Origin of the sequence: Nocardia pneumoniae NBRC 100136, from assembly GCF_000308755.1 — a bacterium.
GTDB lineage: Bacteria > Actinomycetota > Actinomycetes > Mycobacteriales > Mycobacteriaceae > Nocardia > Nocardia pneumoniae.
In genome coordinates, this window is record NZ_BAGF01000084.1 from 1 (window position 1) to 57671 (window position 57671).

General features: G+C 68.3%; 48 protein-coding genes, 1 tRNA gene and 1 pseudogene (1 of these 50 running past the window's edge). 26 read left to right on the forward strand and 24 right to left on the reverse strand.

Going from position 1 to position 57671, the window contains the following annotated elements:
• On the reverse strand, nt 1-3153 hold a 3153-nt coding region (locus ON34_RS38180), incomplete at its 3' end, for an IniB N-terminal domain-containing protein (protein WP_051023171.1).
• A 299-nt stretch (nt 3154-3452) separates the two neighbouring features.
• On the opposite strand from ON34_RS38180, the gene ON34_RS26850 reads away from it, so the two are divergent.
• The 6 genes from ON34_RS26850 to ON34_RS26875 all read left to right on the forward strand — a co-directional run bounded on the left by ON34_RS26850 (nt 3453) and on the right by ON34_RS26875 (nt 12961).
• Entirely contained in the window at nt 3453-5243 is a 1791-nt protein-coding gene (locus tag ON34_RS26850; RefSeq protein ID WP_051023173.1) for an Hsp70 family protein, read from the forward strand.
• A complete protein-coding gene (locus ON34_RS26855; RefSeq protein ID WP_040784957.1) occupies nt 5236-7833 on the forward strand; it encodes a LuxR C-terminal-related transcriptional regulator in 2598 nt (865 codons plus the stop codon). The genes ON34_RS26850 and ON34_RS26855 overlap by 8 nt, the downstream gene beginning before the upstream one ends.
• A 47-nt stretch (nt 7834-7880) precedes the next feature.
• On the forward strand, nt 7881-8975 hold the full coding sequence (locus ON34_RS26860) for a hypothetical protein (protein ID WP_040784644.1): 1095 nt from the start codon (nt 7881-7883) through the stop codon (nt 8973-8975).
• A gap of 163 nt (nt 8976-9138) precedes the next feature.
• Nucleotides 9139-10497 carry a S1 family peptidase gene (locus ON34_RS26865; RefSeq protein ID WP_040784646.1) on the forward strand — a complete coding sequence of 453 codons (1359 nt, stop codon included), beginning with the start codon at nt 9139-9141 and terminating at the stop codon, nt 10495-10497.
• A 175-nt stretch (nt 10498-10672) separates the two neighbouring features.
• Nucleotides 10673-11935 (forward strand): S1 family peptidase, encoded by a 1263-nt coding sequence (locus ON34_RS26870; RefSeq protein WP_245548214.1) that lies wholly within the window; start codon nt 10673-10675, stop codon nt 11933-11935.
• 138 nt (nt 11936-12073) lie between these two features.
• Nucleotides 12074-12961: an NRDE family protein gene (locus tag ON34_RS26875; RefSeq protein WP_040784960.1), complete on the forward strand. Its 888-nt coding sequence runs from the start codon at nt 12074-12076 to the stop codon at nt 12959-12961.
• A gap of 77 nt (nt 12962-13038) precedes the next feature.
• On the opposite strand, the gene ON34_RS26880 is transcribed toward ON34_RS26875, so the two are convergent.
• Nucleotides 13039-13770, reverse strand: a complete 732-nt coding sequence (locus ON34_RS26880) for a DUF8020 domain-containing protein (protein ID WP_040784661.1) — start codon at nt 13768-13770, stop codon at nt 13039-13041.
• Between the two features lie 458 nt (nt 13771-14228).
• Here ON34_RS26880 and ON34_RS26885 point away from each other — a divergent pair.
• Nucleotides 14229-17293: pseudogene (locus ON34_RS26885) on the forward strand ((Fe-S)-binding protein).
• A 78-nt stretch (nt 17294-17371) separates the two neighbouring features.
• Here the strand turns inward: ON34_RS26885 and ON34_RS26890 are convergent.
• The 3 genes from ON34_RS26890 to ON34_RS26900 form a co-directional block, all read right to left on the reverse strand.
• On the reverse strand, nt 17372-18520 hold the full coding sequence (locus ON34_RS26890) for an acyl-CoA dehydrogenase family protein (protein ID WP_040784664.1): 1149 nt from the start codon (nt 18518-18520) through the stop codon (nt 17372-17374).
• A complete protein-coding gene (locus tag ON34_RS26895; protein ID WP_040784666.1) occupies nt 18520-19749 on the reverse strand; it encodes an acyl-CoA dehydrogenase family protein in 1230 nt (409 codons plus the stop codon). Before ON34_RS26895 ends, ON34_RS26890 begins: the two co-directional genes overlap by 1 nt.
• Nucleotides 19750-19871: 122 nt before the next feature.
• Entirely contained in the window at nt 19872-20408 is a 537-nt protein-coding gene (locus tag ON34_RS26900; protein WP_040784962.1) for a YdcF family protein, read from the reverse strand.
• Nucleotides 20409-20552: 144 nt separating this feature from the next.
• On the opposite strand from ON34_RS26900, the gene ON34_RS26905 reads away from it, so the two are divergent.
• A complete protein-coding gene (locus ON34_RS26905) occupies nt 20553-21875 on the forward strand; it encodes a UDP-glucose dehydrogenase family protein (RefSeq protein WP_040784667.1) in 1323 nt (440 codons plus the stop codon).
• 152 nt (nt 21876-22027) lie between these two features.
• The gene (locus tag ON34_RS26910; protein ID WP_505848563.1) at nt 22028-23338 is read left to right on the forward strand and encodes a DUF7159 family protein; all 1311 of its coding nucleotides are present in this window, start codon (nt 22028-22030) and stop codon (nt 23336-23338) included.
• 243 nt (nt 23339-23581) lie between these two features.
• On the opposite strand, the gene ON34_RS26915 is transcribed toward ON34_RS26910, so the two are convergent.
• The 3 genes from ON34_RS26915 to ON34_RS26925 all read right to left on the reverse strand — a co-directional run bounded on the left by ON34_RS26915 (nt 23582) and on the right by ON34_RS26925 (nt 27992).
• Nucleotides 23582-24859, reverse strand: a complete 1278-nt coding sequence (locus ON34_RS26915) for a YibE/F family protein (RefSeq protein WP_040784670.1) — start codon at nt 24857-24859, stop codon at nt 23582-23584.
• A 381-nt stretch (nt 24860-25240) separates the two neighbouring features.
• Nucleotides 25241-26497: a pyridoxal phosphate-dependent aminotransferase gene (locus ON34_RS26920; RefSeq protein ID WP_040784671.1), complete on the reverse strand. Its 1257-nt coding sequence runs from the start codon at nt 26495-26497 to the stop codon at nt 25241-25243.
• Nucleotides 26498-26600: 103 nt separating this feature from the next.
• The gene (locus ON34_RS26925; protein WP_040784673.1) at nt 26601-27992 is read right to left on the reverse strand and encodes an NsdA family TPR-like regulatory protein; all 1392 of its coding nucleotides are present in this window, start codon (nt 27990-27992) and stop codon (nt 26601-26603) included.
• Nucleotides 27993-28167: 175 nt separating this feature from the next.
• Between ON34_RS26925 and ON34_RS26930 the strand changes: the two genes are divergently transcribed.
• The gene (locus tag ON34_RS26930; protein WP_040784675.1) at nt 28168-28617 is read left to right on the forward strand and encodes a hypothetical protein; all 450 of its coding nucleotides are present in this window, start codon (nt 28168-28170) and stop codon (nt 28615-28617) included.
• 77 nt (nt 28618-28694) lie between these two features.
• Here the strand turns inward: ON34_RS26930 and dcd are convergent, their stop codons facing one another.
• Nucleotides 28695-29294, reverse strand: coding sequence for a dCTP deaminase (gene dcd, locus ON34_RS26935; protein ID WP_040784677.1), 600 nt, complete (start codon nt 29292-29294; stop codon nt 28695-28697).
• 127 nt (nt 29295-29421) lie between these two features.
• Here dcd and ON34_RS26940 point away from each other — a divergent pair, with 127 nt between their 5' ends.
• Nucleotides 29422-30126, forward strand: coding sequence for a phosphatase PAP2 family protein (locus ON34_RS26940; protein WP_051023177.1), 705 nt, complete (start codon nt 29422-29424; stop codon nt 30124-30126).
• Between the two features lie 64 nt (nt 30127-30190).
• Here ON34_RS26940 and ON34_RS26945 read toward each other — a convergent pair whose 3' ends face one another.
• A complete protein-coding gene (locus tag ON34_RS26945) occupies nt 30191-30430 on the reverse strand; it encodes a hypothetical protein (RefSeq protein ID WP_040784965.1) in 240 nt (79 codons plus the stop codon).
• Between the two features lie 167 nt (nt 30431-30597).
• The gene (gene amrS, locus ON34_RS26950) at nt 30598-31686 is read right to left on the reverse strand and encodes an AmmeMemoRadiSam system radical SAM enzyme (protein WP_040784679.1); all 1089 of its coding nucleotides are present in this window, start codon (nt 31684-31686) and stop codon (nt 30598-30600) included.
• Nucleotides 31687-31976: 290 nt separating this feature from the next.
• Between amrS and ON34_RS26955 the strand changes: the two genes are divergently transcribed.
• Together ON34_RS26955 and ON34_RS26960 are read left to right on the forward strand one after the other, a co-directional pair.
• Nucleotides 31977-32050, forward strand: a tRNA-Gly gene (locus ON34_RS26955).
• Between the two features lie 357 nt (nt 32051-32407).
• A complete protein-coding gene (locus ON34_RS26960; protein WP_218003935.1) occupies nt 32408-32854 on the forward strand; it encodes an NUDIX hydrolase in 447 nt (148 codons plus the stop codon).
• Nucleotides 32855-33514: 660 nt separating this feature from the next.
• Here ON34_RS26960 and ON34_RS26970 read toward each other — a convergent pair.
• On the reverse strand, nt 33515-34624 hold the full coding sequence (locus ON34_RS26970; RefSeq protein WP_040784683.1) for a methyltransferase: 1110 nt from the start codon (nt 34622-34624) through the stop codon (nt 33515-33517).
• A gap of 406 nt (nt 34625-35030) precedes the next feature.
• Between ON34_RS26970 and ON34_RS26975 the strand changes: the two genes are divergently transcribed.
• Nucleotides 35031-35891, forward strand: a complete 861-nt coding sequence (locus tag ON34_RS26975) for a haloalkane dehalogenase (protein WP_040784685.1) — start codon at nt 35031-35033, stop codon at nt 35889-35891.
• Between the two features lie 81 nt (nt 35892-35972).
• Here ON34_RS26975 and ON34_RS26980 read toward each other — a convergent pair whose 3' ends face one another.
• The 5 genes from ON34_RS26980 to ON34_RS27000 form a co-directional block, all read right to left on the reverse strand.
• Nucleotides 35973-36488, reverse strand: coding sequence for a flavin reductase family protein (locus ON34_RS26980; protein ID WP_040784686.1), 516 nt, complete (start codon nt 36486-36488; stop codon nt 35973-35975).
• A complete protein-coding gene (locus tag ON34_RS26985; protein WP_040784688.1) occupies nt 36481-36996 on the reverse strand; it encodes an NADPH-dependent FMN reductase in 516 nt (171 codons plus the stop codon). The genes ON34_RS26980 and ON34_RS26985 overlap by 8 nt, the downstream gene beginning before the upstream one ends.
• Before the next feature lie 11 nt (nt 36997-37007).
• Nucleotides 37008-38225 carry an SfnB family sulfur acquisition oxidoreductase gene (locus ON34_RS26990; protein WP_040784690.1) on the reverse strand — a complete coding sequence of 406 codons (1218 nt, stop codon included), beginning with the start codon at nt 38223-38225 and terminating at the stop codon, nt 37008-37010.
• The gene (sfnG, locus tag ON34_RS26995; RefSeq protein ID WP_040784691.1) at nt 38225-39340 is read right to left on the reverse strand and encodes a dimethylsulfone monooxygenase SfnG; all 1116 of its coding nucleotides are present in this window, start codon (nt 39338-39340) and stop codon (nt 38225-38227) included. Before sfnG ends, ON34_RS26990 begins: the two co-directional genes overlap by 1 nt.
• A 127-nt stretch (nt 39341-39467) precedes the next feature.
• The gene (locus ON34_RS27000) at nt 39468-40853 is read right to left on the reverse strand and encodes a styrene monooxygenase/indole monooxygenase family protein (RefSeq protein WP_040784693.1); all 1386 of its coding nucleotides are present in this window, start codon (nt 40851-40853) and stop codon (nt 39468-39470) included.
• 98 nt (nt 40854-40951) lie between these two features.
• Between ON34_RS27000 and msrC the strand changes: the two genes are divergently transcribed.
• Nucleotides 40952-41443: a free L-methionine (R)-S-oxide reductase MsrC gene (gene msrC, locus ON34_RS27005; protein ID WP_040784695.1), complete on the forward strand. Its 492-nt coding sequence runs from the start codon at nt 40952-40954 to the stop codon at nt 41441-41443.
• On the opposite strand, the gene ON34_RS27010 is transcribed toward msrC, so the two are convergent.
• From ON34_RS27010 to ON34_RS27020, 3 genes are all read right to left on the reverse strand, one after another.
• On the reverse strand, nt 41427-42860 hold the full coding sequence (locus tag ON34_RS27010) for an LLM class flavin-dependent oxidoreductase (protein ID WP_040784967.1): 1434 nt from the start codon (nt 42858-42860) through the stop codon (nt 41427-41429). The genes msrC and ON34_RS27010 overlap by 17 nt on opposite strands.
• On the reverse strand, nt 42857-44080 hold the full coding sequence (locus tag ON34_RS27015; RefSeq protein WP_040784697.1) for an acyl-CoA dehydrogenase family protein: 1224 nt from the start codon (nt 44078-44080) through the stop codon (nt 42857-42859). Before ON34_RS27015 ends, ON34_RS27010 begins: the two co-directional genes overlap by 4 nt.
• Before the next feature lie 75 nt (nt 44081-44155).
• On the reverse strand, nt 44156-44629 hold the full coding sequence (locus tag ON34_RS27020; RefSeq protein ID WP_040784699.1) for a MarR family winged helix-turn-helix transcriptional regulator: 474 nt from the start codon (nt 44627-44629) through the stop codon (nt 44156-44158).
• A gap of 566 nt (nt 44630-45195) precedes the next feature.
• Here ON34_RS27020 and dpgA point away from each other — a divergent pair.
• From dpgA to ON34_RS27065, 9 genes are all read left to right on the forward strand, one after another.
• A complete protein-coding gene (dpgA, locus tag ON34_RS27025) occupies nt 45196-46338 on the forward strand; it encodes a 3,5-dihydroxyphenylacetyl-CoA synthase DpgA (protein ID WP_083889838.1) in 1143 nt (380 codons plus the stop codon).
• 33 nt (nt 46339-46371) lie between these two features.
• Entirely contained in the window at nt 46372-47076 is a 705-nt protein-coding gene (gene dpgB / locus ON34_RS27030; RefSeq protein ID WP_040784700.1) for an enoyl-CoA-hydratase DpgB, read from the forward strand.
• Nucleotides 47073-48383 carry a (3,5-dihydroxyphenyl)acetyl-CoA 1,2-dioxygenase DpgC gene (dpgC, locus tag ON34_RS27035; protein ID WP_245548215.1) on the forward strand — a complete coding sequence of 437 codons (1311 nt, stop codon included), beginning with the start codon at nt 47073-47075 and terminating at the stop codon, nt 48381-48383. Before dpgB ends, dpgC begins: the two co-directional genes overlap by 4 nt.
• A gap of 5 nt (nt 48384-48388) precedes the next feature.
• Nucleotides 48389-49189: an enoyl-CoA-hydratase DpgD gene (gene dpgD / locus ON34_RS27040; protein WP_040784973.1), complete on the forward strand. Its 801-nt coding sequence runs from the start codon at nt 48389-48391 to the stop codon at nt 49187-49189.
• Between the two features lie 42 nt (nt 49190-49231).
• Nucleotides 49232-51040: a thiamine pyrophosphate-binding protein gene (locus tag ON34_RS27045; protein ID WP_040784702.1), complete on the forward strand. Its 1809-nt coding sequence runs from the start codon at nt 49232-49234 to the stop codon at nt 51038-51040.
• A 73-nt stretch (nt 51041-51113) separates the two neighbouring features.
• Nucleotides 51114-52190 carry a catalase family peroxidase gene (locus tag ON34_RS27050; protein ID WP_040784704.1) on the forward strand — a complete coding sequence of 359 codons (1077 nt, stop codon included), beginning with the start codon at nt 51114-51116 and terminating at the stop codon, nt 52188-52190.
• An 11-nt stretch (nt 52191-52201) separates the two neighbouring features.
• Nucleotides 52202-52753, forward strand: coding sequence for a cytochrome b (locus tag ON34_RS27055; protein WP_373291983.1), 552 nt, complete (start codon nt 52202-52204; stop codon nt 52751-52753).
• On the forward strand, nt 52754-53968 hold the full coding sequence (locus tag ON34_RS27060; RefSeq protein WP_051023181.1) for an MFS transporter: 1215 nt from the start codon (nt 52754-52756) through the stop codon (nt 53966-53968).
• A gap of 74 nt (nt 53969-54042) precedes the next feature.
• The gene (locus tag ON34_RS27065; protein ID WP_040784707.1) at nt 54043-54345 is read left to right on the forward strand and encodes a DUF1905 domain-containing protein; all 303 of its coding nucleotides are present in this window, start codon (nt 54043-54045) and stop codon (nt 54343-54345) included.
• A gap of 130 nt (nt 54346-54475) precedes the next feature.
• Here ON34_RS27065 and ON34_RS27070 read toward each other — a convergent pair whose 3' ends face one another.
• From ON34_RS27070 to ON34_RS27080, 3 genes are all read right to left on the reverse strand, one after another.
• Nucleotides 54476-54805 carry a hypothetical protein gene (locus tag ON34_RS27070; RefSeq protein WP_245548216.1) on the reverse strand — a complete coding sequence of 110 codons (330 nt, stop codon included), beginning with the start codon at nt 54803-54805 and terminating at the stop codon, nt 54476-54478.
• A 141-nt stretch (nt 54806-54946) separates the two neighbouring features.
• Nucleotides 54947-55243: a hypothetical protein gene (locus ON34_RS27075; RefSeq protein ID WP_040784711.1), complete on the reverse strand. Its 297-nt coding sequence runs from the start codon at nt 55241-55243 to the stop codon at nt 54947-54949.
• Nucleotides 55230-55454 carry a hypothetical protein gene (locus ON34_RS27080; protein ID WP_040784713.1) on the reverse strand — a complete coding sequence of 75 codons (225 nt, stop codon included), beginning with the start codon at nt 55452-55454 and terminating at the stop codon, nt 55230-55232. Before ON34_RS27080 ends, ON34_RS27075 begins: the two co-directional genes overlap by 14 nt.
• A gap of 165 nt (nt 55455-55619) precedes the next feature.
• On the opposite strand from ON34_RS27080, the gene ON34_RS27085 reads away from it, so the two are divergent.
• Nucleotides 55620-56408 (forward strand): alpha/beta fold hydrolase, encoded by a 789-nt coding sequence (locus tag ON34_RS27085; protein ID WP_040784715.1) that lies wholly within the window; start codon nt 55620-55622, stop codon nt 56406-56408.
• Nucleotides 56409-56417: 9 nt separating this feature from the next.
• Here ON34_RS27085 and ON34_RS27090 read toward each other — a convergent pair whose 3' ends face one another.
• Complete coding sequence (locus ON34_RS27090) at nt 56418-57182, reverse strand: crotonase/enoyl-CoA hydratase family protein (RefSeq protein ID WP_040784717.1); 765 nt, start codon at nt 57180-57182, stop codon at nt 56418-56420.
• Between the two features lie 183 nt (nt 57183-57365).
• Here ON34_RS27090 and ON34_RS27095 point away from each other — a divergent pair, with 183 nt between their 5' ends.
• Nucleotides 57366-57671, forward strand: partial view of a crotonase/enoyl-CoA hydratase family protein gene (locus ON34_RS27095; RefSeq protein ID WP_040784719.1) — the start only. Its footprint extends 450 nt past the window's final position; only the first 306 of its 756 coding nucleotides appear in the window; its start codon is at nt 57366-57368; the stop codon falls past the right edge of the window.

The window sequence follows — 57671 nt, forward strand, 5'->3', positions numbered from 1 at the left end:
AGCGTCGGGTCCACCCGACAGACCGGCACCGAGTCCAGCGCCAGCCTGCGCACCTGCGTCAAAGGCGCCGCCGAGGCCGCTCTCGAGACCGGAACCAGCGTGCAGAACGCCGTCCACGCCGCTGGACAATCCTCCGCCGAGACCGGTCGTCGCCTCGCCCCCGGCGTCGAGCGCCGCCCCGAGTCCGCTTTCCAGTCCCGTCCCGAACTGTCCTCCGGTGTTCAGCGAACCATCCAGGCCGCCACCCAGTTCCGCGCCGGTGCTGACGGCCGCGCCGAGTCCCGTCGCGAGCCCGGTCTCCAGACCCGCCGTCGCCTGCGTCCCCAGATTCCCCGCACCGCCGACGGCAGAGGAGAAGTTGCCACCGACTCCTGTGCTCAAATTGCCCGAACCCTGCGCCGCGGTATCGATTCCGCCGGTCAGCCCGCCGGTCGCCTGGCCTCCGGCCCCGAGCGCGCCGCCGATCCCGGTCGACAAACCACTCTCCAGTCCGCCGCCGATCTGCGCACCGGCGTCTGCGGCCCCATGCAATCCGGTCGAGGCCCCCGCACCCAGGCCCACCCCCGTCTGCGCGGCACCACCCAGCGCCGCATCCACACCCGTGGTCAAACCACCAGCACCATTCACGGCACCTTCCAAGCCTCCACCGACACCGGCCTGCCCCGCAGCACCGAGCCCCGCCGAGAAGTCAGTCGCCGCACCCGCAGCGCCCTCGAGTCCCGCACCCAAGCCAGAGGTCGCGTCGGCGGCACCGCCCACAGCGCCCCCCGGACCCGCGCCGAGACCAGCCTGCGCGCCAGCACCGAAGCCCGTGGTCAATCCGCTCGCCGCGTCCACGGCACCCTCGAGGCCCGCGCCAGCCTGACCGCCAGCGCCCAGCGCCGCGTCAACACCCGTGGTCAAACCACCAGCACCATTCACGGCACCTTCCAAGCCTCCACCGACACCGGCCTGCCCCGCAGCACCTAGACCGGCCGACAAGTCAGTCGCCGCACCAACGGCGCTCTCGAATCCCCCGCCCAAGCCGGTTGTCAGGTCCGCGGCACCGTCCACAGTGCCCCCGAAACCTGCGCCAGCCTGACCGCCAGCACCCAGACCCGCCGAGAAGTCAGTCGCCGCACCCGCAGCACCCTCGAGTCCCGCGCCCGAGCCAGAGGTCACGTCCGCGGCACCCCCCGCAGCGCCCTCCAGACCCGCGCCGACACCAGCCTGCCCCGCCGCACCCAGACCGCCCGACAAGTCGCTCGCCGCACCAATGGCGCTCTCGAATCCAGCGCCCAGGCCCGTGGTCAGGTCGGCGGCACCACCCACAGCGCCCCCGAGGCCCGCGCCAGCCTGACCGCCAGCGCCCAACGCCGCGTCAATGCCTGTGGTCAAACCACCGGCCGCATCCACAGCGCCTTCCAGACCTGCACCAACGCCAGCCTGTCCACCAACACCGAGATCGGTGGTCAAGTCGGCTGCTCCGCCGACAGCGCTCTGAAGTCCCGTGCCCAGGCCCGTGGTCGCGTCCACGGCGCCTCCGAAACCCGTGTCGAGCCCAGCGCCAGCCTGACCGCCGAGAGCCCCACCGATGCCGGTCGACAACCCGGCCGCGCCACCCACGGCGCCCTCCAGACCCGCACCGAGATCGGTGGTGATGCCAGCCGCGCCGTCCACAGCGCCTCCCAGACTCGCGCCGAGGCCGCTCGTGGCACCAAGGGCGCCCTCCAAGCCCGCACCCGCCTGCGCACCGAGGCCACCGGTCATGTCGGTAGCCGCACCAACGGCACCATCCAGACCAGCGCCCAAGCCCGTGGTCACGCCCGCGGCGCCATCCAAAGCACCATCGAGGCCGACCCCCAGACCGGTCGTCGCATCCGCAGCGCCCTCCAGACCCGCACCGAGACCCGTGGTCACGTCCGCCGCGCCATTGACAGCCCCTCCCAAGCCAGCGCCCAGACCGGTGGTCACGTCCGCCGCACCACCCACGGCGCCGTCGAAAGCGCCGCTGAGGCCGGTCGTCAGACCGGTTGTCGCATCAATCGCGCCATTCAGACCAGCCCCCAAGCCCGTGGTCGCACCCGCCGCGCCATCCAGGCCAACCCCCAGACCAGTCGTCAAACCAGTCGTCGCATCCACAGCACCCTCCAGGCCCGCGCCGAGACCCGTGGTCACGTCCGCCGCACCACCCACGGCGCCTTCCAGACCCGCACCCAGACCGGACGTCAAACCGGTCGTCGCGTCTACAGCACCCTCGAGACCCGCGCCCAAACCGGTCGTCAAGCCGGTCGTCGCATCAATCGCACCACCCAGACCTGCGCCCAGATCGGCGCCAGCCTGCGCACCGGCGTCCAAGGCGGCGTCTACCCCGGTGGTGAGACCGGCTGCCGCGTCCACGGCACCCTGCAGCCCGCCGCCGAGGCCCGCGGCTCCGTTCAGCGCGCCTTCCAGGCCCGCGCCGAGGCCTGTCGTCAGGCCCGCCGCCGCGTCCACCGCGCCCTCCAGGCCGGTGGAAAGGTCGGCGCCCGTGCCGATGGCGGCGTCGATGCCGGTGGCGACGCCGGTCTCCAGGCCGGCGCCGATGTTCCCCGCGCCCGCCAAGCCGGTGGACAGGTCGACGTCCAGGTCGGCGCCGCCACCGATACCGCTGATCACCTGGGCGCCCGCCCCGAGCAAGCCGCCAACGGCCGCGGACAGGTCGGCGCCCGCGTTCACCACAGTGTCGAGTCCGGCGGCCAGCCCGCCACCCAGGCCCGCGCCGATCTCCAGACCCGTGTCGATCGCGGTGTCCAGACCCGCGCCCAGGTCGACGCCCGTACCCACACCCAGATCGACACCGGCGCCGCCGCCCACACCGAGGTCGACGCCCAGGTCGGTGCCCAGGTCGACACCCGCGTTCGCGACCGCGGCCGCACCCACGGTGCCCGCCGCGCCCACGGCGGCCGCCGCACCGGTCTGCGCGCCCGCCGCCACAATCGCCTGCAGCTGGGAACCGCCGGTGACCAGCGCCGACTCGGCAACCATCGGAGCGCAGAGGGTGATGTCCTCGGGAGTCACCGCGCTCAGCCCGGCGGCGGCCAGCGCCTGGGTGGGGTTGGCGCAGTAAGCGACCGCGGCCTCGTCGTTCCGCAGCAGATTGAGGATGAACTCCAGAATCGCGTTGGGTGTCATGAGATTCGTCTCCTGAGATCCGGCGGACCTCGATGATCCGCAGTCGTTGGAATGCAAATCACGCTAGGAGCGCATCCCGTTACGCCGAAACGGGGCGAACCCCTACGACCCCGCGGGGGTACTCGGTAGGGGTGCGGGCGAAATTAGGGGAATTGCCCCAACCTTTCCCCTAACGAAGTAACGGCTGATGACCAGCTACCGACAGAACGGTTGCGTCGGCGTAGCTCCAACGACCTGCGCATCTCGGAACTACACAGCAGCGACACCGGACCAGACAGCTTTTCGAACGGGGTTCTCGAATGACACAGCGCCTGGCGCTCGGCATCACTGTCGGGGCGTCGAATTCGGTCGCCGTGGCGGCAACGGAAGATGGCGACGACGGCATCGGCCCGTCCGGCGGCGGTTACCTACGCGCGCATCCGAGCGTGCTGCGGTTGTCGCAGGACATGGGGCCCACTTTCGGCTCGGGCGCTCGCGTCACCGGCCGCCATTCCAGTGACGTCGTGTTGGAGGGTTTCCTGGCCAGGGTCGGTGACCCGGTCGCCATCCTCGCCGAGGACGGCTCCTCCTATTCCGCGCCCGACCTGGTCGCCACCGCGATCGGATGCTTGATCGACGAGAACGCCGCCGACACAGGGCAATCCGCCACCGAGGCGATCGTCGCCTGCCATCCGGCCTGGTGGTCGCGGCACACCGTGGAGATCCAGCGCGACGCGCTCGAGCGAGCCGGGCTCGGCGAGGTGACCTTGGTTCCTGAGCCCACCGCCGCGATCCGCTGGCTGGACGCGGCGCACGGCAGGTCCGGCGACGGCGCGGTGGTCGTCTACGATCTCGGCGCGACCGGGCTGACCGTCTCGGTGGTGCGCACCGGCGAGCACGCCAGCCTGCTCGGCACGCCGTTGCGCAACACCGATGTGGCCGGTGCGGAATTCGATCTGCTGACCATGCGCTATGTCTTGGCAAATGCCGCACTCGACGCGGATTTCGATCCGTTCGACCCGGTGGTCGAGCGCGAATTGTCGGCTTTGCGCGAGCGCTGCAGAAAAGCGAAAGAAGAGCTTTCCATAAATACGGCGACCGTTGTTCCGGTCCGGGTGGATCCCGCCGACCCGCACGGCAGCACCGTGCGTCTGGTGCGCGGCGAACTGGAAGACCTGCTGCGCGGACCGGTGTCCAGTTCTATCGATCTGATCCGCGACGCGGTACACCGCGCGGGCCTCGAGATCGGCGATATCGGCCGCGTTCTGCTCACCGGCGGTGGCGGCGCGATCCCGCTGGTCGCGGAATTGATCTCCTCCGAGTTCGGGCTGCCTGTGGTCGCCGCCCCCGACCCGGAGCACACCGCGGCACGCGGCGCCGCGCTGCTGGCCGCCGATCTGCTCGCCGCCGAGACGGATCAGCTTCCGCTGCTCGCCCCGGACGACGAGGACGAGACCGTGCCGCAGCCCAGAGCACTCCCCGCATCCAGGATCGCGGCGCTGCCCGAGGATCCCCCGGCACGCCGCCCGGCGACGAGCAGACGGCGCGTCGCCGTTGTGGCGGGGGCCGCCGTGGCCATCGGCCTGCTGGCCAGCGGGACGCTCGCGATCGGCACCGGTATCCAGTCGGGCCCGAGCCATCCCGCCTCGACCGAGCAGTCGACCACCGGCGCGGCGCAGATCGCCGCCACGACGGGAGCGCGGCCGGGCGATCCGTCCGCCCCCGCGACCGGTGTCGCTGCCACCGGCTCCGCGACATCGGCGGGTCGCCCGACAACCGGCGCTTCGCAAGCAGCAGGTTCGCCCTCGTCCGCCGCCGAAGGCAGCACCGCGACCGTTGCGAACAGCGAGCAAACTCCTGGCCAGCCCGCTCCCGCGGAATCCCCGGCGCCCCAGCCTGCCCCTCAGCCGCAACCCCAGCCCCAGCCTTCCCCTGCTCCCGCACCGGCACCGACAAACCCGCAACCCACGCAGCAGCAGCCGCGGCCCACGTTGCCGAGCGCGCCGAGCCTGCCGACCGGCGTGCTGAACGACACCATCGATGGCGTCGGCGACTCGGTCGGCACGGTGCTGCGCGCGCCCGGCGAGATCCTGGGAGGCTCCGGTGGCTGATATCGCCTTCGACACCCTCCCCTGCGCCCGCGACATCTTCCGCGACCTGGAATCCGTCGACGAGCAGCCGGTCGTCTACCTGATCCGCGGTCGCTCGCAAACCGGCAAGTCGACCCTTCTCACGGAGATCCGGGCTCGCCTGCGCGCCCGGGGCGTCCCACTGCAGGACGACACCGCCGCCCTGCGGCACGCCCACGCGGGCAATGGCTCCCCTGTGGTGTCCCACGCGCCGAGCGCGGTCGCCGCGGGCACGGCAGGGGTGACGACCGAGGCCACCCGCCCCGCCCTGGTCATCGACAACGCCCACACGCTCGGCCACTTCGAGCTCGAATATCTCTGCGCCGCCGTCGAATCCGGTCATCGCACGGTGGTCGTCGCCACCCAGCCGCGCCCGCACGACACGCGGCTGCGGATGCTGGCCGACGCGGTGGCCCGGCGGGGTCGCGTGGTCGACCTGCGCCCGCTCGGCGTCGCGGATATGGCGCCGTTCGCCAGGGAACTGGGCATGATGGTGCCGCGCCAGGTCGCCCAGCACATCCACCTGCAGACCGGGGGCATTCGCGGCGGTGTGGTCGCCGCGCTGACCGCGGCCTGCTCGGCTCGGCTGGACGCGGGCATCGCCGCCGTCGACACGGCCGTCGCCGCGTGGGCGCGCGGGCTGCTGGACAACCTGGAACCCGACCTGCTGGAAACGCTCGTCGTCGCCACCACCGGAACCGGACTCGACTCCAGCGAGCTCACCGAGGTGCTCGGCGTGGAGCAGGCGGTCGCGCAGGATCTCATCGACCGAGCCAGGGCCAGCGCGCTCGTGACCGACGCCGACCTGCTGCTGGAGCCCGCCGTCGGGCCGCTGCGCACGCTGCTCGGCGACCGCAGGTTCGTGGCGGTCGAACGCCGGTTGCTCGGCGCCCGGCTGGAGGCGGGTCTGCTGCGTGACCGCACCGCCGTGCAACTCGCCGAATCCGGTGTCCGCGATCCCCGCCTGGCCGAATTCCTCGTCGCCGCCGCGGACAAGGCCGGTGCCGATGCGGTCCGCTATTACGCAGCCGCGGCTGCCGCGGGCGCCGAACTTGATCTGATCGCGCTGCGTTGGGCCGAGGCGGCCGCGCGCGCCGGCGACAGCGAGACGGCCATGCGGCTGGCCGAGCCCATGCTGGCGCGTACCGACCGGCCGGGCGCCGATCTCGCGACCGCCGTGCGGATCTGCGCGGCGGTGCTGACCCGCCGTGGCCTGGTCGGTCGCGCGGCACAGTTGTACACCTGGCTCGGGCCGGACCGGGTCGGTCAGGACTGGGCGCTCGGCGCGACCGTGCTGTGCCTGGCAGGCGACGCCGCGGGCGCGAAAGAGATGTCCGCGTCGGCGACGCAGTGGCCGCCTACCGAGGCCGACGCGCACGCGCGGCTGATCGCGACCGCGCTCGCGGACACCATCGAACCGGGCAACGGCACCGCCGCCGCGGTCTCGGCGCTGGTGCAGGCGACGCACGCGGACGCGGGGGTGGAACGCTTCCTGCCGTGCACAGCGGCCTCGATCGCGACCCTGCTCTCGCTCGGCACGGGTGAGCCGCGCCGCGCGGGCGACGCCTTGCGGCGTGCCACCGCGAGCGGGCTGCGCGGTCATCAGCTCGACGTCCTGGCGGCGTGGACCGCGATGCTCGGCGGCGACGAGCGCGCCGCCGCCGCGACGGTGGCCGAATTGGATCATTCCGAGCTCGACGTCCGTGACCGGCTGCTCGCGCACGGCGTCGAGGTCGGTCTCGCCCGGCGCAGTGGCGACCACACCGCACTGGCCCGCGCGTGGCAGGCGGCGTATCCACTGTTCGACGACGTGCAGGCCGATCTGCTGTCCCTGCTGCCGATCGGCGAACTGTGGCTGGCGGCGATCCGGATGCGCGACGAGCGCCGGATCGCGCCGCTGGTGGACGCCGCGACCGCCCTGCTCCGTCGTCTGGACGAGCCGCCTGCCTGGTCCAACGCCTTCCACTGGTACGGCGTACAGGCCGCGATCGCGCACGAGAGCCCCGAGGAACTGCTGCCGCACGCGCGTGCCCTGAAGGCCGCGGCCGAGGACGGCGACCGGCACGCCGCCGTGCTCGCCGACGCCGGCCGCACCTGGGTGCTCGTGCTGCGTGGCCAGGTCGCGACCGCACCGGTCCAGGCCGCCGTCGCCGCGCTGACCGAGATCGGCATGACCTGGGACGGCGCCCGGCTGGCCAGCGAGGCGGCGCTCGCGGCGGCCGACTCGGCGACGGCCACCGCGTTGCTCAAACTGGCCCGCACGGTCCGCGCCGAAGCGCGGCCGCAGGACATGCCGCCACGGCCGTCCACGCCCGCGACCGCCGGCAACGGCGAGGCGACCGCGCCGCCGCCCGCGAAGCCGCAGGCCGCGATCCTCAGCGAACGCGAACGCGAAGTGGCCGAACTGGTACTGCTCGGACTCACCTATCGGGAAATCGGCGCGCGCCTGTACATTTCCGCCAAGACGGTCGAGCACCACGTCGCCCGCATTCGACGCCGGGTCGGTGCCCGCTCCCGTTCGGAGTTATTGTCGATGCTCCGCGCCATGGGACACGGCTCGCTTCTGGTGTGACCGGGTGCGGTTCCGTCAGCGGGAACGCCGAAGCGAGGTATAAGAGGATGGCCACTGGGGTGGGCCTGCGCGTCGCCGAGGACGAGTGCACGGCGGTCATCGTCACCGACGGCGACGAGGAACCGCGGTACATCGTCCGGGAGTCGATCCTGCACATGTCCGACGACGGCGACACCGTCCTCGGCGGACCCGCGCCGGCCGGGCACTCCCACTCGATCACCGGATTCGTGCGCGCCGTCGGCGACCCCACCGGCATCCCGGTCGACGAGGGTGAGGCCTACCGCGCCGAGGATCTGGTCGCGACCGCCCTGTTCTGCCTGATCAACCTGGCCGCCGAACATCTGAGCGGTCCGGCCGAGTTCTACGCGACGCATCCGGCCCAGTGGCCCGCCGAGCACGTGCGTTCGCTGCGCGATGCGCTGGACTACCTCGGCCTGCGCTCGGTGCTGCTGGTCAGTGAGGGGGAGCTGCCCAGCGCCGAAACCGGCGGGTACGGAAGCTCGTTCGCCCATGACGCGGCGCGCGGTGCGCTGGCGGCCGTGCTCGCCACTCCGGCCGGAGCCACCCCGCCGGACCCGTCGACCGCGGAGAACTCGACGGTGGACACCGTCGTCATCCCCGCGGTGCCCGCCGCCGACGCGCCACCGCAGGCGTATTCGGCGGCCATCCCGATCTCCGAACCCGTCGCGACCACCGAAGCGGCCGTGTCCGAGACAGACGCGCCGACACCCGCTCCGGCGAAGGAACGGAAACGAACGCCGCTGCTGGTCGCCGGAGCCGCGGCGGTCGGGCTGGTGCTCGGCGGCATCGTGGTCGCCTTGATGCTCCGCGACGGCGACCAGACGCCGGTGCCGCCGCTGCCCGACGCCAAATCCGAGCAGACATCGGCGCCTACCCTTCCACCGCCATCGATCGTGCCGTCCACCGTGGCCACCACCACCGAGGAACCCGAGCCGCCCGTGGTGACCCCCGAGACGACAACACCCGAGACGACCACCCCGACGACCACCGAGCCGCCCACCACCACTGCGCCCACCACCACCCCTCCGTCGACCACGCGGACCACCACGACCACGCGCAACCCGTACCAGCTACCGCCGATCCCAACCATCCCCGGCATGGGAATACCGGGTAGTCGGTGATTAGTAGCGTCCTTTCCGGGTTTGTGGCCTAGAGTGTTGCGCTGACCCTGTTGTCGGATGAATTTCGCCACAGCGGTCAGTTGCTGGACGAAGACTGTGTGCCAATGGATTACGTCCGTGGCCACGGATTTAGCTGGCACCTGCGTGCCGACGAAGGGACTTCATGCGCAAGTTGGTGGCGCGTCGCGCCGCGGTCAAAGCTGTCGCCATCGCCTCGACCGTTCTCCTGGCTCCCTTGTTCGGCACGACGGCGGCCTCGGCGGCACCCGAGGCCCCGGCACAGCTCGCCGCGGACACTCTGCCGCCGGAACTTGTGCAGGCCATCGCACGCGACCTGCATATGACCCCCACGGAGTACCTGGACCGCGCCGCGCGTGCCCAGCAGCTGCGTGACTACGCGCGCGACTTCCGTTCGGAGCGACCGGATTCCTACGCGGGCGCCTGGATCGGCGCCGACGGTAAGCCCGTCGTCGCCGTCACCTCGCTGGACGCCGCCAAGATCGCCGCGGCCGACGGCTATCAGACCAGACTGGCTCCGGTCTCGGCGGACAGCCTGGAGACCTCGCTGGTGCAGCTCAACCAGTGGATCACCGGTTTGCCGCGGGAGATTTCGCAGGCGATCAACTCGGTGGCGATCGACTTCCTGAACAGCCAGCTGGTGCTCAGCGTCGCCAACACCCCCGCGGGCCACCTGCTCAATCTGCCGACCCTGCTGGCGAACATCAAGGTCATCCTGTCGCCGAACGGCGGGGGGCCGGTCGAGCGCAGGCCGATGGGTGGCGACACCTACATCAGCGCTCCCGGTTCGCTGCGCGACGCGTCGTTGCAGGCGGTCGATGTCTGCTCGTTCGGGTTCAACAGCGTCGACGCGGCGGGCAACGCGCTGAACATCAGTGCCGGCCATTGCGATCCGAACCTGGGCAAAGGCAACCAGGAGGCAGGCGTCTACTACCCCAACGTGCGCGACATCCCGGCCAGCCCCGAACTGGGCACCTTCGTGCGCGCTTCACTCGGTGGCCCGACCGCGCTGGACTATTCGGTGATCAAGTTGAACGAGCGCGCGGTGCGGGCGGGCATGGATCAGCCCTCGGTGCGCGGCGCCAACGGCACCACGCTGTGGATCACGGGCACCGCCGACCCGATCACCGGGGCACCGGTATGCAAGTCGGGCCAGTCGTCCACGTTCACCTGCGGCTTCGTCGTGGCCGACCGGGTGGAGACCCAGCTCTACACCGCGGAGGGCGAGAGCAAGACCGTGCGCGGGTTCGCCAGTTCGGCGTGCACGCTCGGCGGTGACAGCGGCGGTGCGATCGTGTCCGGCACGCTGGCGCTCGGCATCACCAGCGGTTCCAACGCCGCGGACGCGCCGAATTGCAACGAGGCCAACATCGGCTTGGCGCAGTACGGCGGCACCGCCTCGCTGGGCATCCCGATCCGGGCGATCCTGGCCGATATCGACGCCTCCTCCGGCGGCGGAATCGGCAGCGGCATCGCGGTGCGCACCCGGCCGAACGCGGGCTGATTTCACCCTCCGCGCATGTGGCGACGAACATATCGGCGGTCGGCGGGCTATCGGGGGAACCAAGAACACAAGATGAGTAGGCATACCGGGCAGAACCCCATATAGTCTGCTCATGCTCCTGCCACGTATAGGTCCTCCCCGATCAGCTGCGCGACAGACCGGAATCCGAAAAACAGTGATCGCCGCCTCGGCGGCGATCCTGCTGTTCGGCCCCACGGCGGCAGTAGCGACGGCTCAACCCGATCAGGCGCCCGGCCTGCCCGCCGAACTGGTGGCCGCGGTGGTCCGCGATCTGAAGATCTCGCCCGACGAGTATCTGCACCGCGCGGAAGTCGCGCAGCAGGTGGCCGCGTTCGCTACCACCGCCCAGCGGCAGTACCCGTCGGTGTTCGCCGGCTCCTGGCTCGACGAGGCCGGCAAGGCGGTCGTGGCCCTGGCTCAGGGCCCCGGCGCCGACGAGGCCAAGAAGGCGGCGGAATCGGCCGGATTCGAGGTGCGCAACGTAGCCAAGAGCGAGGCGGCGCTGCGCGGCGAGAAGAGCGCGTTCGAGCGCTGGCTGGAGGGCCAGCCGGAGGCGGTGCGGTCTCTGGTGCGCGGCGCGGTGGTCGACACCGTGAACAACAGCATCGCGGTGCGCGTCGACCAGGCGGGCCTGCCGATGCCGAACTTCATCGATCCGGCGCGCGTCATCGTGATGGCGCCGCCGATAGCCGGCGAACAGGCCACCATGCAGGCCGGTGAGATCGCCGGAGAGGCGCGCGGTCCGCTCGCGGGCGGCGACGGCTTCGCCTCGATCGCCGGCCGCAGCTCGCTGCGCTGCTCGCTCGGCTTCAACGGCACCGACCGCAACGGCAACACGGTGAATATCACCGCGGGCCACTGCAATCCGGACATCGGGTCGGCCGGCACCGGCAACGCCGCTGGCGTCTACGAGCTGAACGGCGACCGCGCCGGCGCCCAGCTGGGCGTGTTCCAGAAGTCGGTGCTCGGCGAGCAGGACTACTCGATCGTGCGGATCAACGACCAGGCGAAGGACCGCTTCGCCAACAACGGCGTCCGGGCTCCCGGCGCGGCGCCGATCCCGATCGAGGGCGTGGCCACCCCGGTCGTCGGCGCTCCGGTGTGCAAGTCCGGTGCGCGCACCGGCTTCAGCTGCGGCGTGGTCAACGCCGTCGACCAGACCGTGCAGGTCGGCGAACGGGAGCTCACCCAGAGCTTCTCGGCCAACATCTGCGCGCTGCCCGGCGACAGCGGCGGCCCGATCGTGACCGGCAGGCTGGCGCTGGGCATCTCCAGCGCGTCGTCGGTGGCGGACTACCCGATCTGCGAGATCCCGAACATCATCGGGGCGCTGACCGGCAACGTGCCGCAGTTGTTCGCGCAGCCGGTGCACGTCGTGCTCTCGGACAACCCTGGGCTCCGCGTGCGCACCAACTGACAGCAGGACGCGAAAAGGCCGGCAGCCCTTGGGCTGTCGGCCTTTTCGCCGTCTTCGGTCCTTTCCGCTGCCCTTACGCGGCCTCCGGTGGTGGAAACGCCGCGTGGTGTGCCGTGCCGGTCGGGCATGCTGGACTGCATGTGTTTGGTGTTGATCGGCTGGCGCGCCCACCCGGAATACCGGTTGATCGTCGCCGCCAACCGGGATGAGTTCTACACCCGGCCGACCGAGTCCATGCGCCGGTGGCCGGAAGTGCCCGGCCTGATCGCCGGGCGCGACACCGGAGCCGTCGGCCGGGCCGAAGGCGAACCTCCCGGCACCTGGCTCGGCCTCACGGCACAGCCGCAGGGCAACAATCGCTTCGCGGCGGTCACGAATGTGCGCAATCCCAACGACCAGCGCTCCGACGCCCGTTCCCGTGGGGCGTTGCTGATGGACTTCCTGCGCGGCGCCTCCGACCGCCACCCGGCGGGCGAATTTCCCGGCCCGGAAAAGTACCTGCTCGATGTCGCGGCGGCGCCCGACGACTACAACGGCTACAACCTGGTGGTCTCCGACCTGCGGACGCTGTGGTGGCATTCCAACCGCAGCGCCGCGGAGCCGAGGGAGCTGGCTCCGGGCTTCCACGGCCTCTCCAACGGCACGTTCGTCACTTCCGCGGAGACGACCGAGCCGAACGCAGATCTTGCTGCTCCACAACCCATCTGGCCTAAAGTGCGGGCCGGTATGACCGAGCTGCGGGAGGTCGTTCGATGCGATCCCGGCGCGGTGGACCGCTACTTCGATGTGCTCGCCGATCGCGCCGAGGCGCCGGATGAGGCGTTACCGCATACCGGAGTTCCGTACGAGATGGAACGGGCGCTCTCGGCCCGATTCATCGCGCACAGCGTGCACGGCACCAGGGCGAGCACGGTGCTGCTGGTGCGCGAGGACGGCACGTTCGAGATGGTCGAGCGCTCGTTCGGCATACTCGGGCGGGATCTGGGCGAGGTCGTCGTGCGGGGGATGCTCGATCTGACCTGCTGACGACGGCGGCCTCGCCGGAAACGACGAGTGGCCCGCTCTCCGGGGAGAGCGGGCCACTCGTCGTGTCGATCGAAAGATCAGTTGGGCTGCTGAGCCGCGACCGGCTTCTCGGCCCACTTGGTGGTGCCGTCCGGCGCCTGCAACGTGTTCAGCAGTTCGACGCCCGCGGCGACCAGCGTCGGCCCACCGACCGCGATGGTGCCGAGGATGCCGCCGATGCCCGCACCGATCGGCAGACCGGCGAGGCAGCCGACGCCGAACAGCGGAAGACCGAAGATGCAGCCGACAACGGCGCCGATCGCGGTGCCGATGAATCCACCGACGGCCGTGGCGATGCCGAAGTTGCTCGCGAACTCGTTCTGCGCGCGCTGGTTCTCGATCGGCGAGGCGATGTCCTTGGCCACCACCGGCTTCGCGACGACCGGCTTGTCGGAGACGACCAGGTCGGCCGGGCGCTCGGGGGTGACTTCGAGGACGGTGCCGTCCTTCTTGACGTCGGCCTTGACCGGCACCAGTTTGCCGTCGACATCGACGTTCAACGGGAACGAGACCAGGGTGTTGCCCTTGTCGTCGCGCACGTTGGCGACCGTGGTCTTCGGCTCGTCAGCGGTAGCGCCCTCCTTCTCGGTCACCGAGAAGGTTCCTCCCTTGAGCGCTGCCACGACGGTCTTATCGACCAGCTTGACCGAGTACAGCACACCGGAATCGGTCTGCGTAGGAGCCGGCTCGTCGGCGTGAGCCGTCCCCAGACCGATGGTCATCGCACCGATGACCAACGCGGCCGCCGCGGTGGTTCTGCGGAGTTTCATTCAGTTTCCAATCCATCATCAGGTCGTCATTACCGGCTGGTCATCAGCACGCGAGAGCTCTTTCCACAAATCCGGGTGGTCGGCTCCGGATCCTCCCCGAGCGGTGTGAAGACGGGCACGGCTATCAGAACGTCGTGAGCCTAATGGAATAGCGCGTTTTAAGCGAGATGCCTTATCAGGCATGGGGACTAAGCCGATCCTTACCAGACCGGGCGGAATGCTTCGCCGTTACGGTGGTGGTCACCGGACCAGCGGTAATGATAGACGGAACACAATGTGACATTGATCACAGGTAAATAATGGGTCAAGCCCCAGCATGCGGGGCTATCGCCCAAAAGTCGATCGTACGATGGACGGGGTTGTTACTGGCGGGTAACTTACCGCCAGTTAGGATACGAGCCAACCGAGGCGGTAGCAGACCGGCCGCTCTCGTGGTGCCTCTAAAGAAAGGTCGCGACATGAATGCCCTGACAGTGACGCTGGGCACGATTGGGGCGGCGCTCAGCCTCCTGTGTTGGGCGTCGTTCATCGGCGGCGTCCGCAATATCGCGCGCGCCATCATGATCGGACAGCCCGCGCCGGATCGTTGGCGGCCCTTCTTCCCGCGGTTCAAGCAGATGCTGGTGGAGTTCATCGCGCACACGCGGATGAACAAATTCCGCACCGTCGGCTGGGCGCACTGGCTGGTGATGATCGGCTTCCTCGGCGGCGCCATGCTGTGGTTCGAGGCGTACGGGCAGACATTCGACCCGGCGTTCCACTGGCCGATCATCGGCAACCTGGCGATCTACCACCTGTGGGACGAGATCCTCGGCATCGGCACCGTCGTCGGTATCACCACGCTGATCATCCTGCGTCAGCTCAACCATCCTCGGCTTCCCGAGCGCCTGTCCCGGTTCAGCGGTTCCAAGTTCGGTCCGGCCTATGTCATCGAGGCCATCGTGCTGCTCGAGGGCCTCGGCATGATCTTCGTCAAGGCCGGGAAGATCGCGACCTATCACCACTCCGACGCCGCGACCGACTTCTTCACCATGCAGGTGGCGAAGCTGCTGCCCGCCAGCCCGGTGATGGTGTCGATCTTCGCCTTCATCAAGCTGATGTCGGGTATGGCGTTCCTCTACTACGTCGGCCGCAACGTCACCTGGGGCGTGGCCTGGCACCGGTTCTCGGCGTTCCCGAACATCTACTTCAAGCGCGAGGACGACGGCGGCGTCGCGCTGGGCGCGGCCAAGCCGATGATGTCGAAGGGCAAGCCGGTCGACATGGAGACCGCCGACCCGGACACCGACACCTTCGGCGCCGGCCGGATCGAGGACTTCTCCTGGAAGGGCTGGCTCGACTTCACCACCTGCACCGAGTGCGGCCGCTGCCAGTCGCAGTGCCCCGCCTGGAACACCGGCAAGCCGCTGTCGCCGAAGCTGCTGATCATGTCGCTGCGCGACCACGGCTACGCCAAGGCCCCCTACCTGCTGGCCGGCGGCCGCAAGGACATGGGCGGCGACGAGGTCGGCCTGGTCGACGCCGAGGGCAACCCGAACGAAGCGAAGCTGGCCAAGATCTCCGAGGCGGCCAAGGCCGAGGCGGAGCGTCCGCTGGTGGGCGGCGCGGAGGTCAACGGCATCATCGACCCCGAAGTGCTGTGGAGCTGCACCACCTGCGGCGCGTGCGTCGAGCAGTGCCCGGTGGACATCGAGCACGTCGACCACATCATCGACATGCGCCGCTACCAGGTGCTGATCGAATCGGAGTTCCCGTCCGAGCTCGCCGGTCTGTTCAAGAACCTGGAGAACAAGGGCAACCCCTGGGGTCAGAACGCCAAGGACCGGCTGAACTGGATCAACGAGCTCGACTTCCAGATCCCGGTCTTCGGCCAGGACGCCGACAGCTTCGACGGCTACGAGTACCTTTTCTGGGTCGGCTGCGCCGGCGCCTACGAGGACCGCGCCAAGAAGACCACCAAGGCGGTCGCCGAGTTGCTCGCCACCGCGGGCGTGAAGTTCATGGTGCTCGGCGCCGAGGAGACCTGCACCGGCGACTCGGCGCGCCGCGCGGGCAACGAGTTCCTGTTCCAGCAGCTGGCGCAGCAGAACATCGAGCTGCTGAACTCGGTGTTCGAGGGCGTCGAGGAGCGCAAGAAGAAGATCGTCGTCACCTGCGCGCACTGCTTCAACGCGCTGAACAACGAGTACCCGCAGGTCGGCGGCAGCTACGAGGTCGTGCACCACACCCAGCTGCTCAACCGCCTTGTGCGCCAGAAGCAGCTCATTCCGGTGGCGCCGGTGTCGCAGAACGTCACCTACCACGACCCCTGCTACCTGGGCCGCCACAACAAGGTCTACAACGCGCCGCGTGAGCTGATGGCGGCCTCCGGCTCGAACCTGGTCGAGATGCCGCGGCACGGCGAGCGGTCCATGTGCTGTGGCGCCGGTGGCGCGCGGATGTGGATGGAAGAGCAGCTCGGCAAGCGCATCAACATCGACCGGGTGGACGAGGCGCTGACCACGTCACCGGCGAAGATCGCCACCGGCTGCCCGTTCTGCCGCGTGATGCTCACCGACGGCGTCACCGCCCGTCAGGAGAAGGGCGAGGGCGAAGGCGTCGAGGTGGTGGACGTCGCCCAGCTGATGCTGGACGCCATCGAGCGCGTCGAGCCGTCGGTGCTGACCGAGAACCTCACCGTCATCCAGGAGCCGAAGGCGCCCGCGGCGGAGCCGGAGCCGGAGCCCGAACCCGTCCCCGTGGCCGAAGCGCCTGCGCCCGCCAAGGCGGCGCCGACCGGCGGCGGTCTGGCGATGAAGGGCCCGGCCAAGGCACCCGGCGGTCTCGGGATGAAGGGCGCTGCCAAGGCGCCCGGCGCCAAGAGCGCCGCGGCTCCCGCCGAGTCCGCGGCCGAGGCGACCGAGGCTCCTGCCAAGCCGGTCAAGGGCCTCGCCATGAAGGGCCCCGCCAAGGCACCTGGCGGTCTGGGGATGAAGGGCGGCGCGAAGGCACCCGGTGCGAAGGCTGCCGCGGCTCCGGCCACGGAATCCGCGCCTGCCGAGGCTCCATGAAGGGCGCCGTCAAGGCACCCGGCGCGAAGGCTGCCGCGGCTCCGGCCACGGAATCCGCGCCTGCCGAGGCTCCGGCACCCAAGCCGGTCAAGGGACTCGGCATGAAGGGCGCCGTCAAGGCACCCGGCGCGAAGAAGGCGACCACCGCGGCCCCGTCGGCCGAAGAGGCGCCCGCCGAGACGGCAGCGACCGACGCCGAGCCGATCGAGACGAAGCCGACGGTGCCCGCCAAGGGTCTGGCCATGAAGTCCGGCTTCAAGCGGCCCGGCCCGAAGGCACCCGGTGCCGCGGCTCCCGCTGCGCCGGACAACGCGCCCGCGGCGGAAGCTTCCGCGGCACCGGCCGAATCCGCCGCCGAGCCGGAGCCGACCAGCAACGGCAGCAACGGCGCGCCCGAGGTCGCTCCCCCCGCTGCCAAGCCAGGCGGTCTCGGCTTCAAAGCGGGCGCCAAGGCGCCCGGCCGGAAGAACTGAGCACGGCGTCCGGCAAACGAATCAGTGCCCGGGTCCCTTGGGACCCGGGCACTGTCGTTTGCTTGGTATGCCGCGAAACTACGGCCTGGTCAGCGCGGCGTACCGCGCGAGATGGTCGTCACCGGTACCGAATTCGTGCTCGATCACGGTGAGGCGCTTGAAATAGTGGCCGATGGCCAGTTCCTCGGTCATGCCCATCGCGCCATGCAGTTGGACGGCGTTCTGCCCGACGAACCGCGCCGCCCGCGCGATGGTGACTTTCGCCGCCGACACCGCCCGCGCGCGGTCCACGGCGGGGGCACGCAACGAATGGATCGCCAGATGGACAGCGGCGATGGCTTGTTCGATTTCGATGTACATATCGGCCATCCGGTGCTGCAAGACCTGGAAGCCGCCGATCGGCTGACCGAACTGCTGCCGCTGCTTGGTGTAGTCGACGGTGTCGGCGAGCACTTTCCGCATGCATCCGACGGCCTCCGCGCAGATCGCCGCGGTCGCCTCCGCGATGGTCGGTTCGATGACCGTCCAGGCGTCCGACTCCGTGCCGAGCAGTGCGTCGGCGGGCAGGCGCAGGCCGGTGCACACGAGGTCGGAAGCGACCCGGTCATCGATGGTCCGATAGGAATGCACCTCGACTCCCGCAGGCGGGCGACTGGCGTCGAATTCGAGGCAGAACAGGGAGATGCCCACCTTGTCGCGGCGCTCGCCGGAGGTGCGCGCCGTGATCAGCAGATGCGTGGCCAGCGGTGCACCGGTCACCACGACCTTCGAGCCGTCGAGCACCCACGAATCTCCGTCGCGGTAGGCGGTGGTCGACACGTCGTGCAGCGTGTGCCCGGAGGTCGGCTCCAGCGCGGCGAAGGCCACGCGGGCGTCACCCGAGACGATCCGGCGCAACACGTCGTCGGCTTGCTCGCCACCGCAGCGTCGCAACAGCCCGGCGCCGACGACCACCGTATCGATGAACGGCTCGACCACCAGCGCCCGGCCGAACTCCTCGGCGATGACCATCAATTCGACCGGACCTCCACCGGATCCGTCCACCCGCTCGGGCAGGGTCGCGCCGAGAATCCCCAGTTCGTTGGCGAATCCCCGCCAGATGGCGGGCTGCCAGCCCACCTCGGATTTCGCCGCCGCGCGGCTGTCTTCCAGGTCGTAGCGGGCGCCGAGAAATCCGGCGATCGCGGAGCGGAGCATTTCCTGCTCCTCGGTGAGTGTGAAGTCCATCAGAGCCCCAATGCTGCTTTGGCGAGAATGTTTCGCTGGATCTCGTTGCTGCCCGCGTAGATCGAGCCCGCCCGGTCGTTGAAATAGCGCAGCGGCGCGACGGCCTGCCAGTCCGCGCCACTGACGTATCCGTCGCCCGGCGGGACGTATCGGGCGATCGGCCCGCCCGGTTCGGTCGCGTGCGGCTGGTACACGCGCCCGCGCGGACCGGCGGCTTCCAATGCCAGCTCGGTGAGCTTCTGGCTGAGTTCGGTCGCGAGGATCTTCAGCATGGACGACGCGGGGCCGGGGTCCTTGCCCCGCGCCATCGCGGAAACGGTGCGGTATTCCAGGATTTCCAGCACTTCGGTGCGGATCCGCAGGTCGGCCAGTTTCGCCGCGAAAGCGCGGTCATCGATCAGCGGATTGCCGTCCTGGCCGGGCTGCCGCGCCGCGGCCGTCGCGATGTCCTGCGCCATGACCTGGAGATACGGCGCCGCCGCTCCCCCGCGCTCGTGCACGAGCAGGTACTTCGCCACCGTCCATCCGTCATCGATCCGGCCGAGCACATTGCTCTTGGGCACCCGCACGTTGTCGAAGAAGACCTGGTTCTGCACCTGTTCACCGGAGGTCATCACCAGCGGCCTGATCTCGATGCCCGGCGAGGTCATCTCGATCAGCAGGAACGTGATGCCCTGTTGTTTCTTGCCGGTGCGTGAGGTGCGCACCAGACAGAAGATCCAATTCGCCTCGGTGGCATGGGTGGTCCAGATCTTGCTGCCGGTGCATACGAAATCGGTGCCGTCGTCGACGGCGGCCATGGTCAGCGCGGCCAGGTCCGATCCGGCCTCGGGCTCGGAGTAGCCCTGGCAGAAGAAGATTTCGCCGGTCAGGATGCGCGGAAGGTAGAACGCCTTCTGCTCGTCGGTGCCGAACGCGATGATCGCGGGCGCCACCATCTTGATGCCCATCGGCGAGAGCGCCGGCGCGCCGGCCAGCGCCGATTCCCGATGGAAGATGTAGTGCTGGGTCAGGCTCCAGTCGCATCCGCCGTGCTCCACCGGCCAGGCGGGAGCCGCCCAGCCACGCTCGTGCAGGATTCGCTGCCATGCCATGCTCGCCTCGTGGTCGGGATACACGCTCGTCGCAAAGCGCCCGGCCCGCCGCAATTCCGGCGTCAGCTTCGCGGCGAGAAATGCGCGCACCTCATCCCGAAACGCTAGATCCTCCGCCGACCAGTCGTATTCCATCTGCCCTCCCGGAGGGTCCGCACCGTTGCTTCCGCGGCGGCCACCGCGCCACGCGACAGAATGTACGGCTGATTCTCTCATCGAGTCAAACTGATGTCGCCCGCCCGCACATCGTGCCGACTTCAGCAGTCCTCGAAGAACGCCTTCGCGAAGCCCACGGACTGATAGGCGTAGTCATAGGCCCAGCGGGGCACGGAGAGATTGGGTTGCGGATCGATGAAGAGCAGTTCTCCCGCCCAGCACTTTTGCAGGATGTAGCGGGCCCGGGAGACGTGCGGGGTGAACGTGACAACGATGACCCGCCGCCAATTGTGTGTTCGGGCGAGTCGGGCGAGTTCCCTGCCTTCACCCCGGGTAGTCCGCGGTGCGGGGTCGAAGCACAGGACCTCGAAGCTGTAGCCGCCGTGACAGATGCGGTTCAGCATCGCGCTGTTGGTATAAGGATTGGAGAACACCACGCGCGGCGCGTACCCCTCGCGCGCGAGGCGCAGGCCCAGTTGTTCGCGCCCATCATGCGCGCCGCCCAGGACGAGGATCGCGTCCGCCGGGGCGGGCGGGTCGGTCCGTGGACGCACGTAGACCGGCCAGAGCGCGACCACGGCAACCGCGACCACCAGAGCAGCACCGAGCAGGGCCGAGGCCCACCGATGACGTCGCACCACGCCGATGCTAGCCGGGCGCCGCACAGATCCGCCCAGGTCAATGGGCCGGTCCCATCGATGTCGCCGCATGTACATCTGCTGTTGCCCGGACACTTGCCTCGGTGACGTGGCGTGGCCACCGTCGGGGCTTACCAATCGATCATGCGATGCACAGTCTTCGGAACCGGATACCTCGGGGCTACGCACGCGGCGTGCATGGCTGAACTCGGGCACGACGTCATCGGGGTGGACGTGGACCCGGGCAAGATCGCGAAGCTGTCCGACGGCGTGGTGCCGTTCTACGAACCCGGGCTCGAGGATGTGCTGCGCCGCAATCTCGACGCGGGCCGGTTGCGGTTCACCACTTCCTATGCCGAGGCCGCCGCACACGCGGAAGTGCATTTCCTCGGCGTGGGTACGCCGCAGAAGAAGGGGGAATACGCCGCCGATTTGAAATACGTCCACTCCGTGGTGGATACGCTGGCCCCGATGCTGGAGCGTCCTTCGGTGATCGTCGGCAAGTCGACGGTTCCGGTCGGCACGGCGGCCGCGCTTGGTGACCGCGCCCGCGCGCTGAGTCCCGCCGAGGTGGAAGTGGCGTGGAATCCGGAATTCCTGCGTGAAGGCTTCGCGGTCGAGGACACCCTGCGTCCGGACCGTCTGGTGCTCGGCGTCGATCGCGACCGCGACGCCGCCGGGTGGGTGGAACAGCTGGTGCGCGAGATCTACGCCGACCTGCTCGCCGCCGAGATCCCGTTCCTGCTGACCGACCTGGCCACCGCCGAATTGGTGAAGGTCTCGGCGAACGCCTTTCTGGCGACGAAGATCTCGTTCATCAACGCGGTGTCGGAAGTGTGCGAGGCGACCGGCGCCGACGTGACCATGCTGGCCGACGCCCTCGGTTACGATGCGCGCATCGGACGCCGATTCCTCAACGCGGGCTTGGGTTTCGGCGGCGGTTGCCTGCCGAAGGACATCCGCGCGTTCATGGCCCGCTCCGGCGAACTCGGCGCCGACCACGCCGTGGCCTTCCTGCGCGAGGTGGACAACATCAACATGCGCCGTCGCACCAAAGTGGTGGACATGGCCGCCCGCGCCTGCGGCGGCTCACTGCTCGGCGCAAACGTCGCGGTTCTCGGCGCGGCGTTCAAACCCGAATCCGACGACGTCCGTGACTCTCCCGCGTTGAATGTGGCGGGCATGATCCAGTTGCACGGTGCGGTGGTGACCGTGTACGACCCCAAGGCACTGGAGAACTCGCGCCGGGTTTTCCCGACGCTCAACTACGCGACCTCGGTGGCCGAGGCGTGCGAACGCGCCGACGTCGTGCTCGTTCTCACCGAGTGGGACGAGTTCACCGCGCTGCGCCCCCAAGATCTGGACCGGGTGGTGCGGGCGCGTTCGATCATCGACGGCCGGAACTGTCTCAATCGTGCCACCTGGAGAGACGCCGGATGGGTGTACGCGGGACTCGGCACACCGTAGAGTTGCGGAGCGAGGCGGGCTACTGCCAGACAGATGACCAGTCCGCCTTTAGTACAGCTGATCGCCGGCGGTAGGGTCCGTCCAGCGCGCCTCCTCCGCCGACGTGCGGTGCGGGCTCGCATGTCGTGAAGTGTTAACGAGATGGGCAGCTGATGAGTTCGGTACTGGGAGTTTCGGTGGGGGCCGGCGCTGTCCGAATGGCGCGACCGCATGCCGGCAACCCCCACGCGCATGTCTCCCCGCATTCTTTCGACCTGCAGACCATTCCGGTTGCCGGTCAGAGCGTGGAAGAACTCGCGGCCGAAGCCATCGGTGTCACTCTGGAAGCCACTCCGGGAATCGGCGCCACCGCGATCGCCTACCGCAGTGAGCAGCACGCCCGCGCCATTCGCGCGGCCATGGCGCGTCAGCAGCTGACCAACTACGAACTCGTCCCGGAGATCGTCGCCGCGCTCGAATTCGCGCAGGCCACCGGCGATATCCGCGGTATCTCCTCGCTCGTCGTCTATGACCTGGGCAGCTCGGGTCTGTCGGTGAGCGTGGTCGACACGCAGACCCGTGAAGTTCGGCACAGTGAACGCACCAGCGACATCAGCGGCGACTATCTCGATTCGCTGATTCGCGAACAACAGATCGCGTCCGGCCGGATCGCTCACCCGCCGAACGCGGCGGGCCTGGCCGAACTGGACGCGCTGTGCCGGGAGGCCAAGGAGCAGTTGAGCTCCAACACGGCGGTGGCGCTGCCCAGCGAGCAGGGCTTGGTGCTGCTGGCGCAGGAGAACTTCGAGTCGTTGATCATGTTGGCGATCGAGTCGTCGGCGCGGATGGCCCGCGACGTGATCGTGCGCTCGGACCGTCCGGTGCACGGGGTGCTCGCCATCGGCGGTTGCGCCCGGATTCCCTTGGTCGCCAAGGTGCTCGAGCGCTGGATGGGCGTGCCCGTCATCGTGCCGGACAGTCCGGAGACCGTGATGGCCCGCGGCGCCGCACTGTTGGCTCGGCCGGTCCGCAAGGAGACCCCCACCGCGAGCCCGGTGCTGGACGACGAACTCTCGCCCGCGTGGTTATCCGCGCCGACCCAGCGCGGCAAACGCGAGATCAGCGGCGCCGTGCTGACGGTGAGCGCGCTCGCGGTGGTCGCCGCGATCGGGCTCGGCCTCGGCTACGGGCCGCAGGTGCTGGAACGCGATTCGCACACCAACGAGGGTTCGCCCTCGTTATCGCCGACCACCGCGCCGCGCACCACGATCCTCGATCCGCAGATCGCGGTCGCGCCGGGCACAACGGAACCCCCCGCGCACGAGTCGGCCGCCGCACCGCCTCCGAATCGGCGACAGACCACCAGCGAGGCGCCGCCGACGCCCGGCCCGAACACTATTGTGGTGCCCGGCCTTCCGCCGATCGTGGTTCCCACGATCCCGCCGGGGGTCTTTCCCTTCCCTCCTCCTCCGCCGCCACGCTGAGTCGAATACGCACTGCGGTGTCGTCCCGCCTTGGTTCGACTGGCTGTGAGCGAGATCACTGCCCGTAGTGCCGCACCGTGAACTGACCGCCGCGCAGGCGGCGTCCCGCCCGCGAACCGCCGACGGCCACCTGACGCATGGTCGCCGCAGTCGTCCGGGCCCGTGGCGGTTTCCACAGGTGTCGACGGCCGCACTACCGCGCGCCCGCACATGGCCGAGAGCACGGCCGCCGAGAAGACCCACTCAGACCCGCGCGTGCCGAGCGTGCCGCGACCGCGGCGGCGGGCTCGGCTCCTTGGCTCCGAACGGGCGGGCGAGCAGCACCGCGATACCGGTGGTCAACGGCACCGAGAGCGCCAGCGCGATGCCGCCGACCGCGGAGCGCGCGATCTCGATCGCGACCGCGTCACCGGTCAGCACGTCGCGAATAGACCGCCCCGCCACGCTGAACAGCAGCAACAGCGGTAGCGCCCCACCGGCGTAGGCGAGCACCAGGGTGTAGACGGTACTGGCGATATGGTCGCGGCCCACGCGCATGGCGGCGGCGAAAACCTCACGGCGCGAAGCGGATTCGTCGATGGCGGCCAGCTCGAACGCGGCCGACGCCTGAGTGATGGTGACGTCGTTGAGCACGCCGAGCGACCCGATGATGAACCCGGCCAGCAGCAACCCGGTGATGCTGACGTGCTGGATATACGTGGCGACGTTGGTGTTCTGCTCTTCGGAGAGCCCGGTCAGATTCGTCAACTCGATCGTCAGCCAGGACAGTGCCGCGGCGAGCAGCATGGCGGTCAGCGTGCCGAGCAGCGCCGAACTCGTGCGCAGGTTCACCCCGTGCGCCAGATACAGCACGGCGTACAGGATCAACGAACCGGCGACCAACGCGACCGGGATCGCCGGTTTGCCGTCCAGCAAGGCGGGCAGCAGGAACATCACCAGCACCGCGAAGGCGAACACCAGGCCGAGCAGCGCGCGGACGCCGCGCCAGCGGGCCACCACGATGATCACCACCACGAAGGCCAAGGCGATCAGCGTGAGCGGCAGTCCGCGCGAGTAGTCCTCGAACGAGTAGAGCGGCGTTCCGCTCGGATCGGTCTGGCGGACCACCCGGATCTCGTCGCCCGCGCGCAGGTCGGGTTGTCCTGGGCCGGGGGCGATCTCGAACAACGTGCGGTTGCCCTTGTGCGGGCCGGACTCGATCGCGATCACGCTGCGCTGGCAGGAGTAGGCGTTGCTGCGCGGCGGCTCGGGCTTGTCGGGGAACACCTTGCCCAGCGACGGGCTGCCACACGGGCCGATGTCCTGCATCACCACGGTGCCGGCTTCGGTCTGTACCGCGCCGCCACCGGCGTTCTGCATCGGTAGCGGGATATCGACGTGCTGCTCGCTCGGCCACAGGGCGATCGCACCGATGACGACGGCGACGCCGATCACGGTGAGTAGCCCGACGACCACGCGCGCCGCGGTGGCGCCGATCGCGATCGGTCCCGAGTGATCGTGGTGATGGTGGTGGTCGCTCACCGCGCTCCTACCTGTCCGAGGTGTTTCTGCCCGGGCCGAGCCTAAAGGATTTCATTTTCAGGATCGGAGCGGTGGCCACGATACACAGCGGAGCAATGGGATCGGAAAGAAAAGCGGGATTTTGGAGGGGGCGGCGGAGAGCAGGGGGATGTCTCCGCCGCCCGCGGGTCGGCGGCCCAGGGGGGTAGGCGGCCGAACCCGAGGCCGGATATGCCCAGGGGGGTAGGCAATCCGACCAGGCACTCTGTGGTGCCGAGGACCACTGTACACAAAAGTACTTCTTTTGCGCTAGGTGGTCGCCAAATCCGACAGATATTCGTACATATGGTTTGTTTACCGGCTCGAAGCGGGGCGCCCATCGTGCCCCGCCACGTGCCCGTCTCACTGGCGATAGCTGGAAAGGAAGTTGCCGAAGCGCTCGATGGCGACCGCGAGATCCCGCGCCCACGGCAGCGTCACGATCCGGAGATGGTCGTGGTTGGGCCAGTTGAAGCCGGTCCCCTGTACCATCAAGATCTTCTCCTGCAGCAGCAGATCCAAGATCAGTTTCGAGTCGTCGTGGATCTCGTACACATTCGGATCCAGTTTGGGGAACGCGTACAGCGCGCCCTTCGGCTTCACACAGGACACACCCGGAATCATGTTCAGCCGCTCCCAGGCGACATCGCGCTGCTCCAGCAGCCTGCCGCCGGGCAGGATCAGATCCTCGATACTCTGATGCCCGCCCAGCGCGACCTGAATCGCGTGCTGCGCAGGCACATTCGGGCACAGCCGGGACGAGGCGAGCAGGTCGATGCCCTCCAGGAAACCGGCCGCGTGCTCCTTGGGACCGGTGATCGCCACCCAGCCGGACCGGTAGCCCGCGACCCGGTAGGCCTTGGACAGCCCGTTGAAGGTCAGACACAGCAGGTCCGGCGCCATGGTCGCCAACGAGATGTGCTTGGCGTCGTCGTAGAGGATCTTGTCGTAGATCTCGTCGGCGAGCAGCAGCAGCTGATGCTTGCGCGCGAGATCGGCCAGCTGCTGCAGCACCTCGGCGGAGTACACCGCGCCGGTCGGGTTGTTCGGATTGATCACCAGCAGCGCCTTGGTCTTGTCGGTGATCTTCGATTCGATGTCGGCGATATCCGGCTGCCAGCCGTTGGACTCGTCACACAGATAGTGCACCGGGGTGCCGCCAGCCAGACTGGTCATGGCGGTCCACAGCGGGTAGTCCGGCGCCGGGATCAGCACCTCGTCGCCGTTGTCCAACAGCGCCTGCATGGTGATGGTGATCAGCTCGGAGACGCCGTTGCCGAGGTAGACGTCGTCCACGTCCAGTTCGGGGAAGCCGGGCACCAGTTCGTAGCGGGTCACGATCGCGCGCCGCGCCGAGAGGATGCCCTTGGATTCGGAGTAGCCCTGGGCGTACGGAAGCGCGGCGATGATGTCGCGCATGATCACATCCGGCGCCTCGAACCCGAACGGGGCCGGATTGCCGATATTGAGCTTGAGGATGCGATGGCCCTCGGCCTCCAGCCGTGCCGCGTGCGCGTGTACCGGTCCACGGATCTCGTAGACGACGTTCTGCAGCTTCGTGGACTGCTCCAGAACACGCGGGGGGCGGTGCGGATGATGACTAGGACTCACGCGTCCCATGGTGCCATCCGTCGCAACTGGATAAATCGCCTGTCCGAGCCGGCGACCGGCGGCAGCGGCCGCGACGGCGGCTCCGGCGCCGTGGAATGTGACGCGTCATACATCAACACGGGTTGCCCGGCGGGATGCCCTTGGCCGCCGTGGAGCCGCAGAACTCCTCGATCCGTTCGTCCAGACGCCGCGCTTCCACCGCGTCCTTGAAGGCCGGGGTCGCGATCCGTCTGCGCACGCCGTTCAACCGTTCCTCGAGCTGCGCGATGCGCTTGTCCTCGTCGAGGTCGAGCACCGGATGCAGCGCCTCGGCGGCGCCGTCCAGACTGCCGTTGATCAGGTGCGCGGCCGCGCAGTCCACCCTCGCCAAGGACTCCGCGCCGTAGGAACGCTGCTCGGACGGTCCTTTCGCATACAACTCGATGGCCCGCTTGGTGGCGTTCAGCGCCGGCTCCGCCTGACCGAGGTGGATGTAGGTCGCTCCCGCGTAGTAGTTGGCCTTGGCGTCGTTGAACCCGAAGACGCCGCCCACCTCGTCGTGCAGGGCGTCGGTCGCGCCGATCTCCCGGGCGTCGGCGGCGGCCCGGACGCATCGATCGGTGTCGGCGGCGCTGCCCAGCGCCGACCAGATCCGCGCCTCGATATTGAGCAGTCGCACATGCGCGGTCGCGGACTCGGCGAACTCCTGCCCGCTCTGCGCCAGCTGGACCGCCCGGCGGGGGCGCTGCGACCAGTACTCGATCAGCGCGTGCATGCCGCGGGTCCAGGCGCGAAGTCCGTTGTGCCCGCAGAGTTCCGCATAGGCCCAAGCCGCCCTGACCTGTTCGCCCGCGGCGTCGTAATGGCCGAGATCGGTACTCGCGTTGGCGAGCAGCCCCGAGAGCGTGCCCGCCAACAGATACAGATGGCTGGTATCCGCGGGCCGCTGATGGCCCTCCAGCAGCCGGTACACCCGCCGCCGCACCCGCAACATCTCCACCATCATCGGAACCGGCGGGATGTGCACGTAATCGTTCGCGATCCGCGCGACATCCGCGTCGAGTTGTTCCAAGGTGGTCGCACCCACATTGGTGCTCTCGGCCTTGCCGGCGTGCTCGCTGGCCTCGTGGGCAGCCGCCATGATCAGATCCCTCTCCGAAATCGCTGCTAGCGCAGCACCTCTCAGCGCACCGGCGTCTATGAGAGCCAGAAGATCCGCGTCGGTCGTATACGGGCCGCGTGCCGAGGCGCCGCCCCGAGCATCGACACCCGGCGGGACGCTTCGATCGATCACCGGCTGATCGATCAATGCCGCGAACCGCGCCCGCACCACTTCGTCGGATCTGGCCAAGGACGTGTCCAGAGCGGCCTGATTGATCGGTCGTGGGTGGACCCGGACGCCCCCGGCCTCCCACTTGGACACCAAGCGTTCGTGCACCCCCAGATGGGCGGCGAACTCCCTGATGCTCATCCGCTTGGCATCGCGAAGGGCTCGGGCCTCTCTGCCTGACCAATGCCTGACCACGGTTCATCCCTTCCGAACGGATTCCTTCCAGAGTACGAGGGGTTTGTGAGCAGAGCCACAGTTGAAATACGCGCTCTATCAAAGGCAGCGGAAGGGCAGCGGAAGGCAGGCTCTCGGGCGATGCCGAATCAGCAGGCGCGACGGGACCATTGAAGGGGAAGGCAAGGAGTTCGCCGTGAATGTCGAGAAGCTCAGGACCGTGGACGATTGGGTGGCTTTCTATCGCCACGAGTTCGGGCTACCGGTCACCGAGCGTGGCGGTTTCGCCATGCTCCCGATCACCGGGCGCGTCTGCGTCGTTCACCTGCCGACCGCACGTGCCGAAAAGGTGCGCGCCGCACTGGAACAACAGGGCATGAGGGGTCCCATGTTGGCCAGACAGATCCGATGGAGCTTCCTCGCCGAGCCCGACAGCCGACCGGGACCCCAGGTGCTCGAGGTGCTCAATCGGCTGGATATCGGACTGCCCGCCATCGGCAGTGCCGTGATGTTGCCGACCGGCCTCGGCCGCTGGACCCGGGAAGGGTGCTTCTGGGTCAGCCCGCCGAGCCGCGGTGACACGCTTCCGCCGCTGTCCGTCATCCTCACTACGGCGCTCGCGGTGGGAGCGGGCGGCGGGGACTGATCACCTCCGCGATCAGTTCCCGCTGCCGTCGCCCGGGACCGCTTCCGCACAGTCGACGAGGCGGACCCGGCCCCAGCTCAGCGCGACTCGGCGGCGTCGACCGCCGCCGCCGGAATCGGGAAGTTGAGATAGGACCGCGACGGCGTCGGCCCGCGCTGGCCCTGATACTTCGAACCCGCCACGGCGCTGCCGTACGGATGCTCGGCCGGGCTGGTCAGCTTGAGCAGGCAGAGCTGGCCGATCTTCATACCGGGCCACAGCGTGATCGGCAGATTGGCCACGTTGGACAACTCCAGCGTGATGTGACCGCTGAAGCCGGGGTCGATGAAACCCGCGGTCGAGTGGGTCAGCAGGCCGAGCCTGCCCAGACTCGACTTGCCCTCCAACCGCCCGGCCAGGTCGTCCGGCAGCGTGCACACCTCGAGCGTGGAACCGAGCACGAACTCGCCGGGGTGCAGCACGAACGGCTCCCCTTCCGCCGGTTCCACCAGGCTGGTCAGTTCGTCCTGCCGCTGCGCCGGGTCGATGTGGGTGTAGCGGGTGTTGTTGAACACCCGGAACATCCGGTCCAGCCGCACGTCGATACTCGACGGCTGGATCAGGTTCTCCAGCAGCGGCTCGACGCCGAGACGCCCAGCGGCGATCTCCGCACGGATGTCACGATCGGAAAGCAGCACGCCGACGAGCGTAGCGCCTGCTCGCCGCGGCGCCGCAGCCTGCCGACATCGGCGCTGTCGCGAACCTTCCCGGCAGCGCGAAGGGACCCCGGTTAACCTCCAGCGCCGATAGTGGCACCGTGGAGGGGTGACCTCCCGTCGGATCATCACCGCAATCGGGGTGCTCATCGCGTTGCTGATGGTGTGCACCACGGCTCTCACCGTGGTCGCGCTCGGCGACGACGGCCACGGCGGAATCGACCGCACGATCACCGACTGGGCCATCGCGCACCGCGCCGAATGGCTGACCCCTATCGCGGTAACGGTCAGCGCGGTGAGCGGCACCGTCGCCATGACGGTACTGGCCACCCTGACGTGCCTAGTTCTGTCCTGGCAGCGGCGTTGGTCCTCGGCGGCGCTCGTCGCGGGCGCGGGCATCGGCGCCTGCGTACTGGTCCGCGGCGGCAAGAACCTGGTCGGCCGCGCCCGCCCACCCGTCGAGGACCACCTCATCTCGGTGGAGAACCTGTCCTACCCGTCCGGCCACAGCGTCGGCTCGTTCGTCGTGATCAGCGTCGTCACGGTAGTCGCCCTGCCCAGCCTGCGCGGCCCAGCTCTGCGCATCCTCGCCGCGGCCGCCGCGGCGATGTTCATCGTCGCGGTGGGCCTCTCGCGCATCTACCTGGGCGTCCACTGGACCACCGACATCCTCGGCGGTTGGTGCGTCAGCGCGCTGTGGGTCATCCTTTGCCTGACCATCTACCGCTATGTTGCGCCTGCTCGTGAAGGCGCCGTGGATCAGCAGGGGCTCGAGCGCGAGGAGCATGGTTACGCCGAATCGGCGCGAAGCTGACAAGCCCGAGCAGGCCCGTGGCGCGGAGAGCACCGCGTGTGGCGTCCGAGAACCCCGACCGGAGTCACCAGTCCATGTCCCGGGCGACTTCCTCCTGCGCCGCGGCGATCTCCTCGGCGGTTGCTGTGGTCACGTTCTCGTCGGCCGCCCACTCGAATCGGGTGAGAAGATCCTGCAAAGCCTGCTTCTGCGCCGGGTGCGTGGTCGGCACCGCATTCAGGTCGGTAGTGGCCAACCAGTCGAACAACACGATGGCGTCGGCACGCCACAAGCGCACGTTGACGGTGGGCACCGGGTCGTCCATGGCGATCATCGTGCCATCGACACCACACAGGCGGCGGTGAACCACCGATCGGACGAGCCGTGACCCTCGGCAGGGAGCCGGGGGCGGAAGCTCCAGCGCGCCAAGCTATCCAGCGACTCGATCGCTATCGGGCCGCGATCATCGGGTGCGTGAAACCTCCGGCGACGTCACGCGATGAGCACCGGCAAACGTCTGCTCCCCCACCGCTCGACCGGTCCCTCGTAGACACCGGGCAACTGCGTTCCGCACTTCGCGCAGCGTCCGTCGTCGGTGAGTGCGTAGCGGCGGATCACGTACCAGTCGCGGGTGATCACGGCGGTGCCGCAGGATGGGCAGGAGGTGGTGCCGCCGTCGGTGTCGTGCACGTTGCCGGTGTAGACGAAGCGCAGGCCTTCGGCTAGGGCGATGTGACGTGCACGGGTGAGTGTGGCGGGTGGCGTGGGTGGGATGTCGAGCATCTTGTAGTCCGGGTGGAACGCGGTGAAATGGAGCGGCACGTCGTCGCCGAGTTCGTCGCGGATCCATGCGCACTCTGCGGCGATCTCGGCGTCGCTGTCGTTGTGCTCGGGGATGAGCAGCGTCGTGATCTCGAGCCACACGTCGGTCTCGTGCCGCAGGTATCGCAGCGTGTCCAGCACGTCGTTCAGGTGCCCGACGCACACGCGGCGGTAGAAGTCCTCGGTGAACGCCTTCAGGTCGACGTTGGCCGCGTCGATGTGGGAGTAGAACTCGGCGCGCGGGGCGGGGCACATGTAGCCCGCGGTCACCGCGATCGCCTTGATGCCGCGGTCGCGGCAGGCGTCGGCGATATCCGCCGCATACTCGAAGAAGATGGTCGGGTCGTTGTAGGTGAACGCGACGCTGCGGCAGCCGAGATTCTCAGCGGCGCTTGCTAGTTCGCCGGGTTCGGCGCGGCCGGACAACGTGTCGATCTCGCGAGACTTGGAGATGTCCCAGTTCTGGCAGAACTTGCACGCCAAATTGCAGCCAGCGGTCCCGAAAGACAGCACCGCCGAGCCGGGCAGGAAGTGGTTGAGCGGCTTCTTCTCGACCGGATCGACGCAGAACCCGCTGGAGCGGCCGTAGGTGGTGAGCACGATCTGGTCGTCGACGCGGCCACGAACGAAGCACAGCCCGCGCTGCCCCTCGCGCAACTTACAGGCGCGCGGGCAGACGTCACACTGGAGCCTGCCGTCGTCGAGCCGGTGCCAATGCTTGGTCGAGACGGTATGAGGATCGTCGAGCGTTACGGTCATCTTCGGATTCCTCCGACGACAAGACTACGTCGTCCCAGCGACCGCTAGTCCCGCAATGCGGCAGCAACCGCCCACGTTCGCTGGTCTCGGTCGGCGCTCCCACAGCCTCGGGCCGCCCGATGGAGAGGAAATCGCGCCGAACGACTGACAACAAGATCAAGTCTGGCCCGGATCCGCCCCCTCAGCCCAGCCAACCCAGAGCACATCGCCGCAGGTCAGAAGCATCTACCAGGACTTTTCCCGCAGCACCGGCGACTCTGCTACAGTCTCCGATGTATCTCGGTACACCGGCCGATGTAGTTCAATGGTAGAACTTCTGCTTCCCAAGCAGACAGCGCGGGTTCGATTCCCGTCATCGGCTCCACCAGAAGACCCGCCCTGGTCAGGGCGGGTCTTCTTTTGATCCCAGCAGCCGAGCCCCGCTCAGTACCCCGGGTACCTTACCCGGGTGCACACCGGAATCGGATGAATAACCCAAGGCCAGAGGGTGCGCAGACGTTGCTCGTGATCGCCGCTACGGTGGCTCGATTGCTACCTTCGACGTGTGAGCCGAACCCAGTGGACCATCCATGGCGAGCGCCTCGTCGACGAGAACCGACACATTCGACTGTCGACCGTTGATGTCGAACTGCCGACGGAGTGAGGTTCACGCAGTACGTGGCTCGGATGCCGCGGTGCGCGATGACCCTGGTACTGAACGAGAAGCGCGAGGCGCTATTTGATGTACCGGCATCGGTTCATCATCGACCGCTGGGTGTGGGAGCTGCCCGGAGGCTACGTAGACGACGCCGAGGACGTTGCGTTGGCGGCGGCCCGGGAGGTCGAAGAGGAGACCGGCTGGCGCCCGCGCACCATGGAACACCTCGTCACCTATCAGCCCGCGATCGGCACTCTCGACCAGCCGCAAGATATCTACCTCGCGCGCGGTGCCGACCTGACTGACAATCCGCCGGATATCAACGAGGCCGAACAGATCGAGTGGATCCCGCTGCCAGATGCGATCGCGATGGTCGACCGCGGCGAGATCGTCGGCGCCGCAACAGTCGTCGCGCTGTACCGCGCCCTCAGTCTGTCGCTCCGGTCACAAGGACCGCCGACGATGGATCTACAGCTTCCAACAGACCCGCGCGGGCAATGGCGGCAGCGAATGGATCGCCGCCGCCGTTGACGGCGCTCACTGGATCCCTCACCGACGCATGGCCGAAACAGGACGGGACCTCGAGCGACGAGTTCACCGTCATCGGTCCAGCGTTCGGTGCGCTGCACTGTCCACAGGTGATGCCGAGTGAAGGGTCCAAGCCCCTTTGGCCACCGCCGAGCCCAACCGTTCCAGATCGTGCAGCTTCCGCCATACGTGCAGACCAGGCACGGAAACAGTGCTGTAATCGGCGGAGGTTACGCGGACTGCGTGCCCGCACCCCAACGTTCCCCGTGAGCCTGACCCTGGAATTTATGAAGTCCGGTAGCGACTGGGAGGTGTTATGAAAGACCGACTTGCGATCTATCAGCGGCTCCCCGCCTGGACGTCGGATTGGCACTGGTTCCGCCGCAAGCTACTCAGGCTGTCGCCGCCTCCGAAGCATGAGTTCGAAGCGCTACTGCCGCCCTGGACTCGATCCGGTTCCCGGGGAACCAGCTATCCTCTGCGGCGCGAGTTCGGCGGCTGGGCGATCCGGCCTTCGCGCGGCTGGCGCCAGTTCCGGTGGATCACGCCGCCCCTGCACTACACGCGCGGCATCCCCGCCGATAACGAGGATGTCGCTTGCGACTGGGCATTGGAACGAATGGGTCTGTAGTCGATGTTCTGACGTGACGATGGGGCTGGGCGTCAATCCGGGACAAGACGGTAAAGCGTGATCGTTTCCGCGACGCGGGCGGCGTGGAGGGGCGTGGTGGGGTTGTTGGCCCGGGGGTGAACGGGCCTGGTTTCGAGTTGATCGGCGATCACCAAACCCGCCGCCGTGATGCGGGCGAGTAGGTCGTGGTGGGTGCGGAGGCCGAGGAGTTCGGGGAGGTCGGAGAGGATGAGCCAGCCCTCGCCGCCGGGGTGCAGGTGGGTGGGGAGGTCGGAGAGGAAGGTGTGGAGCATGGACGAGTTTTCGTCGTAGACGGCGGTTTCCAGTGCTGAGGTGGGCGTGGCCGGGATCCACGGTGGATTGCAGACGACGAGGTCGGCCTTGCCTTCCGGGAAGAGGGTCGGGCCTTGCACGTCGACGGATGTGAGGCGCAGTCGATCGAGGTTGGCGCGGGCGCAGAGCAGGGCGCGAGAGTTGTTGTCGGTGGCGGTGATTCGCCCGAATCCGCGGCGGGCGAGGACTGCGGCGAGCACGCCGGTACCGGTGCCGAGATCGAAGGCCGTGTCGGCTCGCGCGGGCAGTGGGGCGCGGGCGACGAGGTCCACGTACTCGCCGCGGACCGGGGAGAACACGCCGTAGTGCGGATGAATGCGGTCGCCGAGGGCGGGCACGTACACGCCCTTCGCCCGCCACTGCGCCGCGCCGAGCACGCCGAGCAACTCGGTGAGCGCCACTACCGTGCGACCGTGCGGCAGGCCGTACGCCTCCGTGCACGCGCGTCGCACGTCGGGGGCGCGGCGCAACCGCAGCGAGTGGTCGTCCTCCAGCAAAACGAGCAGCTTGCCGAGCACGCGTGCACGACGGCGGCGCGCCGCACGGTACCGCCGGAACGCTTCGGCCGGATCATCAACCAGCGTAAGCTCTCGATCGACCCGCCTGCCCATCGCCCGCAGCAGTTGCCTGGCATTGTGGAAATCCCCGCGCCACAGCAGGCCGGTCCCTGCCCGCGCCAGCCGACAGGCGGTGTCGGCGGTCGTCCGATCATCCACCGGCACAATCAATTCGGGTGGCGGCGCGGCACTTTCGGAATGCCAGCGAGCGGTTCGGGATGTGTTGTCTTCGGTCCAGAAAACGGTGGACACCGCGTACTCCTCGTGAGGGAACGTGCAGGGGCACGAGAAGCACTTCGACGCGGAGTCGCGAAAAGACCTGTGCGACTACCGCACAGGAATCAGAGAGAAGCTGATCTACGCCCGCGCCGAAGTGCGCGGGAAGTCACCGAGAACCATGCCGAGCGTCATGACCAGACCTTTCCGAAAGAGACACCCGAGTGTGCCACAGCGCTGATCGACGCGGCGAGCAGGCGCGGGCGGTCGTCCGCATCGGGACAGGTCGTCCAGGTCTCACGCCGCGCCGTTGCCGACAAGGCATGTCTCCCATCGAGTACCTCGGCCATGCGGCAGCAGTCCGGAGGCGGCCATCTCTCTCGAGTCTACTGCGCGCTCGTGGGGCACCACAGGTAATGTGGCATCGGCGGGAGGGGCACTGATGCTGATCGACTTCGTTCCCGACGGGAGTCTGTACCCTTTCGAGTCGCGCTGGTTCGACTCGTCCGTCGGCCGGGTTCACTACATCGACGAGGGGACCGGACCACCGATCCTGTTCTGTCATGGTGCTCCGACGTGGAGTTTCCTCTACCGCCACATCGTGAAGGACCTGCGCGACCGGTACCGGTGTGTCGCCGTCGACTACCTGGGTTTCGGATTGTCCGAACGTCCTGCGGGTTTCGGCTACACCATCGCCGAGCACACCGCGGTCCTCAGTGAGCTGATCGATCACCTGCAGCTCGACGGCTTCGTTCTGATGGGACACGATTGGGGCGGACCCATCGGTCTGGGCGCGGTCACTGCGCGCGCGGATCGGGTGCGGGGAATCGTGCTGGGCAACACCTTGTTCTGGCCGACCGAAGCAATGGCTAATCGGGCGTTCAGCATGATCATGAGCAGCCGTCCGATGCAGAGGCGGATACTCGAACACAATTTCCTCGTCGAGCGCGTCCTGCTCGCGGAGCTGGGGCGCAAGCTCACCGCGGCCGAGGCCGACCACTACCGCGCGGTGCAGCCCACCGCGGAAGCCCGGCGCGGACTCGCCGTGATGCCCAGAGAAATTCGTGCCGCGCGCCCGCTGCTGAACCAACTCGCCCGAGACGTGCCCGTCCTGCTCGGTGACAAGCCGACCCTGCTGGTGTGGGGAATGCGGGACATGGCGTTCCGTCCGAACGCCCATATCCCGCGAATTCGTGCCGCCTTCACCGATCTCGACGTAGTCGAGCTGCCACGCGCGGGGCACTTCATTCAGGAACACGCACCGGACGCGATCACGGCGGCGATCGCGAAGCGATTCCCGTAAGTACGGTCGACGAACGTCACACCCTCGACTCGCCCTGGCTCGCGCTATGGGAGACACGCCCTAGTGCAGGACTAGTCCTTCTCAGGCCGCCCCATTGGCCGGTTCCGCGTGCAACCGGCGGAAGCGGCTGCCCTGGAAGACCAAGGGCTCGACATCGGTACGGGTGGCGATGCGGTGAACGCGGAGGATGACCACAGCGTGGTCGCCCGCGGGCACGTTGGCTTCCTGCACGCCCTCGATCCAGGCGGAGGCGCCGTCGATGAACACGGCGTCGCCGGACCCGCGGTGCAGGCGGATGTCGCGGAAGCGGTCGCCGTCGCGGGTGCCCAGTGTGCGGGCGGCGGCCTGCTGGTCGGTGCCGAGCAGGCTCAGGCCGAGGTGGCTGGCGGCGGCGAGCTTGGGCCAGGTCGCCGAGGAGTTCTGCACGCAGAACGAGACCAGCGGCGGGTCGAGCGAGACGGGGACGAACGTGCTGACCGCGAGGCCGTGCGGAGTGCCGTCGATCTCCGCGCATACCGCGACGACACCGCTGGGGAAGTTGGCGAACGCGCGACGCAGACTGGCTCCGTCGGCGGGGAATTCGAACAGGTCATGCATGGTTCGCAGCCTTCGAGCTGTGGGTCAGTGCCTGGGCGACCGAACGCCACCGACCACTGTACCGGTCGATGACGCCGTCCTCGGCGAATGTGCGGTCGGACAGGTACAGCCCCGGCAGCGCCGCGGTGGCCCCGAGCTCGACCAGAACGGGCTTGAGCAGCAGGTCCGGCGCCAGGGCGTGGGCCGGTCCCGCGCCGAGCATCACCGGCACCGCGAGCACGCCCGCGAGGCCGGTTCCACCGTCGAACTGTTCGAGGAACAGCTTGAGCAGACCGGTGTAGGTCGCCTTGAACGTGGGGCTGGCGAACACCACGAGCTCCGAGTCGGCGACGGTGCGCACCGCCTCGGCCACCGCGGGATCGCCCCAGCTCAGCAGGCTCGGCCCGAAACCGACGAGATCGATCACGGCGGGCTCCACCTCCGGCCGCAACCCCTTCGCGACCAGGGTGGCCGCGGTCAGGGTGCGAGAAGCGGGTTTCGGATTGCCGACGACGACAGTGACTGTCATTTCGTCTCCTTTCAGATCACACCGTGCAGCGGCGGCGCCGTGTCGTGCAGCAGGGCACGGCCGATGTGCTGGTACTTCCAGCGCACCGGGTCGTGCAGGGTATGCGTGCGCGCGTTGCGCCAGAAGTGGTGCAGGTTCAGCTCCGCCGCGGCGCTGCGGGTTCCGCCGACTTCGAACAGCGCGGCGGACACGTCGTTGGCCGCGCGGTCGGCGAGTACCTTCGCGGTCGCGACAGCCAGCGACGCCTGCGCGACGCGTTCCGCGCTCGATTCGGTTCTGGTCGCCGCGTCGACCGCCCAGCCCGCGGACGAGAGGGTTGCCTCGGCCGCGGTCACCGCGACGGACAACTCGCCGAAGCGCTGGATCAGCAGCGGGTCGTCGACCGCGTCGGCCACTCCGGCCTCGAACCACGGGCGGCTCGTGGAACGCACGAAGTCCGTGGCGGCGGTGAGAGCGCCGCGCGCGATGCCCGTGTCGATGGCGGCGTGCAGCAGCTGAGCGAACGCTCCATAGCCGGTGGGCGCGCGCACCGCGCCGGATCGGGCGACCACTTGGTCGCGATCGACGGCCACGTCCTCGAAGGACACCGTTCCACTGCCGGTGGTCCGCTGCCCGATGCCGTTCCAGTCGTCCACGATGCGCACGCCGGGCGTGTTGGCGGGCAGGTAGGCGATGTACTCGCCTGGTTCGAGTCCGCTGCGCCCCTCCAGGTCATCCAGCCTGGTCAGCACCGCCAGCAAGTCGGCGAACAGCGACCCGGTGCAGTAGTACTTCACGCCGTCCACCCGGAACCGGTCGCCGACCGGCCGCAAGGTGGTCGCGATGTCGGCCACGGTCGCGCTGCTGCGCTCGGACTGGGCGTTCGCGATGCGCGCTCCATCGAGCACGCGGCCGAAATACCGCTCGCGCTGCCACTGCGAACCGGCCAGCCGCAGCAAGTTCAGATACACGAAGTGGCTGTGCGGGATCTGCGCGATATTGGGGTCGGCCGTGGCGAGAATCCGTGTCACTTCCGCGACCGCGCTCGGGGGCAGATCCGCGCCGCCGAACGCCGCGGGGACGGTGATGGCGAGCAGGCCGCTGGCCGCCAGCCGGTCGACCTCCGCGTACGGCAATGCGCGATCCCGGTCCCGCACGGCCGCCGCGGACGCGAAGTCCGCGGCGAGTCGCTGTGCGACCGAAAAAGCCTGTGCCGCCGACAGAATGCGATCGGCGGCAACCGCGGTCATCAGCTCACCGCCGCGACGGGCCGCTGGGCGGCTTCCAACTCGCGCACCAGCGGGAGCACCTTCGCGCCGAAGTACTCGATCTCCTCCTGGAAGTGCAGGAAGCCACCGAGGATCAGGTCGACGCCGAGCTGTTTGTAGGCGACGATCCGCTCGGCCACCTGCTCGGGTGTGCCGATCAGCTGCGTGCGGAAGCCGTCGTTGTACTGCACCAGGTCTTCGAACGTGGAGTCGGCCCACATGCCCTTACGATCTCTGGTGGACGCGCCCGCCTGCCGCACCGCGTCGCGGAAGCCCTCCACCGCGGGCTTGTTCGCCTTCTCGATGATCTCGCGCAGGGTGTCGCGGGCTTCCTTCTCGCTGTCGCGGGCGATGATGAAGCCGTTCAGCCCGAACTTCACCTCGCGGTCATGGGCCCGCGCGATCGTGCGCAGGTCGTCGAGCTGTTCGGTGACGCCGTCGAAGTCTTTGCCGTTGGAGAAGTACCAGTCGGCGTAGCGACCGCCGTTGCGCCGGGCCGCGGTGGAGTTACCGCCTTGGAACAGTTCGGGATTCGGGCGCTCGGGCGTGTTCAGCGGCTTCGGCTTGAGGGTGAAGTCGCGGATGCGGTAGAAGTCGCCGCCGTAGTTCACGTTGTCCTCGGTCCAGATCTTGCGGATCACCTCGAGGAATTCCGCGCTGCGCCGGTAACGCTCGTCGTGTTCCAGCCAGGGCTCGCCGAGCGCGGTGAATTCGCCCGCGAACCAGCCGGACACGACGTTGATGGCGAACCGGCCGCCGGACAGGTGGTCGGCGGTGGCGCCGAATTTCGCCAGCACAGCCGGGTGCCACAGCCCGGGATGCACGGCCGCGATGACCTTCAACCGTTCGGTGGCGCCGAGCAGCGCCAGGCTGAAGGAGGTCGATTCGTGCTGGTACTCGGCGCCGTAGGAGGCGGTGTAGCGGACCTGGGAGAGCGCGTAGTCGAAGCCGTTGCGCTCCGCGGTGCGCGCGAGCTTCTTGTTGTACTCGAAATCCCAGCTGGTGCGCTGTTCGATATCGCTGGTTACCAATCCCCCGCTGACGTTGGGCACCCAGTAGGCGAACTGGATCTGCTCGGCGATCTTCTCCGTGGTCATAGCTGCTCCATGGTTTTGCGGGGGTAGCCGTTGGATCGGAGGCCGGACGCCGCGCATGCGTCCGGCGCTCCTTCCACTCCAGCACCGTGCCCCGATCGGGACGAGGGTTTGAATCTGCGCGATCGGATCAGGCGCCGGCGAGCGCGTTCGCGTAGGTGGATCGGGTGAACGTGCCAGCGGGCGCGAACCTGGCGAGCAGCGCCGCGGCGTCCTCGCCGGTGACCCGGGTGATGAACTCGGTGGCCGCCTCCACCGAATCGACCGGAAGGAACGGCTGCGGACGGTGCAGCAAGCCGACCAGCGCCGAGGCGAACGCCGGATCGACGCTCGCCGCCGCGAAGAACGCGTTGCCGATCTCGGCCAGTTCCGGGTCGCCCAGGAACAGCCTGGTCACCTTGTTGGCGGCGTCGCCGCGCGCGGCCAGGAACGCCGCGTACTGACGCCCGATCCACACTTCGTCGAACGGCCCTTCGTGCACCGCCGCGGCGGCGACCAGCCGCTGCGCCTGGATCAGCCCGCTCTGCGCGCCCTGCCCCGCGATCGGGTCGTAGGCGACCGACGTGTCACCGAGCGAGGCGACCACGTGCCCGCCCGCCGTGCGGCCGACGCCGGACCGCACCACCGGACGCACCGCGCCCTTCAGCCACGAGTGCGGATCCTCCGGGATGGTCTTGGTGGCCAGCACCTCGGGCAGATCCCAGTCGATGTAGTCGCGGTAGAGCTCCTGCACGACGCGGTGCGCCGACTCGGCGGAGTCCGCGGCGGCGAAACGCTTCTCCCATTCGCTGCCTGGACGTGCCCATCCGAGGAATGCCCAGCTGGGGCCCACGTCCTTGTGCAGGTACGGCCCCCACCATGCCTCCCCCTGCTCGGCGAGGATGGAGAAACCGCTGTGCGCGCCACCCGCGACGCTGCGATGCGCGAAAACGCCGGTGTCATGGCCTATTCCGGTGACCGTTACGGTGAGCAACGAACGCTGCGGAGCGTCGTAGGGCGTGCGAGCCGTGTCGATCGGGAACAGGTCCGACAGTCCACCGCGACCGGTCGCGACCAGCGTGAGGTCGTTCACGGCGGCGATGCCGTCGAGCGTTTCCGGCGTGACTTGCTCGACGACGAACCGGCCGCCGCGCTCCAGGAACGCGCTGAGTCGTTCGTCGGCTTTGAGCCGAGTATCCACCGCGACTCCGACGAATCCGTCGAAATGACCGTCGAATTGGATCAATTCCGCGCGGTCCGGGCCTGCGATGCGCACGCTCAGGCCGGTATGCCGGGGCGCACGCGCGGTATAGCTGTCCAAACCCAGCGCGGCCTCGGCCTGCTGGGTCTCACCGAATTCCAGAGCGGTGCCCGTGGCGGGCACATCGTCGCGCAAAGAGCGCTGATCGCGCTCGCTGTAGAGCGTGACGTCGAAACCGGCGTCGAGTAGTCCTAGCGCCGCAGTGACGCCGGTCTGCCCGGCACCGATTACCGCGGCCGAACGAGTGGAACGGGATACGGATTGCTGCGATGTCATGCAGGGATGATGCGGTGCCCGCACAGCGCCCGAAGAGTGTTGCGATCAGCCGGAATCAATAGCCGCACAGCGAATTCCGAGCGCGTATCATTCGCCCCATGTCATTTGTCGTCGCTGCTCTGACCGGAGACCGCACCGAGCAGTACCGCCAGCTCACCGCGCAGGCGGCCGCGCTGGTGGCGGGCGAAACAGACCGCATCGCCAACGCGGCCAATCTTTCCGCACTGGTGTTCCACGCGCTGCCGGACGTGAATTGGGTGGGTTTCTATTTCTACGACGGACACGAGCTGGTCGTCGGACCATTTCAGGGCAAGCCCGCATGCGTGCGCATCGCGCTCGGAAAAGGGGTGTGCGGCACCGCGGCACAGACAAGAGAAACCCAACTCGTGCCGGACGTGCAGGCTTTTGCGGGGCATATCGCCTGCGACGCCGACACTCGTTCGGAAATTGTCGTACCGCTCATCCGGGACGGCGAACTCATCGGGGTTTTCGACCTCGACAGCCCGAAACCGGGACGTTTCGACGACGTCGACCGTGCGGGATTGGAATCGGTAGCCGAGGTATTTCTTTCGGTTACGAGTCCGCCGTGACCGTCGCGCCCGGCCGCGAGACGGCATCCGGCAGGGCGGTCGACCCCGCACCACCCAGTCGATAGCTCGCGCCGCGATGCTCCGCGGGCAACCTGTCACCCGCGGCGAACAACGCATTTCGCAACGTTCCCCGGACATACTCCTCGGCGTACGCACCGCGTGCGGTCAGTACTGGAACCACGTGCCGGACAATGTCTTCGAATGAGCCAGGTGTAATCGCGTAGGCCAGGTTGAACCCGTCGACATCGGTCTCGGCCACCCACTCCTGGAGCCGGTCGGCCACCGTCTCGCCCGAACCGACGAACACCGGACCCATGCCCCCGATTCCGGCCCATTTGCCGATATCGCGGACGGTCCATTCCCGACCGTCGTCGTCGAACTCCTGGAACGCCGCCACCGCCGACTGGATCGCGTTGCTCTCCACCTGGCCGATCGGGTCGTCGAGGTCGTAGCGGGACAGATCGATCCCCATCCAGCCGGACATGAACACCAGCCCGCCCTCGACGCTGGCGTAGGACAGGTACTCCTCGTGCTTGCGCCGGGCCGCTTCGTCGGTCTCGTCGGTGATGATCGTGGCCAGTGCGTAGATCCGCGCCGCGTCGCGGTCGCGCCCCGCCGCCCGCAACGCGTCCCGGATCCGGGAAACGGTCTGCGCGAGCACCCGTTTCGACGGACCCGCGATGAAGATCGCCTCGGCGTTCTCCGCCGCGAACCGGACACCACGCGGCGACGCCCCCGCCTGATAGATGACCGGCGTGCGCTGCGGCGACGGCTCCGAAAGATGGATGCCCGGCACGGTGTAGTGCGTACCGCGGTGGCCGATGTGATGCACCTTCGCCGGGTCGACGTAGACGCCCGCCGCGGCGTCGCGCACCACCGCGTCGTCCTCCCACGAGCCTTCCCACAGCTTGTACAGCACCTCGAGGTACTCGCCGGCCTGGTCGTAGCGATCGTCGTGGTCGAGTTGGTCCGCCGCGCCGAAGTTGCGCACCGCCGACGGCAGGTAGCCGGTCACCACGTTCCAGCCGAGTCGGCCGTTGGTGAGGTGGTCGAGGGTGGACAGCCGCCGAGCGAACGGGTATGGGTGCTCGAATCCGGTGCCGGTGGTGATGCCGAACCCCAAGTGCTCGGTCACCGCGGCCATGGCGGACACCAGCAGCAACGGGTCGGCCACCGGGATCTGCGCGCCCTGGTGCAGCGCGGCGATGTCGTTGCCGCCGTAGACGTCGTAGGTGCCCAGCACGTCGGCGATGAAGATGCCGTCGAAACGGCCGCGTTCCAGCAGCTTCGCCAGCTCGGTCCAGTAGCTCAGTTCCTTGTAGCGGTGGGACTGGTCGTCCGGATGCCGCCACAGCCCCGGTGACTGGTGGGCGACACAGTTCATGTCGAAGGCGTTGAAGCGGATCCGGCGCGTCACCGCACCGCTCCCTCGGCCGGTGTGCGGTCGCCCGCGCTCCACGCGAAGGGCAGGTCGGCGCCGTTGAGCAGATGATCACCGATCGCCCGCGCCTTCTGGATCGCGGGATTGTGCACCGAGATGGTGCGGGCGTTGCGCCAGTGCCGATCCAGGCGCAGTCGCTCCGAGACCACCGAGGCACCGCCCACTTCGAACAGCAGCGACGTAGCGGGCAGCACCAGGTCGATGACCGCGAGCTGCGCTCGTGCCGCGGCGAGTTCCACCTCGACCAGGTCCTTTTCGTCCTTCGCACCGCGCGCCAGTACGCGGTCGAGCACGTCGGCGACCGCGAGCACGCTCGCTTCCGCGGCGTACGCGGCCGCCGAGAGCCGCCCGATCACCTGCTGCACCAGCGGGTCGTGCCGCGGCAGATCCGCGGCGGAGTGCGTATAGCCGCGGGTGCGCGCCGCGACCCACTCCCGGACGTCGCGCTCGGCGCGCTTGGCGATGCCCGCGAGCACCGAGAGCTGGACGAGTTGCAGATACGAGGTCGCGTAGGTCGGGCCTGGGGCGCCGTAGCCGGGGCCGAGAATCCGATCCTCGGTCACCACCACGTCGGTGAATTCCGTGGTGCCGCTGGCGGTCAATCGCTGCCCGAAGCCGTCCCAGTCGTCATGCTGACGCACGCCGTCGGCGTTCGCGTCCACCAAGACGCCCACCCGCTCGCCGTCCCGGTCGGCCGCGGCAAGGATGTAGTCCGCGTACAGCGAGCCCGTGCTGTAGTACTTCACGCCGTTGAGCAGCCACCGGCCGCCGTCCTGGGTCAGCGTGGTGCGGTAGCGGTCCACCGCGCCGACGCCCGGTTCGGTGATCGCGTTGCCGACCAGCGTGCCGTCGGCGACCGCGCGCAGCCAGCGTTCCCGCCGCGGCCCCGCGTCCGCGAGCACCTGGTCCTCGACGAACGCGAAGTGCACGCGCAGCGCCTGCGGCAGATTCGATTCGGCGGCGGCGAGTTCGATGAGCAAGCGGAACAGCTGGCGGACGGAAACTCCGTATCCGCCGAACTCGACCGGAACGCGCAGCGCCCCGAACTTCGCCGCACGCAACCAACCGACCTCCTCGAAAGGCAGCGATCGATCGATCTCGCGCGCGACGGCGCCCTGGGCGATGCGGTCGAGGATCGGCCCGAAGATCGCATCCAGATCGGTGTCGGTAGTGGATTTCGCCTCGGTGGTCGTCATCACCCCACGATCGCGCAGGCCCGGCAGTCGCTCACGGGTTGCGCGCAGCGCGATCCGAATACGGTGCCCGCGCGCTCAACGCTGCTCGGTTCCGCCTGGCGAAGCGGGCGCTATGCCGGCGAGTTTTCGCAGCAAGCCGAGGGCAGGAGGGTGTTCGTCCGGGTCGAGGACCGCGAGCAGGATGCGCTGGACCTCATCGGCTTTCGGCAGTAGTTGCGCGTACTCGCGGCGACCGGTGCGAGTGAGGGCGATCCTTCGCTCCCGCTTGTCGGCGGGGTTGACCGATCGCTTGATCAGGTTCTTCCGTTCGAGTGACGCGGCGGATTGCGCCATCGTCGAGGTGTCGGTCCGCACTCGAGCGGATATCTCGTGTTGCGTCAATGGCCCGTCGGTGTAGACGACGTTCAGAATGGCGAACTGCGTTGGGGTGATGGAGTCGCCGACCGTGGCGTTCCAGATGGCGTTGTGTCGCTGGTAGAGCAGCCTGATCAGGTGGCCGGGCGTCTCCGCGAAGACATGCGGCACCAGCGCCGAGGTGAGTGACTCCATTCGCTGATTAGATCACGGTCGCGCCGCCGTTCGGGGCTGCTCGGTCGTTCGGCCAATAGGGTGACGACTCATTGTCCCGAGGCCGATAGTACGCCTACGGACCATCTGGCAGCCGCTGCGGATAGTACGTGTACGGACCAAGTTGAGTCAAGGGTATCCGCTCTGAATCGCTTGTAGAACAACGTATCTCGTCGTCGCCACACAGACCGTGGCCCGACCCCCTAACGTTTAGGGGTTGCCACCCGTGATCATCCAGGGGTACTGTTCGGAATCGATCGAAGTGGTGCTTCCGGGTCCGGACCGGAATCCGCATCACTACATAGGTTCTATGCGAATATGCCGCGTGGATCGATTACGGGGGGAACGGGGGTAACTGGTCAATATATTCAATGCACCCTGCTCGGATGAATGCGTCAGACGCATTCATGGGTGAGAACGGTCCGCCTTTCTTTCGTTATCCAGCTCTGGCGAGCTGGGCATAACGACTTCTCCTGGAAACGCATCGCGTTTATCGATCACGCGCCCCTATGTCCGCGCGTCTCCACGAATCACCACAGGAATTGAGCATGACGACCATGAGCACCGCCCGGGTGGAAACACTCGAGCAGAAATCACTCGACACCCGCACCCGGGTACCGGCCACCCTTCCGACGTTGCTGGGTGTGGCGACCGCCAACCCTCCCAACCGCTACAGCCAGCGCGAACTCGTCGAGCTGCTGAAGATCACCGACCCCAAGATCCGCGGTGTCTTCCTCAACGGCGGCATCGAGCAGCGGTACCTGACCCTCCCCCCACGCGGTGACGACGGCGAATTCCGCATCGAAACTCAAGGCGAGCTACTGGAAAAGCACCGAAACCACGGTGTGCGCACGGGGGCGGACGCGGTGCGCCGATGCCTGCGCGAGATCGGGCGCGACCTGCATGACGTGCGTTACCTGGTGGCCGTCACCACCACCGGATTCCTCACTCCTGGTTTCAGTGCGCTGCTGATCAACGAGTTGGGCCTCGATCCGGACACGGCCCGGCTCGACGTCGTCGGCATGGGCTGTAACGCCGGACTCAACGGCCTTGCCGCCGTGTCCAATTGGGCGTCCACGCATCCGGGCGAGCTGGCTTTGCTCGTCTGCTCGGAAGCGTGCTCGGCGGCTTACGTGTTCGACGGAACAATGCGCACCGCGGTGGTGAACAGCCTGTTCGGTGACGGCGCGGCCGCGCTGGCCGTACAGGCGGGCAACGGCGGAGGCCGTGCGGCCGCGAGCACCGGTCGCACGCCCGTGCTCCTGACCACCAGCAGCTACATGATTCGGCACGCGGTCGGGGCGATGCGCTACGACTGGGATGAAGACGCCGGAAAATTCAGCTTCTACCTCGACAAGGAAGTCCCCTACGAGGTCGGCGCGCACGCCGAGATCGTGATCGAGAAGTTGCTGCGCGGCACCGGATTGCGGCGCAAGGACATCGCGCACTGGACCGTCCACTCGGGCGGCAAGAAGGTCATCGACGCGGTCAAGATCAACCTCGGCCTCACGTCCTACGACCTGCGCCACACCTCGAGTGTGATGCGCGATTTCGGCAACCTTTCCAGCGGCTCGTTCCTGTTCTCCTACCAGCGCCTGCTCGAGGAAGGGCAGGTCCGCCCCGGCGACTACGGCGTCCTCATGACGATGGGCCCCGGTTCGCAGATCGAATCCGCTCTTCTCCGTTTCTGATCCACGTCCACCGAACTAGACACAGGGGGAACGATGACCGCATCCGACGGAGCCACGACCAACGTTCTGGCCGCGGTGATACCCGCCGATCGACCACTGTCACCTGAGCTGATCGGCACGGTGACGGCCATCGCGCTGCGTGCCGAAGACGCGCCGCAGGACCGGCCGCACAGTGTCGTCCTGTATGTCAGCGGGCCACAAGCGGGACAGGGCTTTTCGTGGCCAGGCCCGGTCGATATCGGCACCGTCGGCAAATGGGAAGGCGCTTTGCGGCGCTTGGAACAAGTGCCGGCGCCGATCGTCGCCGTCGTCGACGGAGACGCCTACGGCCCGGCGGCCGAACTGCTGCTCGTCTCCGACTATCGGATCCTGCGATCCGGGTCGATCTTCGGATTCGCGACCTCCGAGGGAGGTGCCTGGCCCGGGATGGCGCTGCATCGGCTGGTCGCCCAGCACGGCGCTGGACCTGCCAGGACGCTCGCGGTACAGAGGCGCAGCCTATCGGCGGCCCAAGCGCTGGAGCAGGGCTTGGTGGACGCGGCGATCGATGACGACGCCCAAGCCGAAACCCAAGCGGTACAAGCCGGTCTGGCGCTGTTCGACGGGGTCGCGGGGACCGAGATCGCCATCCGCAGGCGTCTGATCCTGGACGCGACGGCCACCCGATTCGAAGATGCGCTGGGCGCGCATCTGGCGGCGTCCGACCGAGCGCTACGACGACTCGGGAGCACATTGTGACCACACTGCCGCAGTTCATCGGCGACATCGGATACGACCACGCGGCACTCCATGCCGCCGCCACCGAATGCGCCCGCACGCTGCGCGAACTCGGGCCGGTCGCCGACCGTGACGAGGCCGCGGCCGCCCAGGCCGCGCACGCACACCATGCTTTGCGAACCCTGCGCCGGGCGTTCCTGCGCACCCATCTTTCCGCCGTGTACCTCTCCGCCACCGACAACCTGCGCGAATCACTGCGCTCGAGCGAGCTCGCCGCCACGGTCGCCACCCGGTTCCCCGGCCTGCTGCCCGAGCCCGGTCAGCTCGCCGCCGACGCCGCAGCGGTCCAGGCGCACAAGGAAGGCTGGGAGATCGACCAGGGAATCTTCTTCCACGCGGTGTTCTCCGACCCGGTCGCGGGTGAACACCTGCTCGACGCGATGCGCAGGCCGACCAGTCGCGCACAGGCGCTGCTGCCCGAGTTCCAGACCACCGGCCGGATCACCCTGCCCGCGGCGACCCTGACTCGCTCCGGGCACAGCGCGACCATCACGATCACCAACACCCACTGCCTCAACGCCGAGGACAACCAGCACGTCGCCGATATGGAAACCGCCGTCGACCTGGTGCTGCTCGATCAGCAGTCGAAGGTAGGGGTGGTGCGGGGCGGCGAAATGACCCACCCGCGTTATCGCGGCAAACGGGTGTTCAGCGCGGGCATCAACCTCACTCAGCTGCACCAGGGGAAGATCTCCTACGTCGAGTTCCTGCTCGGCCGTGAGACCGGGTATATCGCCAAGCTTCTGCGTGGCTTGTCGGCCGATGATTCCGGCGAGTGGCCACCGCGGCTGCGGACGAAACCATGGATCGCCGGGGTGGACACCTTCGCGATCGGCGGCGGCGCGCAGTTGCTGCTGGTCTTCGATCGAGTGATCGCCGCCGCCGACAGCTACTTCAGTCTTCCGGCGGCTCAGGAGGGGATCGTTCCCGGCGCGGCGAATCTGCGGCTCGGGCGCGGCTCGACGTCGCGGCTGTCGCGCGAGGTGATTCTCTGGGGCAGGCGAATTCGCGCCACCGAACCCGACGCGCGGTACGTGTTCGACACCGTCGTCGAACCCGACGCGATGGACACCGAAATCGCCCGCGCCGCCGAGCAACTGGCAGCCGACGCGGTGGTAGCGAACAAACATATGATCGTGACCGCCGAGGAACCACAAGACGACTTCCGCCGGTACATGGCCGAGTTCGCACTGCACCAAGCGCTTCGGCTCTACGGCGCGGACGTGCTGGCGAAGGTGGGCCGGTTCAGCGCGGGAGCACACCGGTGACCCCGATGCCGGATCTCACCACCGTGGTCTACCGCAAGCACGGCCGCGTCGCCACCGTCGAACTCGATCGCCCAGAAGTGCTCAACGCGATGAACGTGCGGATGCACGCCGAGCTCGCACAGGTATGGGACGACATCGAACGCGACGACGACATCTGGGTAGCGGTCCTCAGCGGCCGCGGCGGTCGAGCCTTCTCGGTCGGGCAGGACCTGAAAGAACTGTCCCAGCGCATCGACCGCGGCGACGGGCACTCCACCTTCGGCAGCGCGGGCAAACCGGGATTCCCGCGGATCACCGAACGGTTCGGATTCCCGAAACCGCTGATCGCCAAGGTTGCCGGATATGCGCTCGGCGGCGGTTTCGAACTCGCTCTCGCGTGCGACATCGTGATCGCCGCCGACAACGCCGAGTTCGGGCTCACCGAAGCGAAACTCGGCCTGATCCCCGGCGCGGGAGGCGTCTTCCGGTTGCCGCGCCAGGCGCCCTACCGGATCGCGCTCGGCCATCTGCTCACCGGTCGGCGCATGACCGCGCTCCGCGCCGCCGAGCTCGGCCTGGTCAACGAAGTCGTTTCCGTTGCCGATCTCGACGCGTGCACCGATGCCTGGGTCACCGACATCCTGGCGTGCGCGCCGCTGTCGGTGCGCGCCATCAAGGAGGCGGCGGCCTCGTCGGTGACCATGCCACTGTCCGAGGCGTTCACCGCCCGATACCACTGGGAAACCCTGCGCGCCGATTCCGCCGACGCCGAAGAAGGCCCGCGCGCGTTCGTCGAAAAACGACCACCGATCTGGACCGGCCGCTGACCGGGTCACCCGAGTCGCAGCACTATCAGGAACGAAAGGACCATGAGTTCATCCACACCGCCCCGCAGGCTGGGCCGCGACATCATCTTCGACTATCTGCGTGCGGTGGGGACCGAGTACGCGTTCGGTGTGCCCGGCACCCACGAGATCCCGCTGCTCGACGGAACAACCCTGCCCGAGAACGGCGTCGAGTACGTGCCGTGCCTGCACGAGAACATCGCCCTGGGCGCGGCCATGGGCTACGCCCGGATGTCGGGACGCCCCGGCGCGGCGATCGTGCACATCACGCCCGGCACGGCCAACATCATCGGCAATCTCTTCAACGCCTACCGATCCAACATCCCGCTCATCGTGTTCTGCGGGCAGCAGCACAGCGAGTTGCTGATCCAGGAACCGATCCTGGCCTCCGACCTGGTCCACACGGCCGAGCAGTACACGAAGTGGTCCCACGAGATCCGCAGCGTCGACGAGATGCCGCTGGTGTTGCAGCGGGCCTTCAAGGAACTTCTGGTCCCGCCGTTCCGGCCGGTGTTCGTGTCGCTGCCGTGGAACTTCCTGCTCGAAGCGCCTGCCATGCAACAGCCGGGGCGCGTCACCCGCATCGCACACGCGGTCGGCGCGGACCCGGCCGGTGTCGCGGCCGCGGCGAAAGAGCTCGCGCACGCGAAGAACCCGGTGGTGCTGGTCGGCGATGGGGTCGGCGAGGCAGATGCGTGGCCGGAGATCGAGCGGCTGTCGAGCGTTCTCGGCGCCGCCGTGTATTCGGAGAACCAGGCCAGCCGGATGAACTACCCGAACGATCTGCCGCACTGGCAAGGCGAACTGGTGCCCACCCAGGACGGGGTGCACATGCAGCTGGCCGACTTCGACACCATCTTCCAGATCGGCGTGAATTCCCAAGCCCAGATCCTGGTGTTCCGGTGGGAGAAGGGCCCGATCATTCCGCCCACCCTCACGCAGGTGACCCTGCACAACGATCCGTGGGAGATCGGCAAGAACGCGTACGCCGCCGTGGGCGTGCTCGGCGACATCAAACGCAGTCTGCCGCTGATCATCGACGCCGTCATCGAACATCCCGCCTACGATGAAGCCGCCGCGGCACAGCGCAATCAGCGCCTTCTGGCGCTCGATGCCCGCCGCGACGAGGCGTTCCTCGCGGCGGGACCCACCGCCCGCGGGCACGAGCCGACGATTCCGGACTACGTCGTGCCGATGGTGCTCGCCGAGGTGCAGAAGACCCTCGACAAGCCGCTGACCGTGATCAACGAGGATTTCGCGATCTCGGCGGCGATTCAGAAGGCGATCGCCTACGACGGACCCGACGCCTATTTCTGCACCTCCGGCGGCTCCCTCGGGTTCTCCCTGCCCGCTTCGATCGGTATCGCCCTCGCCACGGGGACGCGCCGCTACGTCGTGACGATCGTCGGCGACGGTTCGGCCCTGTTCCACACCAACTCGTGGTGGACGACGAGCAAACTGGCGCTGCCGGTGCTGTATCTCGTCATGAACAACCACGAGTACAAGACCCTCATGACCGGGCTGTCCGCCATCGAACAGATCTACGGCTGGCGGCCGAGCAACGACGCCTGGTATTTGCGGTTGGGTCAACCCAGCCAGGACTTCGCGGAGATCGCCGACAGCTTCGACATCGACGGCGAAGTGGTGACCAAGACCGCGAAACTCGCCGACGCGCTCCAACGCGGATTCAAAGCCCTCGATCAGGGCGAACCCTACGTGATCGATATTCGCATCGCGTCGGCGTCCGCACCCCCTATCGACATGCTGCTGGCCGACAAGCCCGGCGTCGACCCGGTTGTGATCGAACAGCTCCAGGCCATGGGTCCGCCGTGATCGGCAAGGCCGCCACGCCGCGTTTCCGCGCCCGCGCTCCGCGTGGGCGCATCGCACCCGGAGGAAGAGGAACATGACCGAGGCAAGCCAGCGTTCCTGGCAACTGAATCGCCGCACACTGCTCGGCAGCGCCGCTGTCGCCGCGCTCGGTGCCGCAGGAATCGGAGGGTTCTTGTTCACCGAGAGCGTCATCGGGCCGTGGCGGCTCACCGCGCGCAGACTGGTGGATCGCCTGCAGGACACCGCGGGCGGCACCTTCCCCGGTTGCCGGCGCAACCATGCCAAAGGGGTCGCCGTCGCCGGATACTTCGACAGCAATGGCAACGGTGTCGAGTTGTCGAAGGCGTCCGTTTTCCGGCCGGGGCGCTACCGGCTCGACGGACGGTTCTCCCTCGCAGGCGGCAATCCGCACATGCCCGATGTGCCGACCGCGCCCCGCGGGATGGGTTTGCGGCTGTTCCTGCCGGGTGGAGAGCAGTGGCGGATGGCGATGATCAACATTCCGGTCTTTCTCGATGCCACAGCGCAGGACTTCTACGACCGCACACTCGCTTTCGCCCCCGACCCGGCGACCGGCAAGCCCGACTCCACCGTGATGGGCCGGTACATCGCGGCACGTCCCAAGACCGCCGCGGCGCTGAGCATCATCGAACAAGGCGCGCCCCCGGCGACGTTCGCGGAGACGGCCTTCTTCGGGCTCAATGCCTTCGAGTTCACCAACGCCGAGGGCGACGCCGTACCGGTGCGCTGGCGACTCGTCCCGGACAATCCCGCTCCGCTCACCCAACCACCAGTCGGCGAGAACGCGCTGTTCGACGGCTTGGTCGCGGGCATTCAAGCCGCACCACTGCGCTGGAAACTCGTCGTGACGGTCGGCGAGCGCGGCGTCGACCCCACCGACGACGCCACCAAGGCGTGGCCCGCCGGTCGCCGCGAGGTGCACGTGGGCACCGTGGTGGTGGAGCAGGCGCACACCGAATCCGCGGACAACGTGCAGAACGTGAACTTCGATCCGCTGGTGCTGCCCGACGGCATCGCGCCGTCCGACGACCCGCTCCTGCAGGCGCGCTCGGCAGCCTACGCCGAGTCGTACCGCCGCCGCGCGGGCGAATCGAAGCCCACCGGAGCCGTTGTGGTGAAGGAGCTCTGACAACGATGGCGCTGCGCGAAACCACTATCGACACCATGCGCTTCAGCGTTGTCGCGCGAATCCTGCACTGGACGATGGCAGCCCTGATCCTGGCCATGATCGGTATCGGCGCGGCGATGGTCGGCTACCTCGGCGCCTACCACCGGTTACTGGCTTGGCACAAGACCATCGGGCTTGCCATCCTGCTGCTCGCCGTCCTGCGCCTCGCCTACCGTGTCCGCCACCGGCCACCACCACAGATCGAATCCATGCGGAGACCCGAGCGGCTCGTCGCGACCGGGTCCGAAATCCTGATGTACGCGCTGTTCCTGGCGCAACCGCTCGTCGGGTGGGCGCTGGTTTCGGCATCCGGTGTTCCCATCCATATCCTCGCGGGCCTGCGCGTTCCGGCGATCGCGCCCACCGACCCCGAGCTGTATGCCACGTTGCGCACGGTGCACAGCGCGCTCGCCTACCTGCTGCTGCTCGCACTGACCGCCCACATCTGCGCGGTCGCCTTCCACGCGATGGTCATGCGGGACAAGCTGCTTCGCCGCATGACTTTCCCGATCTTCCGCCGATAGATGGACAGCCGATTCGGCCTCGGAATCGTGCTGGTCGGCGCGACCCTGCGCGCGCCGTTGACCAGCGTCGGACCGCTGATGCCGGTCATCACCGGCGACACCGGACTGTCCAGCGCGTACGCGGGTCTGCTCACCGCCCTGCCGCTGTTGATCTTCGCCGTGGTCCCGGTGCTGGTGCTGCGCACTGTGCATCATGGGCCCGAAAGGCTGGTGCGGCTCGCGCTGGTCGGCATGCTGGTGGGGCTGGTGATCCGCTCGGCGCCCGGGCAGCTGTGGCTGTTCACCGGGACGGTGGTGATCGCGGGGGCTATCGGGTTCGCGAATGTACTGCTGCCCGCCATCGTCCGCGGCAGCGTCTCCGCCACGCGTGTCACGGCGGTCACCGGCGCCTGGGTCGCGGCGATGTGCGCCGCGGCCGCTGTGTCCTCCGGAATCGCGGTACCGCTCGCCGATGTTCTGCCCGGTGGGTGGCGACCGGCGCTCGCGGCCACCGCACTGCTGACCGGCATCGCGTTGCTGGCCTGGCAGAGTCGCACCGAGCCCATACCGGAACCGCCGCCTACCATCCGCCGGGTACCGATGCCGTGGCGTTCGGCCTTGGCTTGGCAGGTCAGCGCCTTTATGGGCTTGCAGGCGTTGGGGTTCTACACCACACTCGCCTGGTTGCCCACCATCCTGCACGACAACGGGGTGTCGCACCAGACAGCGGGCTGGTCGCTGTTCGCGTTCCAGATCCTCGGTTTGGCGGTCATCAACACGATGCCCTGGCTCACCCGCACCGCCGCGGCGAAACGCTGCCTCGCTGTCGCCGCCTCGGTACTCGACGCCGCAGGATTCCTGCTGCTCGCGCTGGCCCCCGCTTTGGCCGGGCTGTCGATCCTCATGCTGGGCATCGGAGCGGGCGCATGCCTGGCCCTGGCCATGGCATTCCAGAGTGAACGCGCCGACGACGCCGGCCACGCGGCCGCGCTGGCCGCGATGGCCCAGACCGTCGGGTTCACCCTCGCCGCAGTTGGCCCGACCCTGGTGGGCCTGCTCCACGCTCGGACACACGGCTGGGCGCCCGCGCTGGGCGCGCTCACCGCGATGGCCCTCGTACAGGCCGCCGCGGCGGCCGGAGCCGGACGGTCGGAGACTGTCCGGCGCGATCGGCACTCGGATCAAGTCCCAGGCCCTCGATCCACAGTTGACCACCCGCACCCACGGCCGGGATGACCCCGCTGATGCCCACTGTGTGGCCCATCGGCGGTCGAGGGCGGAGTGTCGGTGCCTGCCGATACAGTCGCGGCGTGGCTGGATCGCGGTACACGTTCACGGCGGAGGTGTGGGAGCACCAAGGTGATGCCGCATGGCATTTCGTGTCGCTACCCGAAGACGTGGCCGACGAGATCGAGGAGCGGTACGCGCATCGGGCGGGCGGGTTCGGGGCCGTGCGGGTGCATGTGGTGATCGGCAACAGCCGATGGTCGACGTCGCTGTTCCCGGACAAGTCCCGGGCGACCTACGTGCTGCCGGTGAAGAAGGCGGTACGGGTCGCGGAAGGGCTCGAAGCGGGCTCGGCAGCGCGGGTGGAACTCACAGTCGCGCTGTAATCGGCGAGAGTCGCTCGACGCAGACTGCGCGCACTACCGGCCCGCTATGTGAAGCGTCGATTGCCACCCGGCGGTGTGGAGGCGCTGATCTGCCGCGATAAGCCGGTCGACGCCGTCAGCGCCCGTCGACTCAGCGCGGCTGCGCCGCCGACATGCACTCGCTGGCGATGCGGGTGCTGGCCGAGCGCGCCTTGTCCGCGTCTTCCTTGCTCATGCCCAGCGTCTCCTGGTTGGGAGCCTTCACGTCGTACTCGTCGCTGACCATGACCCGCAGCCCGGCCTGCGAAATCCCCTGTTCGACGAACACCTTCGCGGCGCAGTCGGCCAGTTGCTTGTTCTTGAGGCCTTTGTCCTGCAGCGACTGGGCGAGCTCGGCCTGCGTCACCGTGGGCGCCGCCGTGTCCTTGTCGCTGCCGCATGCCGCGAGCACCGGCAGCGCGATCAGCGCCGCGGCGATCATGCAGATCCGCACCTGACTCCTCTTCCTCGACTGGCCACCGTCAGTGGCGTCGCCACCATAATGCCCCGCGGCGCGTCGCGGTAGTCGTACGCGCCGAAAACATAGAAGAGGTTGCCGCACAACGGTTTACGTGGACGGTACTCACAGATCCATCGCCGCTCGCAACGCGGTGTCGAGCCGCTCCAGGGTTTCGGTGTCCACCACGTCGACCCGCTCGGCCAGCCATCCGCGGAAGATGCGCCCGATATTGCCCGCATGCACCCAGCCGTGCTCCTGCACCGGGACCGCGAGGATGTCCCGCGGATCCTCCTCGATCACCTCCGCGGCGATCAGCCACGGACGCGGCGATTCATTGATGCCATCACTGCTGATCAGCACGACCGTTCGGCGACGCGGCGAACCATGCGGGTTGTAGATCCACAGTTCACCCCGACGCACGCATCGCCTCCTCGGCGGCCGCCAGCTCGGCCGCGTCCGCCGCGGCATCGGCGGTCACATCCGACACCGGACCGACGCCGGTTCGCACGGCTTCCCGCCGCGCGGCCTTCGATATCCACGCCGAGGGCGACATACCCGCGCGAGCCGCCGCCTGCTCGGCGTATGACCAAGCGGCTTCGTCCAGCGAAAGGGTCACCTTACGGGTTGCCATACCAATTATCGTACCGGTCGCGCCCGACCCGGCGCCAGACTCGTTTTCCCAGCACACGGGACGAGCGAGCGAGGTCGCGGTGTGGCGCACGGTCCGATCGATCCGAACTGATGGCCGCTGACTGCTGTTAGGGTTGGCGCAGGCGGACGAACGGAGACGACAAGCATGACGACGTTGCACCATCACCGGGTCGGCGCAGGGGAACCGCTCGTGCTGGTGCACGGGGTCGGAAGCCGGTGGCAGATCTGGGAACCGATCATCGACACCCTCGCCGCCTCGTATGACGTGATCGCCGTCGACCTGCCCGGCTTCGGTGGATCGAACCCCCTCGCACACACGACCGTCGACACCCTCACCGACGCGCTCACCGAATTCCTCGCGACGCAGGGAATCGAACGGCCGCATCTGGCGGGCAACTCGATGGGCGGTCTGATCACGCTGAATCTGGGGGCACGCGGTCTGGCCCGCTCGGTCACCGCGTATTCGCCGATCGGCTTCTGGGACACGGCGGGTCGCGTGTGGTGCCAGCAGTCGCTGGGTAAGTCGCGGGCGCTCGCGCGACTGCTCCGGCCGACACTGCCGTTCGTCCTCGGAAACGCCGCGGGGCGGACCGTCTTTCTCTCGCTGATCTTCGGCAAGCCCTGGGCTCTGGACCACCAGATGGCGCTGGAGACGGCCATCGGCGCGGTCGAGGCGACCGGATTCGACGAGGCGCTCGCCTCGTTCGCCGACGCGCGACTGCGCGAAATCGGCTCGCTCACCGACATTCCCGTGACAGTCGCCTGGGGCAGCCGCGACATCCTGCTCACCTATGCCACCCAGAGCCGCAGGGCCCGTCGCGCGTTGCCGACCGCCGAGCACGTCACGTTGCACGGCAGCGGGCACAGTCCGTTCCCCGACGACCCCGCCGCCTGCGCACAGGTTCTGTTCGAGACGATCGCGCGGGCGCGGTAGACGTTCGGTTCAGCGGCCCTGCCACTGGGGCTCGCGCTTCTGCGCGAATGCCAGCGCACCCTCGGCGGCGTCCTTGGAGAACAGGGCAGGCAACGCGATCTCGCCCTGCTTCGCGAACGCCTCCGCGACCCGCCAATCCGGTGACTCGTCGATGATCCGCTTGCTCGCCGCCACCGCCAGCGGTGCGGCCGCGGCGATCTCGGCCGCCAGCTCCAGCGCGACGGAGAGCGCGGCGCCGGGTTCGGTGACGCGGTTGACCAAGCCGAGCTGGTAGAGCCGCTCGGCGCCGACCCTTCCGCCGGTGAGCGCCAATTCAGCGGCCATGCTGCGCGGCAGCCGCTGAGTCAGCCGCAGCACGCCACCGCCCGCGGCGACCAGACCGCGCTTGACCTCCGGGATGCCGAACTGCGCGTTCCGCGCGGCGACGATGAGATCGCCGGACAAAGCCAGCTCGAAGCCACCGGCCAGCGCGAAGCCCTCCACCGCCGAGATCATCGGCTTCGCCGGGGGCTTCGCGGTGATGCCGAGCGGACCGCGGTGCTGGGTGATGGGCATCTCGCCCTTCGAGGCGGCCACGAGATCCATTCCTGCGCTGAAGGTCGCGCCCGCACCGGTCAGGACGAGCACGCGCGCGGCGGCGTCGGCTTCGAACTCGTCGACGGCGGCCTCGATGGCTTGCGCGGTGGCCAGGTTGATCGCGTTGCGCGCCTCGGGACGGTTGACCGTCAGCACGGTGATCGCATCGCGCCGTTCGACACCTACCAGGTCGGTCATCGGGCGCTCCTCTCGGTGAGCAGGGTGAACGTGTCCGCGGCGAGATCGGCGCCCGCACGGAGCAGGCGGCTGCCGCGGTGGTGCCGGTATCCGGCGCCCGGACCAGTATGCGCGGTTGCGCGAGCGCCAGCGCGCTCACCGCGACGCCTTCCAGGCGAACTGACTCGTGAGTAAGATTCGAGAATGGGCACCAACATTGCGCTGCGGTTCGACAACGACCGCGCCTACGTCACGCTCGACCGGCCGGACAAGCACAACGGCCTGACCATCAACATGATTAGCGAGCTGATTGCTAGCGCGAAAACCGTGGCTCGTCACCCGGAAGTCCGCGCGGTAATCCTGTCCGGCAACGGGCCCAGTTTCAGCAGCGGCATGGACATCGCGGCGGCTTCCAGCGATCCCCTGGCAATTGGGCGCAACTTCGTGCCGCTCCCCGGGCGCGGCACGAACGCCTTCCAAGAAGCGTGCTGGGCGTGGCGCCGCCTGCCG

Bases quoted from the DNA above. Each gene is read 5' to 3' on its own strand.
- ON34_RS26850 (WP_051023173.1), top strand. From the start codon at position 3,453: ATGACACAGCGCCTGGCGCTCGGCATCACTGTCGGGGCGTCGAATTCG.
- ON34_RS26860 (WP_040784644.1), top strand. From the start codon at position 7,881: ATGGCCACTGGGGTGGGCCTGCGCGTCGCCGAGGACGAGTGCACGGCG.
- ON34_RS26865 (WP_040784646.1), top strand. From the start codon at position 9,139: ATGCGCAAGTTGGTGGCGCGTCGCGCCGCGGTCAAAGCTGTCGCCATC.
- ON34_RS26875 (WP_040784960.1), top strand. From the start codon at position 12,074: ATGTGTTTGGTGTTGATCGGCTGGCGCGCCCACCCGGAATACCGGTTG.
- ON34_RS26880 (WP_040784661.1), bottom strand. From the start codon at position 13,770: ATGAAACTCCGCAGAACCACCGCGGCGGCCGCGTTGGTCATCGGTGCG.
- ON34_RS26890 (WP_040784664.1), bottom strand. From the start codon at position 18,520: ATGGACTTCACACTCACCGAGGAGCAGGAAATGCTCCGCTCCGCGATC.
- ON34_RS26895 (WP_040784666.1), bottom strand. From the start codon at position 19,749: ATGGAATACGACTGGTCGGCGGAGGATCTAGCGTTTCGGGATGAGGTG.
- ON34_RS26905 (WP_040784667.1), top strand. From the start codon at position 20,553: ATGCGATGCACAGTCTTCGGAACCGGATACCTCGGGGCTACGCACGCG.
- ON34_RS26910 (WP_505848563.1), top strand. From the start codon at position 22,028: ATGAGTTCGGTACTGGGAGTTTCGGTGGGGGCCGGCGCTGTCCGAATG.
- ON34_RS26920 (WP_040784671.1), bottom strand. From the start codon at position 26,497: ATGGGACGCGTGAGTCCTAGTCATCATCCGCACCGCCCCCCGCGTGTT.
- ON34_RS26945 (WP_040784965.1), bottom strand. From the start codon at position 30,430: ATGGACGACCCGGTGCCCACCGTCAACGTGCGCTTGTGGCGTGCCGAC.
- amrS (WP_040784679.1), bottom strand. From the start codon at position 31,686: ATGACCGTAACGCTCGACGATCCTCATACCGTCTCGACCAAGCATTGG.
- ON34_RS26960 (WP_218003935.1), top strand. From the start codon at position 32,408: ATGTACCGGCATCGGTTCATCATCGACCGCTGGGTGTGGGAGCTGCCC.
- ON34_RS26975 (WP_040784685.1), top strand. From the start codon at position 35,031: ATGCTGATCGACTTCGTTCCCGACGGGAGTCTGTACCCTTTCGAGTCG.
- ON34_RS26980 (WP_040784686.1), bottom strand. From the start codon at position 36,488: ATGCATGACCTGTTCGAATTCCCCGCCGACGGAGCCAGTCTGCGTCGC.
- ON34_RS26985 (WP_040784688.1), bottom strand. From the start codon at position 36,996: ATGACAGTCACTGTCGTCGTCGGCAATCCGAAACCCGCTTCTCGCACC.
- ON34_RS26990 (WP_040784690.1), bottom strand. From the start codon at position 38,225: ATGACCGCGGTTGCCGCCGATCGCATTCTGTCGGCGGCACAGGCTTTT.
- sfnG (WP_040784691.1), bottom strand. From the start codon at position 39,340: ATGACCACGGAGAAGATCGCCGAGCAGATCCAGTTCGCCTACTGGGTG.
- ON34_RS27000 (WP_040784693.1), bottom strand. From the start codon at position 40,853: ATGACATCGCAGCAATCCGTATCCCGTTCCACTCGTTCGGCCGCGGTA.
- msrC (WP_040784695.1), top strand. From the start codon at position 40,952: ATGTCATTTGTCGTCGCTGCTCTGACCGGAGACCGCACCGAGCAGTAC.
- ON34_RS27015 (WP_040784697.1), bottom strand. From the start codon at position 44,080: ATGACGACCACCGAGGCGAAATCCACTACCGACACCGATCTGGATGCG.
- ON34_RS27020 (WP_040784699.1), bottom strand. From the start codon at position 44,629: ATGGAGTCACTCACCTCGGCGCTGGTGCCGCATGTCTTCGCGGAGACG.
- dpgA (WP_083889838.1), top strand. From the start codon at position 45,196: ATGACGACCATGAGCACCGCCCGGGTGGAAACACTCGAGCAGAAATCA.
- dpgB (WP_040784700.1), top strand. From the start codon at position 46,372: ATGACCGCATCCGACGGAGCCACGACCAACGTTCTGGCCGCGGTGATA.
- dpgD (WP_040784973.1), top strand. From the start codon at position 48,389: ATGCCGGATCTCACCACCGTGGTCTACCGCAAGCACGGCCGCGTCGCC.
- ON34_RS27045 (WP_040784702.1), top strand. From the start codon at position 49,232: ATGAGTTCATCCACACCGCCCCGCAGGCTGGGCCGCGACATCATCTTC.
- ON34_RS27050 (WP_040784704.1), top strand. From the start codon at position 51,114: ATGACCGAGGCAAGCCAGCGTTCCTGGCAACTGAATCGCCGCACACTG.
- ON34_RS27060 (WP_051023181.1), top strand. From the start codon at position 52,754: ATGGACAGCCGATTCGGCCTCGGAATCGTGCTGGTCGGCGCGACCCTG.
- ON34_RS27070 (WP_245548216.1), bottom strand. From the start codon at position 54,805: ATGATCGCCGCGGCGCTGATCGCGCTGCCGGTGCTCGCGGCATGCGGC.
- ON34_RS27080 (WP_040784713.1), bottom strand. From the start codon at position 55,454: ATGGCAACCCGTAAGGTGACCCTTTCGCTGGACGAAGCCGCTTGGTCA.
- ON34_RS27085 (WP_040784715.1), top strand. From the start codon at position 55,620: ATGACGACGTTGCACCATCACCGGGTCGGCGCAGGGGAACCGCTCGTG.
- ON34_RS27090 (WP_040784717.1), bottom strand. From the start codon at position 57,182: ATGACCGACCTGGTAGGTGTCGAACGGCGCGATGCGATCACCGTGCTG.